Below are 57671 nucleotides of genomic sequence, written 5' to 3' on the forward strand. Positions count from 1 at the left end.
CAAAATACTGAATTTACGGTCACTTGCAAGTACCTTGTAGTGACCGAAAAGGCGCTTAATGGTTTGTGGGTAATCTAAATGCCGATTGCCAACAACGCGCAACTCCCCAGCATGTTTAAGAATGCGTTTACTGTCTTTGAACATCTGCAGGGCGATATGATCGGTAATGGTATTTTGTTGATGAAAGGGGGGGTTGCATAAAACGATATCAACTGTCGCCTCGTTTTCGCCAGATGATAGGTACTCTTCTAAACAGTTACTCACAATAAACTCACACTGACCGAGTTTGTCTGGCATGTTTTGTTCGATGTTCATTTTTGCAGAAGCAATGGCCATAAAAGACTCGTCTACAAAAATGACGTGAGCGTCCGGTGATTTATGCAATACATGCAGGCCCAATACCCCGTTACCGCAACCTAGATCGACGATGCGCTTGTGATTGGCATCCGGCAGATGGGCAAGTAATACCCGCGCACCTATATCTAACTGTTGGCGGGAGAAAACGTTCGCAAGGTTGCTAATAGTAAAGAGCGTGTTGTCGGTTTTCCATTTTGTGGGATAGGGGCTAACACTTTGTTTAACGCCGTCGTATTGGCAGAATATCAAGCGTGACTTTTTCTTAGCCAAAGATGTGGTGGTTACCCCAAGGTGCTTTTCAAACAATGCCAACGTTGACTTTTGAATAGCATTGGCTTTGCCTGCTGCGATGACGCGTGTTTCAGGGGTAACTGACGATTGTAAATCAATGAGTTGCTGTTCTAATAAAGCGAGGGTTTTAGGAACTTTTATTAAAACTAGATCAGCCTTTTTATTGACTTGATACATACTGTTCTGAGCATTAACACTGTCGATGGGAAGATGGTTGCGTTCAAGGTTTAAGGCCAGGGCCTTATGTGCGACAAAAGAATCGCTTATCCACAGGGGAGCGTTATTTGTTGCAAACCAAACGCCCAGTGCACCGAAATCATCATTGTATATTTGGATATTGAGCCCATTAAGATCCGTGATATTCTGCGCCACGTATTCCATCAAGTATTCATCAGCTGAATCCCATGCTTGCCAGCTGACATGTTGATTTTCAGCAGGATATCTCAATAATTCGTAGCTATGGTCTAAAAGCGTAAGTTCTGTTTTCATTTCATTCTTATATATCGAGGTTGGTTTGCAACAATCTAGTTTATTCCCGTCAGCTTCTTCTGATGAGGCTGAAATACTGCCTTTGCCAGACGGAGACTTTCGCTATTTTCAACATTTTTTGTCCAGTCAAGAATCGGATACTTATTACAAACGGCTTCTTGAGTCATTAGCTTGGCGACAAGATGATATCAAAATGTACGGTAAACAGGTTAAAATCCCGCGCTTGCAAGCATGGTATGGTGATGAGGACGCGCTTTATCAGTATTCAGGCCTTGATTTGCCGCCTATTCCTTGGACCGAAGAATTACATACCCTGAAAGTACGGTGTGAAAAAGCCAGTGAAAGTGTTTTTAACTCTGTATTGGCTAATTGTTATCGTGACGGTCAGGATAGTATGGCTTGGCATAGTGATGACGAACCTGAGTTAGGTAATCGACCGGTTATTGCTTCGTTGAGTTTGGGGCAGGTGCGAAATTTTGATTTGAAGCATCGAACGAGTGGGCAAAGACACAGGCTGCCTTTGGAGCACGGCAGTCTGTTCATTATGGCTGGCAATTCCCAAACACATTGGTTGCACAGTTTAGCTAAGACGACAAAGTCGCTGGCACCACGTATCAATCTAACATTTCGTTTGGTCACACCAAGTTTGCGTCGCTAACGAAATTCACTTACTCCTTCGGCAAGGCCGGACAAAGGGCAAAAAATGACAATACAACAATCAATCGAGCGCAAATTACAGGCCGGATTCACCCCAGTACATTTGGAGGTCGTTAACGAAAGCTTTATGCACAATGTACCTGAGGGTTCTGAAAGCCACTTCAAGGTCGTTATTGTCAGCGATGAATTTGGCGGCAAACGCTTGATTGGACGTCACCGTGCGGTAAATCAAGTTTTGGCCGATGAGCTAACTAATGATATTCATGCGTTAGCTATTCACACTTACACCCAAGAAGAGTGGAATACGTTACAGCAGCAATCGCCTGATTCACCAAATTGTCTTGGTGGTTCTAAATCATAAAGGCGCGAAATAATGGAAAAAATGACGGATTTTTAATGATCATGTATGGTTATGAAGCTATATCGCATTAAAACAATAATTTATGAGGTTCGTTATTATGCAGAAAGTCAATCCACTTAATTTAATCTTGGCTATTTTTATACCTCCTTTGGGGGCATTGCTCCAAGTAGGCTTGAGCGCACATTTTTTCTTGAATATTTTACTTACTCTTTTTGGTGTACTGCCTGGCGTGATCCACGCGGTATGGCTTGTTCTAAAAAATAAATAACCGCCCTTAATGTGTCGGTGTTCGATCTGCTCAGAGTTGTTTAATTATTCTGGGCATTTACAATGTACGCCGCTCTTTTTATAGGAAAAATGAATATGGTTATTAAGCCAAAGATCCGTGGCTTTATTTGTACAAATGCTCACCCTGAAGGTTGCGCAGCAAGTGTTGCTCAACAAATCGAATATGTCTCCTCTCAGGGGGATCTCGGAAGCGGACCTAAAAATGTATTAGTAATTGGTTCTTCAACCGGTTATGGGTTGGCCTCGCGCATTGTGTCCGCTTTTGGTTACGGCGCGAACACTTTGGGTGTCTGTTTTGAAAAGGCGCCGAGTGAGCGTAAAACGGCTACGGCAGGTTGGTATAACACCGCTGCTTTTCATAAAGAAGCGAAAGCGAAGGGTCTGTTTGCCCAGACCATAAACGGCGATGCATTTTCTAAAGAGATAAAATCCCAAGCAATCGAGACCATCAAGCGTGAGATGGGTCAGGTTGATTTAGTGATATACAGTTTAGCATCTCCACGTCGCACAGATCCCGAAACGGGAGAAGTATATAAGTCTACCTTGAAACCTGTGGGGCAAGCTTATACCACTAAAACCTATGATACGGATAAAGACCGAATCCATGATATTTCTCTTGAGCCTGCCAATGAAGATGAAATTGCTCAAACAATTAAAGTCATGGGCGGCGAGGATTGGGAGCTATGGTTAGAAGCCTTAGCAGAAGCAGACTTGCTTGCCGATGGCTGTAAAACCACAGCTTATACTTATATTGGCAAAGAGCTAACGTGGCCGATTTACGGGCAAGCGACCATTGGCAAAGCGAAAGAAGATTTGGATCGCGCAGCGGCAGCCATCGTTAGCAAAAATCAAGAAAAGCACGTTGAAGCCTATGTATCTTCATTGAAAGCACTTGTTACTCAAGCAAGTTCGGCTATTCCTGTTATGCCACTGTATATCTCACTTATTTATAAGGTGATGAAGGAAGAGGGCACTCACGAAGGGTGTATTGAACAAATCAAAGGTTTGTTTACTGAGCGTTTGTTTGCACAATCTCCCGCGTTAGACGAGCAAGGCCGTTTGCGCATGGATGGCAAAGAAACAAATGAGGCTACGCAGGCTAAGATCAAAGCATTGTGGGACCAAGTTACGCAAGAAAACTTCCATGAGCTAAGTGATTACGCCGGTTATCATCATGAGTTCTTAAAGCTTTTCGGTTTTGATGTCGAAGGTGTCGATTACGAAAAAGAACAAAATACGTTAGCCGATTGGGAATAATCGTCTACTATTTGGTATAAAAAACCGCCTCAATAAGGCGGTTTTTTTATGCCTTTGAAGTAGATGCAAATAAGAGTTATTCGCATGCCCTGCAATGCTGAATGTAAACAACTTGTTGCAATATGGCTCTCTGCGGATAAGAAGCGGATAATGACGATAAAATACACTAAAAAAATTGTGCTTAAGCACATTTGGCATGGCAGAACCGGTAGGGATAATGTTAAAATTCCGGAGTTAGATTAAGTGGGAAATTCATATCCACAGAATCTCTGCAAAAGAGTGCAAGAAAACACAGCGCTTAATTAAACTAATAAACATGACTTCGTCAGTTAGTTAATTAAGCGATTACATTTACAAAATAACATCAAAAATACTCATCACGAATAGGTTTTTTGTCAACAAGTTGCTTACTTGGGTGGCATGTAGCTGAAAGGCTAACCGTGATGTGTATTGACTTTAGAGTAGTGCTATTGCGTATGATTAAAATCAAGAAAGGGTTAGATCTTCCGATTACGGGAGCGCCAGAACAAAAGATTCATGACGGTCCAGCGATTACTAAGGTTGCTGTGCTAGGTGAAGAGTACATTGGTATGCGTCCAACCATGCATGTTCAGGTTGGCGATAAAGTGCAGAAAGGCCAGATGCTTTTCGAAGACAAAAAGAATCCAGGTGTGAAGTTCACAGCACCTGCTTCTGGTAGTGTCATCGAAGTTAACCGTGGCGCAAAACGTGTTTTGCAGTCAGTGGTTATTCAAGTTGAAGGTGATGACGCAGTAGAATTCGACAAATATGCCGAATCTGAGCTGTCATCTATAGCGGCCGACAAAGTGCAACACAATCTAGTGGAATCTGGATTATGGACTGCACTGCGTACGCGTCCTTATAGCAAAACCCCTGCCCTTGACAGCAAACCTCACTCCATATTCGTTAGCGCGATGGATACTAATCCATTAGCTGGCGATCCTGCAGTTATTATTGCCCCGCGTAGTGCAGATTTTATCAATGGTTTACGTGTTATCTCGCGTTTGACTGAAGGTAAGGTGTTTGTGAGTAAAGCGCCCGGTGCTGATATTCCAGTAGGGGACGTAAAAGTTGACGTGAACGAATTTGCCGGACCACACCCTGCGGGTTTAGTGGGCACGCATATTCATCACCTAGATACTGTTGGTGCTGCCAAGAAAGTTTGGCATATCAACTACCAAGATGTGATTGCGGTTGGTGCGTTATTTACAACAGGCAAGTTGAATAACGAGCGTGTTATTGCCCTAGGCGGCCCCGCTGCTAAGAACCCGCGTTTAATTAAAACCGTGTTAGGTGCAAGTGTCAGTGAGTTGACCTCTGGTGAAACCACTGAAGGTGAAGTTCGCACAATTTCAGGGTCGGTTTTACAAGGTAATAACGCCCATGGCGTTCATGGTTATGTGGGTCGTTACCATGTTCAGCTTTCACTTCTTAGTGAAGGCCGCGAAAAAGAATTCCTAGGTTGGATTAAGCCAGGTGCCAATCAGCACTCTGTGACCCGTGCATACCTTGCACATTTTAGCCCTAAGAAATTATTCAATATGACAACCACCACTAATGGTTCAGACCGCTCTATGGTACCAATTGGTAACTATGAGCGTGTTATGCCGTTAGATATTTTACCAACATTATTGTTGCGTGATTTGATTTCTGGTGACACTGATAGTGCTCAAACATTAGGTTGTTTAGAGTTAGACGAAGAAGATTTAGCGCTTTGTACCTATGTTTGCCCTGGTAAATATAATTACGGGCCGATCTTGCGCGATAGTCTAGACAAGATTGAGAAAGAGGGTTAACTCATGGGTTTAAAAGCATATTTAGAGAAAATTGAACCTAACTTTGAAGCAGGTGGTAAATACGAAAAATGGTACGCGCTTTACGAAGCCGCAGCGACCATTTTTTACACTCCTGGTAAAGTTAACAAAGCCGGTACGCACGTACGTGACAGTATCGACTTAAAACGTATTATGATCTTGGTCTGGGCTGCAACATTCCCAGCAATGTTTTACGGTATGTATAACATAGGTCAGCAGGCGCATAGCGTTATTCTTAATGCCGGCGCTTCAATGCCTGATATGTGGCAAGCGGCGTTATTTACGGCATTAGGCGGTCAAATTGGCCTTGAGTCTACCGGTGGATTAGCCATGTTCCTTTACGGTGCATGCTTCTTCTTACCTATCTACGCAGTGACCTTTATTGTGGGTGGCTTCTGGGAAGTACTGTTTGCCTCTGTGCGTAAGCATGAAGTTAACGAAGGCTTCTTTGTTACCTCAGTACTTTTCGCATTAACTTTGCCAGCGACTATCCCTTTATGGCAGGTGGCGCTGGGTATTACCTTTGGTGTGGTGATTGCGAAAGAAGTCTTTGGCGGCACAGGTCGTAACTTCTTAAACCCTGCGCTTTCTGGTCGTGCGTTCCTATATTTTGCTTATCCGGCACAAATTTCAGGCGATGCAATTTGGACGGCTGCTGATGGTTTCTCAGGGGCGACTTGGTTAAGCCAAGCGGCTGCAGGCAACGTTACCGATTGGTCTTTAAATGCTGATTGGTGGGATGCCTTCTTCGGAAATATCCAAGGTTCTGTAGGTGAAGTATCGTCTCTAGCTATCTTGCTGGGTGGATTGTTCATTATTTATATGCGTATTGCTTCATGGCGTATCGTGTTAGGTGTGCTACTAGGCGGGGCGGTATTCAGTACTTTGCTTAACGTTATTGGCAGTGACACAAATGCTATGTTTGCTATGCCTTGGTACTGGCACGTAGTCACCGGTGGGTTCGCCTTTGGTATGTTCTTTATGGCGACCGATCCTGTTTCTGCATCATTCACAAATAGCGCTAAATGGGCTTACGGTTTCTTAATCGGTTTAATGTGTGTATTGATTCGTGTGCTTAACCCTGCTTTCCCTGAAGGTATGATGTTGGCAATCTTGTTTGCGAATTTATGGGCTCCACTATTCGATTATTTCGTCGCTCAAAGCAATATTAAACGGAGGATGGCACGTGTCGGCTAAAAAAGAAACTTTAGGCAAAACGGTCGGCGTTGTTATCGCCGTATGTTTAGTTTGCTCGGTTATTGTATCTACGGCGGCGGTTAGCCTTCGTTCACAGCAAGAAGCAAACGCTAAGCTAGATAAGCAAACGAATATCTTAGAATCTGCTGGCTTACTTGAAGCAGGGCAGAGTAAAGAGCAAATCGCAGCAACCTATGCAGATCGCGTACAAGAAAAATTCGTTGATTTAGAGACGGGTGAGTACGTTGAGAAAGACGCTGATTACGATATGTATAAAGCAGCGCGTAACCCAGATGAGAGTATCAAGCCTGTACCTGATACCGCTGGGATTTTACGCCGCCCTAACGTAGCGAGTGTGTATTTAATTTCTAATCCTGACGGTGAAGTGACACGTATTGTGTTGCCTATCAACGGCAGTGGTTTATGGAACTTAATGTATGCCATGTTGGCTGTTGACTCTGACGGTAATACCGTTCGTGAACTAGTTTATTATGATCAAAAGGAAACTCCTGGTCTTGGCGGTGAAGTTCAGAACCCTGAATGGAAAGCGAAGTGGGATGGTAAGAAATTGTATAAAAATGGCGAAGTGGCTATTGATGTGACTAAGGGAGCAAATGCAAATGACCCTTATGAAGTTGATGCTTTGTCAGGTGCGACGCTAACCAGTAATGGCGTACAAAATACACTTGATTATTGGCTGGGTGAGAATGGCTTCGGTCCTTACCTTAAAAACCAACCATGGAAATCGTGAGAGACTAGACAATGGCTGATACTAAAGAAATGAAAAAGGTATTGTTTGGGCCGATCCTAGACAATAACCCAATAGCACTGCAAATACTGGGCGTATGTTCTGCATTAGCGGTAACCACTAAGTTAGAAACGGCATTAGTAATGTCACTTGCCCTTACTGCGGTAACGGCATTCTCTAACTTGTTTATCTCTATGATTCGTTCGCAGATACCTTCATCAGTGCGTATTATCGTACAGATGACAATTATTGCCTCTTTGGTAATCGTAGTAGATCAAATCCTGAAAGCTTATTCTTACGAGATATCGAAACAGCTATCGGTATTCGTTGGTTTGATTATCACCAACTGTATCGTAATGGGGCGCGCAGAAGCGTTTGCTATGAAAAGTCCACCATTTATCAGTTTCCTTGACGGGATTGGTAATGGCTTAGGCTACTCGTTTGTATTGATTGTAATCGGTACTATTAAAGAGTTGTTCGGTTTCGGTACTATTCTTGGTTTCGAAATTTTGCCACTCATTCAAAATGGCGGTTGGTATCAAGGTAATGGTTTATTGATTTTACCTTTCAGCTCGTTCTTCTTAATCGGTGGTTTAATTTGGTTCATCAGAACTATTAAGCCTGAACAAGTAGAGCCTAAGGAGTAATTTCGTGGAACAATATCTTAGTTTATTTATCCGTTCTATCTTCCTAGAAAACATGGCGTTGTTCTATTTCTTGGGTATGTGTACTTTCTTGGCAGTATCAAAGAAAGTAAAAACGGCGATGGGTCTGGGCGTTGCGGTTATCGTAGTATTGACGATTTCTGTACCTGTTAACCAACTTGTGTATGCCAATATCCTTGCGCCTGGCGCACTAGGTTGGGCTGGCTTTCCTGACACCGATTTGAGTTTCTTAAGCTTTCTGACTTTTATCGGTGTCATTGCTGCTTTGGTTCAAATTCTTGAAATGACGTTAGATAAGTTTTTCCCTGCGCTATACAACGCGTTAGGTATTTTCTTACCTTTGATCACTGTTAACTGTGCCATTTTTGGTGGCGTAGCATTCGCTGTCCAGCGTGATTACACCTTCACCGAAAGTATCTTCTACGGTGCTGGTAGTGGTGCTGGTTGGGCATTAGCGATTACGTTACTTGCAGCAGTGCGTGAGAAACTTAAGTATGCAGATATGCCAGAAGGCGTTCGTGGTTTAGGTTCCGTATTTATGATTGCAGGATTAATGGCATTGGGCTTCCAGTCATTTTCTGGCGTATCAATTTAATCGAAACCGAATAGGAGTATTTAGATGTTAGACATTTATCTTGGCGTAGGAATGTTTATTGCCATCGTTCTAGCTTTGGTTTTGATCATTATGTTTGCCAAATCCAAGTTAGTGCCAGAAGGCGAAGTGACCATTTCTATCAATGGTGATCCAGACAAAGCAATCACTGCTCAACCTGGTGACAAGTTATTAGGTGCCTTAGCAAACTCAGGCATATTCGTATCGTCAGCTTGTGGTGGCGGTGGTTCTTGTGGTCAATGTCGAGTAGATATTAAAGCAGGCGGTGGTGAAATTTTACCGACTGAGCTTGACCACATTAGCAAGCGTGAAGCGAAAGAAGGCTGCCGTTTATCGTGCCAGGTTTCTATTAAGCAAGACATGGACATCGAGCTACCAGAAGAGATTTTTGGTATCAAGAAGTGGGATTGTGAAGTTATCTCTAACGATAACAAAGCGACCTTCATTAAAGAGCTTAAACTTAAAATCCCTAATGGTGAAAGTGTGCCTTTCCGTGCCGGTGGTTATATTCAAATTGAAGCTCCACCTCACCATGTTAAATACAAAGACTTCGATGTACCTGAAGAGTATCGTGGTGACTGGGAGCGTTTTGGCTTTTTTGATATTGAATCAAAAGTGGATGACGAAACGATTCGTGCATATTCAATGGCTAACTACCCAGAAGAAGAAGGCATTATCATGTTGAACGTGCGTGTGGCTTCACCACCGCCAAACAACTTGTCTTTACCTGCAGGTAAAATGTCATCTTATATCTGGAGCTTGAAAGAAGGCGACAAAGCCACTATTTCTGGCCCATTTGGTGAGTTCTTCGCTAAGAAGACCGACGCTGAGATGGTATTTATCGGTGGTGGTGCTGGAATGGCGCCAATGCGTTCGCATATCTTTGACCAACTTCGTCGTCTTAAAACAGATCGTAAAATTTCGTTCTGGTATGGCGCGCGTTCATTACGCGAAATGTTCTATGTAGAAGATTTCGATATGTTGCAAGAGGAAAACGACAACTTTAAGTGGCATGTTGCTTTGTCTGATCCACAACCAGAAGATAACTGGGAAGGTATGACAGGCTTTATCCACCAAGTATTGTTGGAAAACTATCTTAAAGATCACCCAGCTCCAGAAGACTGTGAGTTTTATATGTGTGGTCCTCCTATGATGAACGCAGCTGTTATCAGTATGCTGAAAGACTTAGGTGTTGAAGATGAAAACATCATGCTTGATGACTTCGGTGGTTAATTAGCTATCACTTGATAGTGAATTAAACCGAGTTAACAACACATGTAAATAAGGGACTTCGGTCCCTTTTTTTATTTAGGTGAAAAATGAAAATGGGTGATAGCGGTAAGACTAAGTTCTTTGGCTTTATCTTATGGATATGGCTACTAAGCGGTTGTAGTCAAGCGCCAATAGAGACACATTTAGCGGGTCATACCATGGGCACGACTTACAATGTGAAGTTTGTGAATAGAAACGACTTAAATGAACAAAAGTTACATGACGACATCGATGCTGTATTGGTGAAAGTAAATGAATTGATGTCGACTTACGACCCCAATTCAGAATTATCACGATTCAATCAGTGGAAGAGTGAAGCACCCTTTGAGTTATCTTCAGAAACATTGAAGGTGATGCAGGAAGCGAAGCGCTTGGGTGAATTAAGTCATGGTGTACTTGATGTAACCGTAGGGCCGTTGGTTAACCTTTGGGGCTTTGGCCCTGACGCGAAACCTGAGAAACGCCCCAGCGAACAAACCGTGGCAGAAATCAAAGCTCGTACCGGTTTAGATAAATTGACTTTACTTGATAACGGGGCCCAAAAATCTGAAATTGATTTGTATGTAGACCTGTCTACTATTGCTAAGGGCTATGGTGTCGACGTAGTAGCTGAGTTGTTGGATAAAAAGGGCCTGCATGATTACTTGGTAGAGATTGGTGGCGAAATGCGTGTCTCGGGGCGCAAAGCAAGCGGGACAGAATGGCGTATAGCTGTTGAAAAACCTGTTACGGTTGAGCGCGCGGTGCAAGAAATAATTTCGATAGGTACAAACGCCATTGCAACCTCAGGAGATTATCGTAACTACTTTGAAGAAGATGGTGTGCGATATTCCCACTTAATAGACCCACGTACAGGCGCACCTATCACGCACAATCTGGTCGCTGTGACTGTGGTGCATCCGTCGTCAATGACGGCAGACGGGCTAGCGACAGCGCTCATCGTGATGGGCAAAGAAGAAGCCCTTAACGTGGCGTTACAGAATGATTTAGCGGTATTAATGATCACACGAGAAAACGGCGAGTTTAAAGAGTATACTACGCCAAAATTTGAACCCTTCATTAATCGCCAATAGTTATAATCGAAAATGACCAATTCGGAGTGATATTTTGAGTACTTTTATCTTAGCATTCGTATTTTTTCTCATCGTAGCAGTAGCTATGTCTCTCGGCTACTTAGTGCAGCGCAAAGCGATAGCAGGTAGTTGCGGCGGTTTAGGCGCCTTGGGTATTGATAAAGCCTGTGATTGCCCAGAGCCATGTGATCGCAAAAAAGCCCGCTTAGAGCGAGAAGAAGCGCGTCAAGCCAAGCTGAATGAGTGGAAGCAAAACCAAATTCTTTAAGCTGTGTTGCTAGAAAATAACCGCCAGAGAGATTTACATTGACTCTGGCGCATAATCGCGCAAAATAACTGTTTTTAAATACAGTTGTTTGTCAGATGCGTAAGATCATACACATCGATATGGACTGCTACTATGCCGCAGTCGAAATGCGCGATAACCCCCAATATCGCGATATTCCTCTTGCGATTGGGGGGAGCGCTGACCGCCGTGGCGTTATCTCAACCTGTAACTATGTGGCGCGCAAGTATGGCGTTCGATCCGCGATGGCCACGGCCTATGCGCGTAGGCTCTGTCCTGACCTTGTTCTCGTTCCCGGCCGCATGGCTCTTTATAGTGATATATCTCAGCAAATCCGTAAAATTTTTTTACGCTACACGGATAAAATCGAACCATTATCCCTAGATGAAGCATATCTGGATGTAACAGACAGTGAGCTTTTTTCGGGCAGTGCCACCTTAATTGCACAGGATATCCGCCGAGCGATTTTCGAAGAAACCGAACTGACCGCCTCTGCTGGTGTTGCACCCTGTAAGTTTGTGGCTAAAATTGCCAGCGACGAAAATAAGCCCAATGGGATCTGTGTTATCACACCTGATACTCAAGATGCTTTTGTGAAAACATTGGCGCTGGGGAAAATCCCAGGTGTCGGCAAAGTCACCTTACAGAAACTCAATAATATGGGGCTCTTTACCTGCCAAGACGTGCGAGATTATCCTCTCGATGCATTCGTGAAAGCGTTTGGAAAATTTGGTCCTGTCATTTGGGATCGTAGTCATGGCATTGACGAGCGCGAATTGAGTGTTAGTCGCAAACGCAAGTCTGTTGGTGTAGAGCGCACTCTCGCCCAAGATATCACCACTGATGAAGAGTGTTTGGCTATGCTGGAAAGTTTGTACCCTAAACTGCTGAGTCGTTTGGAGGCCGCAAGTCCTAAGCTGGCAATACAAAGTCAGGGCGTAAAACTAAAATTCAATGATTTTCAGCAGACGACCGTGGAGCATCGCCACCAAGTGCTCGATAAAGCCTATTTCAAAACACTGCTAATTGAAGCATTAGAACGGCGTGGTAACAGGGGAATTCGCTTAGTGGGGTTATCCGTTGGCTTACCTGAAAGTGCTGAAGTTCTGCAAATGGTGTTTAACTTTGAGCATGAGCAAAACCTTTAATGCTCCTCCATCTTTCATTTTTCCGATTCCCTATTTTTCACTAGTAACAGCTTTTGTATCTTGTTACACCTTGCCACAGGCAACTGTATACTGGGTGAATAAAACATAAATTTAGGGAGCAGTATGAGCATTGCAGTAGGTAAATATCGTCACTATAAAGGTAACGATTATGAAGTCATTGGGGTCGCTAAGCATTCGGAAAACGAATCAGAATTAGTGGTTTATCGGCCTATGTATGGTGAGCGCGGCCTTTGGGTCCGCCCTTTGTCCATGTTTAAAGAAACGGTCGAAGTGAATGGTCAAACTGTACCACGATTTAGACTTATAGAAAGTGAATCATAACGAGTACCGATTTAGGTGAATGTAAATTAGCCTGTCTTCGTTCTTGTATGAACAACGAATAAAAATGGGAAACAAGATGTTTAAATCAAAAGTGAATGCACTACGTTATGCAATGGCAACATTATCAATATTTGGTGCCACGACATTGAGCGCTGCTGATGATAGGTTCGCTGACGTACAAATTAGCACCCAAGCGGTGAATGGCTCAACATATATGCTCACTGGCGCAGGTGGTAATATTGGTGTTTCGGCTGGGGATGACGGTATTTTAATTATTGACGATCAGTTCGCTCCCTTGGCTGACAAAATCGCCCTCGCGATTGGCGATATTGCCAAGCAGCCAATGAAGTACGTGATCAATACCCATTATCATGGTGATCACACAGGTTCCAACGCCTATTTTAAAGAAGTACAGGGAAGCACCATTTTTGCTCATGATAATGTGCGTAAACGCTTAGCCGCCGAAGACGGTCATAAACATGCGGCCTTGCCTGTTGTGACCTATGAGAAAGGTCTGACGTTTCATTTCAATGGCGATACTATCAAGGTGGTACATCTGCCAGCAGGCCACACTGATAGCGATAGTGTTGTATGGTTTGAGCAGGCGAACGTATTGCACGCGGGAGATTTATTCTTTCAAGGGCGTTTCCCCTACATCGACTTGGCCGGTGGCGGCACTGTTGATGGATACATTAGAAACGTTTCCACCGTGATTGGCATGATAAACAACGACACTAGGGTAATGCCTGGTCACGGCGAATTAGCCGATAAGAAAGCTTACCAAGCGTCACTTGAGATGATGCAGCAAACGGCTAACTATGTTTCGGACAGAAAAGCCAAAGGTGCTAGCCTAGATTCGATTATCGAAGAAGGTCTTGATGAGAAATGGCAAGATTGGGCATGGAACTTCATCACTGAAGAAAAGTGGATCACCACACTCTATAACGGCCAATAGTCCCTACTGATGCGCCTCCAGCGGTGCAAGCGCTGGAGGTATGTCCTTTTATCCTACAAGCAGTGCCAACCGCTATGCTAAAAGCACGACACGAGCTTAGTCATTCAGGGCGCTATCATAACGTTTTACACCACCAACCCAGGTTTCGAGTACCTTGGTTTTCCAAATATCCTGTGGGTTGATGGTGAATATATCCTGGTCGATCAAGATAAAGTCAGCCCACTTCCCGGATGACAAGGTACCTATGCTATTTTCTTGATGAGCTGCATAGGCTCCGCTGTAAGTGAATCCTTTAAAGGCCTGCTCGACTGTCACTGCCTCCTCTTTGATCCAACCGCCCTCAGGTTGGTTGTTTCTATTCTGTCTTGTTACCGCAGCGTGTAAGCCGAAAAAAGGATTGGCTAATTCAACAGGAAAGTCAGAGCCAAAAGGGATAATAGATCCCTGTTCTTCGAAAGTTTGCCAAGCATAAGCGCCTTTTAAACGCGCTTCACCAATCCGGTCTTTGGCCATGTTCATATCACTTGTGGCATGCGTAGGCTGCATTGATGGAATTATTTCAAGGGTTTTGAATCTTGGTATGTCTGTCACATCGATAACTTGTGCATGCTCCACGCGATTACGCAAGTGCTGCCCATTGATGCGTGAAAAAGTCTCTTCAAATTGATCCAGCGCTAGCCTATTGCCACGGTCGCCTATTTCATGGATATTAAGCTGAAAGCCATTGCCCATGATTAAATCAAATAATGGTTTGAGCTGCTTTTCGGGGGTGAGTAGCAGCCCAATGTTTTCATGGTCATCTGAATACGCGGAAAGCATAGCGGCACCTCGGCTACCAAGCGCACCATCACCGTATACTTTAACGCTGCTGATCGACAAGTAATCGTATTGGTCGTGAATTGGACCTGCGTTCAGCATGTCGGCAAGCTTAGGATCTGTTGCTGCAATCATAGCGTATATGCGCATGCTCAGTTCGAGTTGCTGACTGCGCTTAATGTAATATTGGTAGGTAGCGTAATCAATACCGGCATCGTGAGCGCTGGTGATCCCTAGTGAGAGCAAATGAGCTGCGGCAGCGTCAAGTTTGCGCTGCAAGTCTTGTTCGGTATCTTGAGGGATTTTTTCCACTAGCATGTTCATGGCGTTATCAATTAGTACACCTGTGGGCACACCATTTTTATCCCTGACAATTTGGCCGCCTGGCGGGTCTAGCGAATCTTTGGTGACTCCCGCTATTTTCAATGCTTTACTATTCGCCCAGCCAGCGTGACCATCTACTCGGCTTATCCAAACGGGTCGGTCTTGAATATATTCGTCAAGCATCTCAGAGGTTGGAAAAGCGTTATCGGCCCAAAGTACTTGATTCCAGCCGCCACCCAATATCCATGTTAAATCAGGGTTTTTCTGAGCGTAATCTCGTACTTTCTGCGCGGAAGCTTTTGCACTAGGAATATCTCTGACATCAACTGCGAGTAGAGTTTCCCCCAAACCCAGTATGTGCCCATGGGCATCGATAAGGCCGGGTAGTAATATTCGATTTTTTCCATCAATCACATCGGCATCAGGGTAAGTATCTTTTAAGCTAGAGCCGCCACCAATAGCTAACACTTTGCCGCCATCGAAAACCATATCAGTAAACGTCACCATCTCCTCTTTATCGCTAAGGGTGTAACCTTGCACATTGGTGATGTGAGTGGGGGCGGCTAATGTGGCTGTACTTAACAAATAACTTAACAATATCAAAACTGAATGTTTCACTGTGATGTCCTTCTCGCAAAGTTGATGCGTCTATAACCCAAGAGCAAACGTTGGCCTAAATTGAGCAACTATGCAAATTATTAAGAGCTCTATAAAAAGCAATAAATGAGTGGCATACAGATACAAAAAAGCCCCACTGGTTTTCACAAGTAGGGCCTTTAATTTAACGGTAATTAATGATTACTTCTTAGCGTTACGCTCTTTAGCTTCAGCAATTACTTTTTCCGCTACGTTATTAGGACAAGGTGAGTAGTGTGAGAACTCCATTGAGAACTGACCACGACCTGAAGTCATTGTACGTAGTGAACCGATATAACCAAACATTTCTGAAAGAGGGATATCAGCTTTAACACGAACACCAGTAACGCCTGCTTCTTGATCTTTGATCATGCCGCGACGACGGTTCAAGTCACCAATAACATCACCAACATGATCGTCTGGCGTGAACACGTCAACTTTCATGATTGGTTCAATCAACTGAGGACCAGCTTTAGGGATTGATTGACGGAACGCACCTTTAGCAGCGATTTCAAATGCAACCGCTGATGAATCCACTGCGTGGAATCCACCGTCGAACAATTCAACCTCAACGTCTAGTACTGGGAAACCAGCTAGAACACCTGTACCCATCATGCTATTGAAACCTTTTTCGATAGCTGGGAAGAATTCTTTAGGAACGTTACCACCCACAACCACTGACGTGAAAGTGAAACCTGAGTTAGGCTCACCTGGTTTGATACGGTAATCGATTTTACCGAATTGACCAGAACCACCAGATTGTTTCTTATGGGTATAAGTATCTTCAACTTCTTGGGTAATCGTTTCGCGATACGCAACTTGAGGCTCGCCAACAACCAAGTCAACACCGTAAGTACGCTTAAGAATGTCTACCTTTATGTCCAAGTGAAGCTCACCCATACCAGATAGGATTGTTTCACCAGAATCTTGGTCAGTCTCTACACGGAAAGTAGGATCTTCTGCAACCATCTTACCGATAGCGATACCCATTTTCTCAGTTGAGCCTTTATCTTTAGGTGTAACAGAGATAGAGATTACTGGCTCAGGGAATACCATCGCTTCTAGAATGATTGGATCTTTTGGATCACACAAAGTGTGGCCAGTTTGCACGTTAGTTTTCATACCAACGATCGCGATGATGTCACCAGCTTGCGCAGAGGTAAGCTCGTTACGGTCATCTGCTTGCATTTCACACATACGGCCAACACGCTCAGTTTTACCTGTAGCAGCGTTAAGTATGGTGTCGCCTTTTTTAAGCGTACCAGAGTAGATACGTACGAAAGTAAGTGAACCAAAACGGTCATCTGTAATTTTGAACGCTAACGCTTTAAACGTTTCATCTGGAGAAACGATTGCGTATTTACCATTCGGCTCACCTTCTTCGTCTGTAAGAGGTTGAGGGTCAACTTCTGTAGGACTAGGTAGGTAATCAACAACAGCATCAAGAATGTTTTGAACGCCTTTGTTTTTGAATGCAGAACCACAGTAAGTCGGGAAGAAGTCCATAGTACGCGTACCTTTACGGATACAACGTTTGATGTCGTCTATAGAAGGCTCTTCGCCGTCCATGTAAGCCATCATCAGGTCATCGTCTTGCTCAACGGCAGTTTCGATCAACATTTCACGGTATTCTTCTACTTTATCAACCATGTCCGCAGGAACATCTGTGATTTCGTAGTTTTCAGGAAGGCCAGTGTCATCCCAAATGAATGCTTTACGAGTAAGTAGATCAACTACACCAACGAAATCATCTTCGATACCGATAGGCAGAACCATGACAAGTGGATTAGCACCAAGTACTCTTTTGGTTTGTTCAACGACGCGGTAAAAATCAGCACCCATACGGTCCAATTTATTTACGAAGATAATACGTGCAACTTCTGAGTCATTCGCATAACGCCAGTTAGTTTCTGATTGAGGTTCTACCCCACCAGAACCACAGAATACACCGATACCGCCGTCAAGTACTTTAAGTGAACGGTAAACTTCAACAGTGAAGTCAACGTGTCCAGGAGTATCGATAACGTTGAAACGGTGGTCTTTCCAAAAACAACTAACCGCAGCTGATTGGATAGTAATACCGCGCTCAGCTTCTTGTTCCATGAAGTCAGTGGTAGATTCACCATCATGTACTTCACCGGTTTTGTGTATTTGACCGGTAAGCTTCAAAATTCGTTCTGTTGTGGTAGTTTTACCCGCATCAACGTGGGCGAAAATACCGATGTTTCTGTAACGTGCTAAATCTTTCATTTCTTCAACTTCAGTCTGAGTAAAAATTGCGCGGGATTATACAAGATATTTCCGCAGGATGCCGATTTTCTTTTTAGAAAAATCTAAATATTCACTTTTTTACGGAATTTGGGCGACCGTTTAAAAGAATGCGCGGATTTTACATGGTTTAAGACAGCGAATAAAGTGGTGTTTTGTTTATTTATTAGGCAGGTGAATTGGTTGCGTTAGGTCATTTTAATATTCTAGTGAATACAAGAAATCAGCAAATTTTTTGGAGGAAGAGAATAACAATTAACCGTTAGACATGGGCATTACACGATTTCGCCCTAAGTTCTTTGCTTCGTAAAGCTGTTTATCAGCAGCCTCAATAAGCGCCAAAGGGTTCATACCGGCCTTCATTTCAGCAATACCAAAAGAAGCACTTATCCCTCCGAGTACTTCGGATGTGCGTTTATCTCTAACACCAATTTTTTCAATAGATCTGCGCATAGTTTCGGCGATTTGTCTGGCAACACTGAGTTTACTATTGGGAACAATAATGGCGAACTCCTCACCACCAAAGCGAAATGCTTGCGCCCCTTCTCTACATGCAGCCTGCAGCTTTTTAGCGCTGGCTTTTAAGACCAAGTCGCCCATAACATGCCCGTGGGTGTCATTGATCTTTTTAAAATGATCTAAGTCAGCCAATATTAGGCACATGTTTGGTCGCATGGCGTATGCTGCTAACTCTGCGTCGAAGTATCTGCGATTGCACAGGCCAGTCAGTGCGTCATATAACGCTGCTTGTTGGCTTTGTTCGAGTTGATTTCTTAGTCGCGTAATTTCTCTTTCTGCATCATTAAGTGCGGTGCTAAAGGACAAAGTACTACCACGAATCTGTTTGGTTTGACTGACCAAGGTCCGGACTAAGTCCATGACCTCTTCCATACTCAACCCTTCTCGCTCCACTTTCGCTAAGTCGTCCATGCAGGTATCCATGGTACTTTTAAAGTTACGCGTTTCACTGCGGGTATCTTGCACCGATTGAGACAGCTCAATCACCATGCTTTCGAGAGAATGACGAAGCTCCCACACATCTACATCTTGTTCATCTGCTACATGTTTGCGGTACAAGTCTCTGGTCTTTGAATCTGATATGGGTAAATTGCGCTGCAAAGCATGATCTAGGGTTTCATTGAGGGATTCAGATTCATTACTTGCATAGGTGTACCAAAGGGCATAGTTGAGTGGCACGGCAGGAATTTTGTGCTTAAGCATTAAAGGGATAGTATTTTTAAGATGTTTAAATGAATTCTCTAAATCGTGATTTTTCACACACGTCGCTCGTAAATCGATTATTTTTCAAGCTTACCAGACTGTTGAGTTACGTCCAGAAAATGTCTTCGTGGCATGTCGTCGCTCTCAAATAAGAAAAGACGATGGCTTAACGGCTAAGCCATCGTTCTATTTATATTGGACTTAGGCTAATTAATGTACCCAGTGGTGCTTCTCCGATTTTTGTTGAATGCTCTGCTGCGTTGCCTCAGGCATAAAGAGTTTATTGTTATTTTCAAAAAAGAAAGCGGGGCGCTTGGTTTTGCTGCCCAGTTCGTTCATGGTCGCTGCATCATATATACGGCCGTTGATTACGGTATAACTTACATATTCGCTGCGACGAATATCTGTCAATACGTCGCCGTCGATAATCATCATATCCGCCAACTTTCCTGCTTCAATACTTCCTAGTTGCTTGCCCATGCCTAGGTGCGTGGCGCCATCAATGGTGCCTCCTCGCAGTGCTTCCCATGGTGTGAAACCACCCTGGGTCATCAGCCAAAGTTCCCAGTGCGCAGCTAAGCCTTCACGTTGCCCGTGAGCACCGATATGTACGCTTACGCCTTTATCACGTAATGTTTTAGCATATTGGGCAACATACACATGATTATATTGGTTATCTGGCGCGGTAGGGCGACGAATAGCACGCCCGTCTAATAAAAAGCTTGGGGTGTAGCGCAGAAGTCTTTCGTTTTTCCATACCTCAGTGCGGTCATACCAATACTCTTCACCCATTAGACCGCCATAAGAAACCACAAATGTTGGTGTGTAACCAAACTCAGTTTCTGCCCAAAGCGTTGTTAAGTCTTCATAACCTTTAGCGATCGGCAGCGAATGCTCGAGCCCTGTATGTCCATCTACTAACATAGAAATATTCTGCTGGTATTTACCGCCACCTTCTGGCACCACCATCAGGTTTAGTTCCCGGGCTGCGGCCAATATTTGTTGGCGCTGGTCACGCCGAGGTTGGTTATAACTTTTAACTGAAATTGCTCCGGCATCCTTAAGGCGACGCAAGTGAGTCAGTGCATCCTCATAGCTATTAATAATCGCCTTATAGCCTAGGGCTTCCGCACCATAAATAATGGTACCGGTAGAGTAGGTGCGAGGAGCAACGCGCTTGCCAGCTTTTTGCAATTCGCTGGCAGCAAAAATTTCCGAGGTGTCATTTGATGGGTCATGGATAGTCGTCACACCAAAAGCCAGGGCTGAGTACATATTCCAGTTTTGCTCTGGAATAATCTCGTTACTACCTTGTGATCCATGAGCATGAGCGTCAATCAAGCCTGGTAAAATTGTTTTGCCTGTGGCGTCAATTTCAAGAGCATTGCTGGGAATAGTAATGTCTGCACGTTTGCCTACTTCAACAATCTTATTGTCCTTGATAACAACCACACCATCTTCAATGATTTCTTGTTGGTTATTGGCGTCACGCATAGTGACAACTGTGCCGCCCACAAGTGCTTTATAACCTGAAGGCTTATCGGTTTTCTGCTCAAATGAGAGTGATATTCCTTCAGTTACAGGTTCAGGTAAATCTTCGGTTGCACCGGGTACGAAAGCAAATGCCTCTTTTAACTCGCGCTCATAGTAAGTCGCCGCGTGATACCAACTAACCGCTTGGCTGTCACTGCGCCAGGTTAGATATTCCCCTGCGCGATCCGAGAGCTGCTTAATTGGAATGGTGGTACTTTTGGGGCCAATATTTTGTTTTTGGCCTATCTCGGTGAAAGGTGCAACGTACGCTTTATATTGGTATACGAAAGCAATCCATTTTTTATCTGGGGATAAGCGATATTCAGCGATTTTGTCACCTCCGTATAGGTGTTCACGTTTATCTTCACCATTGAGGTCGACACTGACTAACTGTTGTTCAGGATAATCACTGCCAGACACAGACTCGGTAAAATACACCCGGCTGTTGTCACCAGCAAAATGTGGCGCGCTGCCGCTTTTAGCGACACGCGTGTGTTTTTCACCCTTTACCGTGGCGGTATAGATACCAGGTTCCACAGAGTATTCTGGAGCCAATAAATAGCCGCCAGTTTTCTTATTATAAGTGATAAGTTTGTCGTCGGTAGAGAAGCTTGGCTCGATGTAATGTCCAGGCTCTGTGGTGATTACTTTTTCTGAACGACCGGAGGCGGATACAGTGCGCACACTGCCTAAGTCTTTATCGTTCCATGTGGTGAAAACAATCTTTTTACCATCGTGAGAGAAACGAGGGTAGTATTCGTCATGATCGTTCTGCCGAGTAAGGCGTTTCACTTTACCGCTTTTAATATCTTTAATATAAAGCTTACCAAGCGCCTGAAAAACAATGTTTTTCCCATTAGGGGATTTCTGCGCCCAGCGAGCCATTTTTATCGCAAACTTTTCGGGGGCTACATCAACGTCAAAACGCACTGCATCTGCATATTTTACGGTTGCTTGTACTGATACAGGAATGTCTTTAATCGTCTGTGTTTTCACATCAAGTGAGTGGAATTTACCGCCGGTCCAAAACACGATACTTTTTGAATTGGGCATCCAATCAAAGTAAGGAAAATACCCCTCTGAACCGAACCCTTCTTGCATGTCACGCTCAAGTTTTAAGTAGAGAAGGGATTCAACACCTGTGGCGATATCCTTAATGAACAGTCCGGTTTTCTCCTTTACTCTGCGTATGAAGGCAATCTGTTTACCGTCTGGAGAGGGGGTAGGCACAACAGCTCCCCCTGTACCGCTGATGTACCGTTCTTCTTCGCCCGTGTTCATATCGTAACGAGTGATGGCAAAGATAGATTTTAGCGGGTCGCGGTTGTAATCAAAGGTGCTGCCGGGTGATACATCTTGAGTGTAATAAAGATATTTCCCATCAGGGGAGAAAGCCGGGTCTGCTATGTTTTTTTGATCTGGGTTGCCATGCACTCGTTTCTTGAGCGCCATGCCTTCACCGCCAGAGTGGTGATATAGCCAAATTTCACCTGCCGGAATACTGCGGCTAGACATTATCCCTTTATTCGCCACTATATATTGGCCGTCAGGGCTCCATTTGGGAGAATGAATTAAGTTATTCTTCTCCTTGGTTACTTGCACTAAATTGCTGCCGTCACTGTTCATCACCCAAACGTTCGACATGCCACCGCGGTCAGATATAAACGCTATTTTTTTGCCATCAGGGCTGAATGTGGGTTGGATATTCCACGCAAAATCTTGCGTTAATGAGGTTGCCTCACCGCCAGCGATAGGGCTGATGTATAGATCGCCCAGCATATCAAAAACGAACTTCTCGCCATTTGGCGACACATCGAGACTAGACCAAGTCGTTTCATCAGTATTAATGGTGACTTCGTTTAAGTTAAAGGGGGGATTCAATACGTCCCATTCTGCTTCGTTGCTACTTTCTTCTGCGTGTGCTTTTTGTTCAGTTTCTTCAAGCTCGACGCGACTGAATGCGTCAGCGCTTAAGCTTAACATCGTGCTAAATAGAGCGACGTTGATTAGGTTCTTATACATGTGTGATTCCCTGAGAGCTTAATTGTTATAAAAAGTCGACTATTAGAAAGCGCAAAATATACAAAACATCAGTACGGAAGACTATTTTCCTCAGTACTTTTAGTTTGGCTAAAATAGCTAAATTGTGAACTTTAGTTCACAGGTGATAAATCTTTTATACACCAGCGAGCATTTGAATTTGTGCAATATCAGTATCCCCTTTTAGTACTTTTAAAATGCCATCTTGAATCAAGGTGCGCATACCATCTTCCATGGCCTGCGCTTTAAGTTGACTAACAGGTGCTTCCTTATATACCAGTGAGCGCAGCGCGGGTGTCATGCTGAGCAATTCATGTACGCCGGTTCTACCTTTATAGCCTGTGTTACCACATCTATCACAGCCTTTAGGTTTATGCAGCATTAAGGTCGGCTGAAGGCTAAGCTCGGATAAGTAGCCCGCACCGTACTGGCGCGTAATAAACTCCACATCAGTGTCCGATGCTGGGGTCGATTCTTTGCAATTTTTGCATAAGGTACGCACTAAGCGCTGGGCTAAAATACCGATGCAGGCATCAGAAAAGTTAACGGGGTCGATACCCAAATCTAAAAGGCGGGTAATGGTTTCTGGGGCTGAATTGGTGTGCAAGGTAGAGAACACTAAATGCCCAGTAAGTGAGGCTTCGACGCCGGCATGGGCGGTCTCTTTGTCACGCATTTCGCCAATTAATATGATGTCTGGATCTGCCCGCAAAAAGGCGCGTAGGGCGCTGGCAAAGGTAAAGCCGATGCGAGGACTTACTTGGACTTGCTGCAAACCTGCTTGCGTGATTTCAACAGGGTCTTCTGCTGTCCATATTTTTTTATCAGGGGTATTAATGTGGCCTAGCACGGCATGTAGAGTGGTGGTTTTACCTGAGCCGGTTGGGCCAACGACCAGCAAAATGCCATGGGGCTTTTCAATCATGCGTAATATGCTTTGATTGTTGGCTGGTGATAGATTCATTTTCTCCATAGGCAGTGCGCCGCCGGTAGCAAGGATACGCATAACAACGCCTTCCCCGGCCACAGTGGGGATGGTGGCGACACGCACTTCGATAATTTGCCCTGACAATTTAAAGGCTAGTTTGCCATCTTGAGGTAGGCGCTTCTCAGCGATGTTCAAATTAGACATGATTTTAATGCGGGCAATTACAGCATTGTGATGTGAAGCAGGCACTTGGGTGATATCGCGGCAAACACCATCAATGCGCATTCGAACTCTGGTTGGCGCATTTTTCTCTGCATCTATATGAATATCAGATGCATCGAGTCGCTTGGCATCATGCAAAATACGGCTGACCAGACGCACTACAGCAGGTGCGTCGTCAGACATATCATCAGCTTGCTCATCGGCTTCTTGGCCGCTGGTCTCTATTTCATCTAGGATCTCATCCATGGCGCCAGGACCAGCGCCACCACCGCTTGCTTCACCTAAGTATTGTAAAACGGTGTTAGGCAGTGCGACTGAGATACCATAGCTATCAATGCCTAGCGCGCTTTCAATTTCCATTAGTAAATTGGCATTACTAGGCTGCGCCATTAGCACAGTAGGTTTTTCAGAGGCATCGGTGATCACAGCAACAAAGTTACGTTTTAAATAAGACAAATTTAACTTACTGTCGCTTTGATATAGATGGAATCGGTCAGGTTTATAGCCGATGTAAGGGACTTGATAGTGCACTGATAACGCGATACCCATCTCATCTTCTGGTATGCGCTTTTCTGTCATCAGCCGCTGAACGAGTTGGGCGTGCTCGGGATTTGCCTCAACGTACTTCGCCAATGTCGCTTCATCTATTACGTTTCTATGGACCAGATAATCGAACGGTTGGCTAGTTCCGCCAAGCTCATAGCGAAACTTATTGCCTAAAGCCTGTGCGACTTTATCGGCTAATGCTAAGTCGGCCGATTGAAAGACACCATCGTTTCTATTGATTATTTGCATGATGCCCATCAACACACCAGCGTTTAGAATAGGTATGCAAATAAGGTTTTGTGTTTTGAAGGTAGAGCTTTTATCGAACTTGTCAGCGAATTTAAGCCGTGGGTGTATCGCAGATAGCTCTTCACTACTATAGGGGTCATTAACAATGAGTGGCTTTTGACTTAATGCTACATAACCGGCAATAGACTGCGGGCTAATAGGCACTTTAATTTCTTGTATCTCATCGCCTGTTTTAAAGCGGGCAACAAGATCTTGATGCTGCATTCTGCGCTGAAAGATACTCATGCGTTGAACATTGAAAAGTGATAACAATAATGGCTCTAATTTGTCATAAGCACTGATTAAAGAAGGGGCATTAGCTAATAGTTGCTTAAGTTCTTGTAAAGCCGTTTGATGTTCCATAGAAGCCTGCGTCAAATTTGTTTTTTATTTATACTTATCGTCACACTATAGCCGAGTGAATAATGGGATAACACTTGTTTTACATTCACGGGATAAAGTTGAACATGGTAGGTAATTAAAAGTAATCGGTAGTTAATCTCTATTATTTTACAATTGGTTGTTGCAAAAATAAGCGATACAGGTATACTTCGCGCCCACTTGTCCAGAAGGGCAATGGTTTTGACTTAGGCCTCGGCTGAACGTCATTAAATACAGGACCCTAATTTTGGGTTAGCAGTTTTTCATTCATCCCCCTACCTAAAGTAAAAAGGTAGTCGAGGATGGTTTTTTTTGTTCTTTCGATTGGAGCTTAATCGATGCCAAATCAAAGAATTCGTATTCGTTTGAAAGCGTTTGATCACAAGTTGATCGATCAGTCTACGGCTGAAATCGTTGAAACTGCGAAGCGTACCGGTGCTCAGGTTAGTGGACCTATTCCTCTACCTACCCGTAAAGAGCGTTATACAATACTTACTTCACCTCACGTAAACAAAGATGCGCGTGATCAGTATGAAATTCGTACACATAAGCGTTTGGTGGATATCATCGAGCCTACTGATAAAACAGTAGATGCCTTGATGAGATTGGACTTGGCTGCCGGTGTTGATGTTCAAATCAGCCTGGGCTAACAAGAGAGGGTTTTAACAATGGCGATTGGTCTTATCGGTCGTAAAGTTGGTATGACACGCATCTTCACTGAAGACGGCGTATCAATACCAGTGACTGTTATAGAAGCCACCCCGAACCGTGTTACTCAGTTACGTACTGACGAAACCGACGGGTATACAGCGCTTCAAGTAACCGCTGGCGACAAAAAAGCGAACCGCGTAAATAAAGCAGCAGCAGGTCATTTTGCTAAAGCTGGCGTGGAAGCTGGTCGTGGCTTATGGGAATTCCGTTTAGACGGCAACGAAGGCGAAGGCATAGAAGTTGGCAGTGAAATCACTGTTGAAATTTTTGCTGACACCAAAATGGTTGACGTTGCAGGAACTTCTAAAGGTAAAGGTTTCCAAGGTGCTATTAAGCGCTGGAACTTTAGCCACCAACGTAATTCACATGGTAACTCATTGTCTCACCGTGCTCCTGGTTCAATTGGCCAAAACCAATCACCAGGTAAAGTCTTCAAAGGCAAAAAAATGGCCGGTCAGATGGGAAATAAACGTGTGACAGTTCAGTCTTTGGATGTAGTACGTGTTGACGCAGAGAACAACCTTCTTCTAGTAAGAGGCAATGTTCCTGGAGCGCCAGGTGGCGACGTCATCATCAAAGCTGCAGTTAAAGCGTAACGTCTGGGGAGTTAAGTGATGGAATTAGTATTGAAAGATGCGCAAAGCGCTCTTGAAGTATCCGAAGCAACCTTTGGACGTGAATTTAACGAAGCACTAGTACATCAAGTAGTAGTTGCATTCGGTGCAGGTGCCCGTCAGGGTTCTAAAGCACAAAAAACACGCTCTGAAGTTCGTGGTGGTGGTGCCAAACCTTGGCGTCAAAAAGGAACAGGTCGTGCCCGTGCTGGTACTATCCGTAGTCCTATCTGGCGTTCTGGTGGTGTAACATTCGCTGCTAAGCCACAGGATCACAGCCAAAAGGTTAACAAGAAGATGTACCGTGGTGCGATTCAAAGCATCCTATCTGAATTGGTACGTCAAGAACGTTTAATCGTGGTTGAAAAGTTTTCAGTTGAAGCGCCTAAAACTAAGGAATTACTTTCTAAGTTAAATGGCCTTGAGCTAAGTGATGTACTAATCGTAACGTCTGAAGTTGATGAGAACTTGTTCTTAGCAGCTCGCAACTTATACAAAGTTGACGTACGTGATGTACAAGGCATTGACCCAGTCAGCCTGATCGCATTCGAAAAAGTGTTGATAACTGCTGATGCAGTGAAAGCATTAGAGGAGGCGTTAGCATGATTAACGAAGAACGTCTTTTAAAAGTGGTTTTAGCACCACATGTTTCTGAAAAAGCAACGCTTGCAGCTGAAGTTAACAACACTGTTGTTTTCAAAGTGCTTAAAGATGCGAACAAAGAAGAAATCAAAGCGGCAGTTGAAAAATTGTTCGAAGTTGAAGTTAATTCTGTTCGTACTGTTAACGTAAAGGGTAAAACCAAGCGTCACGGTGCATCTTTCGGCAAGCGTAAAGACTGGAAAAAAGCTTACGTTGTGCTTAAAGAAGGTCAAGACATCGACTTTGCTGGCAGCGAAGGCTAAGAAGGGGACTAGACATGCCATTATTGAAAGCTAAGCCGACTTCTGCTGGTCGTCGTCACGTAGTTCAGGTTGTTAACCCTGATCTACACAAAGGCGCTCCTTACGCTCCTTTGCTTGAAAAGAACAGCAAATCTGGTGGCCGTAATAATAACGGACGTATCACAGTACGTCACGTTGGTGGTGGCCACAAGCAACACTATCGTGTTATAGATTTCAAACGCAACAAAGACGGCATTCCAGCTAAAATTGAGCGTTTAGAATATGATCCTAACCGTTCTGCAAACATCTGTTTGGTGTTGTACGCAGACGGCGAACGTCGCTATATTTTGGCTCCTAAGGGCGCTAAAGCGGGTGATCAGATTCAATCTGGTTCAGACGCTGCGATCAAAGCTGGTAACTCTTTACCAATGCGTAACATCCCAGTAGGTACTACGGTACACGCTATTGAGATGAAGCCTGGTAAAGGTGCACAAATTGCTCGTTCTGCTGGTCAGTACGCTCAAATCCTAGCGCGTGCCGAGGGTTATGTAACTCTTCGTCTACGTTCTGGTGAAGTTCGTCGAGTATTAGCAGACTGCCGTGCCACTATTGGCGAAATCGGTAATGCAGAACACATGCTACGTTCACTTGGTAAAGCCGGTGCGAACAGATGGCGCGGTATCCGCCCAACAGTTCGTGGTGTTGCCATGAACCCAGTAGATCACCCACACGGTGGTGGTGAAGGACGCACATCAGGCGGCCGTCACCCAGTATCACCTTGGGGTGTTCCAACTAAGGGTAAGAAAACCCGTAGTAACAAGCGTACCGATAAACTTATCGTACGTCGTCGTAATAAGTAACAGCGAGGATTCACCATGCCACGTTCTCTCAAGAAGGGTCCATTTATAGACCTACACTTGCTGAAGAAGGTTGAGGCTGCAGTGGAAAAGAACGACAAGAAACCAATCAAAACTTGGTCTCGTCGTTCTATGATCATCCCAGATATGATTGGGTTGACCATTGCGGTCCATAACGGTCGCCAGCACGTTCCAGTTTTCGTCAGTGACGAAATGGTCGGCCATAAGTTGGGCGAATTTGCACCAACGCGTACTTACCGCGGCCATGTCGCGGATAAGAAAGCTAAGAGATAGGGGATAAAATATGGAAGCATTAGCTACACATCGCCATGCCCGTACCTCGGCTCAAAAGGCACGCTTGGTTGCAGATCAAATTCGCGGTTTACATGTTGAAAAGGCACTTGAACTTTTGGCTTATAGCCCTAAGAAAAGTGCCGATCTAATCAAAAAAGTATTAGAGTCAGCAATTGCGAACGCTGAACATAACGAAGGCGCAGACATCGATGAATTGACTGTCTCAAAAGTTTTCGTTGATGAAGGCCCAACTATGAAGCGTATCAAGCCAAGAGCCAAAGGCCGTGCTGATCGTATATTTAAGCGTAGCAGTCACATCACTGTTGTTGTGGCTGATAACTAGGAGAAGATAATGGGACAGAAGGTACATCCTACAGGCATACGCCTGGGTATCAGCAAACCATGGACATCTACCTGGTACGCTAATACTGCAGATTATGCAGATAACTTGTTTAATGATCATCAGGTACGTCAGTATCTGACAAAGGCACTTAAAACTGCTTCTCTTTCTAAGATCGTTATTGAGCGTCCAGCGAAAAGCATCCGAGTGACTATTCACACTGCTCGTCCTGGCGTTGTAATCGGTAAGAAAGGTGAAGACGTTGAGAAGCTACGTAAGCATGTATCTAAGTTGGCCGGCGTGCCTGCTCAGATTAACATCGCTGAAGTACGCAAGCCTGAATTAGACGGTCAACTGGTTGCTGACAGCATTGCTAGTCAGTTAGAGCGTCGTGTAATGTTCCGTCGTGCTATGAAGCGCGCAGTACAGAACGCGATGAGAATTGGTGCCAAAGGTATTAAAGTTCAAGTAAGTGGCCGTTTAGGCGGTGCTGAGATTGCGCGTGCCGAGTGGTATCGTGAAGGTCGTGTTCCATTACACACTTTCCGTGCTGACATCGACTATGCAACATCAGAAGCTAACACGACTTACGGTATCATTGGCGTGAAGGTCTGGATCTTCAAAGGTGAAGTATTGGGCGGCTTGCCTCTTACGCAAGAGCAACCAGCTCAGCCTAAGAAGAAAGGCCGTTCACCTAAGCGTGAGGGCTAATTATGTTACAACCTAAACGTATGAAGTTCCGTAAAATGCACAAAGGTCGTAACCGTGGCTATGCCGCTGGTGACAGTGTGAGTTTTGGAACGTTCGGACTAAAATCCGTTGGCCGTGGTCGTATGACTGCTCGCCAAATCGAAGCAGCTCGTCGTGCTATGACACGTGCCGTTAAGCGTCAAGGTAAAATTTGGATTCGAGTTTTCCCTGACAAGCCAATTACTGAGAAGCCTCTTGAAGTGCGTCAAGGTAAAGGTAAAGGTAACGTTGAATACTGGGTTTGCCAAATTCAACCAGGTCGTGTTCTATATGAAATGGAAGGTGTTCCAGAATCAGTAGCTCGCGAAGCGTTTGAATTGGCCGCGTCAAAACTGCCGTTTAAAACCACCTTTGTAACTCGGACGGTGATGTAATGAAAGCCACAGAACTGAAAGATAAAAGCGTAGAAGAATTGAACACTGAGCTATTAAACTTGCTTCGTGAACAATTCAACCTACGTATGCAAGCGAGTACTGGCCAGCTTGAAAAAACTGACCAAATTCGTAAAGTACGTCGCAGTATTGCGCGTGTTAAAACCATTCTGACTCAAAAGGCTGCTGCATAATGACTGAACAATCAAGTCGTACAGTACAAGGTCGTGTGGTCAGCAACAAAATGGATAAAACCATTACTGTTGCGGTAGAGCGTAAAGTGAAACACCCTATTTATGGTAAGTTCATTAAGCGTACTACTAAGCTACACGCTCATGACGAGACTAACCAATGCAACACAGGCGACGTAGTAACAGTACGTGAATGTCGTCCTATGTCTAAGTCCAAAAACTGGATGTTGGTAGATATCGTTACTAAAGCTTAATAAGTTTTAGATACAATTTAAAAGGCGCGCCTCGTAAGAGTCGCGCCTTTTTTGTTTACATTAATTACTTTTGCGCAAGCTTGCCGTTATTGGTCCACAGTGTGCTAATGAGTTGGTTCGCTGATAACCTGATTGATGGCATTTTCAAGTATGATGGCATCGAGAATGCTAGCAGAGGTTTGAATGCTCGGACCTTGACTCACAGAACGTTGGGCGACGGGTATCTTCGCTTTGGCTTGTACTGGGCACTCGCCGCTTTGTAAGTGATTCACCGCTGCGTTGAGCATGCCTTCTTCAGTAGTGCCTAATGCGTGACTAAAGTCATCTTCCACTAAGCAGCCTTGCACGTCAGCTTCAAATATGGGGTTAGGGGTAGGAATAAACCCGTTTGAATATTCGCCAAAGCCTTTCTGATTACTGCCTTGAAACTGTATTGTGAAGTAGGTGGTTCCACAGTTATCTGTAGGATAAAAGCCGTAAGGTTTGCCGCATGTTGTATCGCCAATTATCACCACCTCAACATCGATGCCCCTTAAACCATTTATAACCGCTTCGCTTGCTGAACAGGTTGCACCACTGGTAAGTATATATAACGTATTTAAGCCCAAGCTGGGTAAGGCATTTGACGTAAACACATTCCGTTCATAATCTATTTCGCGGTTATAAAAGGGGGTTGGCTGAAGTCGCCTGCCTGTGACTGGATCAAAAGTAGGATGCTTATCATTGAACTTGAGTTCATCAAACGTGAGGCCATCTGTTTGCTGTTGTCCTGTGACCATAAATGCCAATTGTGAGGCCATAGACAGCAAGCCACCCCCGTTATAGCGCATGTCTAGTATTAGGGCCTGCACATTGTTTTGGCTAAATAGATTAAAAGCGGATATTAACGGGCCCTGTGCGCTCTGAATATGGCTGTCAAACTGCACGTAACCCACAGAGCCTATCTCTGTTGATAACACTGCCGGATTTCGAACAGGTGAAAGTTCAACATTACTTGGTGTTAATGAGTAGGTGCGCTGTTCTCCACTTTTCTTTTGCAAGGTAAACTGAAACACTTGCCCTGTGCTAGAAGGAAAAAGCGCTTCGTTGATTGCATCAACGTCATCATGATTCTCAGTGTTGATAAAATCGATAGTGTCTATTGTAATCAACTCATCACCCCGTTCAATCCCCGCGTTTTCTGCAGGAGAGCCTGGTTGTATGTAGCGCACAATAATGCGTCTTGGGGCGCTCGCCTGAACAAACTCCCAACTGATGCCGTAACCAAAGGACAGGCCTCGTTGAGTGCGGGATAAATACTCATCTGTACTTTGAGAAAAGTGGAAGTTGTCTTTAAATGTTCCTGAGTCAGTCCGAAAATCTGTTTTCAGTTGCTCAAAGTATTTTGAAGTCGAGAAATCAGCCGGATTATTGTCGTCGACTTCGTCATACCAAAGGTAAGTGTTATTGGTCCAAGAGCGAAGCCAAAGCTTTTCATCAAGGGCATCACCCGCCGCATCGATAAAAGCTTCCCCTGTGATGCTGCTCACTCCGCTTCTAGGGATGGCGCAGCTATCTTTAAAGAGAGACTCGTCTTCGTATACGCCCAATGTCCAGCGAGCTTCAGGGGAAGGCACAGTAGGGGTTGAAGAGCTTGAGCTTGCACCTCCACTTCCCCCACCGCAAGACGTTAAGAATAAACTTGCATTTATTAATATAAGTTGGCTTAGCAATTTTAAATTCACAAAAAACTCACTTTGTATAAATCTAATGTTATTACGCGACAAATTGTTTGTGGAGGCAAATTTATTCATCCATCTTGATTTCATTGTGTTGACCCTAGCGTTAGATTAACGTGCGATTTTACGCAACAGATTAAATCAAAAAAGATTATTTCAAATGTTCTTGCACTTTTGTCGAATAACCTAAAGTCCAATGTTTAAAATGCTCGTTGCAGACTAAAATTTCGCCACTTAACACGCTACTACTATGACTTACCATCTATCATCGCAGTAATTTCGACTGAGCGTTTCAATATGCCTTGGAGGCACAAAAGTATGACTACCAATCGCTCTTCACATTATCCAGCGAGCTATGCACGAGGCGCCGCAATATCCAGTACGGCATACTTGTCACTCGGTGCGTTACTTGCTGTGTTTGTTTTTCTTACTTTAGACAGAGTCATTCAAGCGCAAGCAAAGATCACCCACGAAGTAAATATTAGCGGGCAACAACGCATGCTGCTTCAACGAGCGAGTTTATTCGCTTCAGCTTACCTATACAGTGAAGATATTGCAGCCAAACAAACCAGTTTGCAGGCCTTAGGAGAAATGCAGGTCAACCATCAGCATCTAACAGAGCCTCATTTCAGCGCATTAGAAAAAGGTCAAGAATCCCCTTTATCTGCTGAGCTACAAGCGCTTTATTTCACTGCTGAAAATAATGTTACTGAACAATTAAATACATTTGGTGATCAACTCTACTTCGCTTTGAACCTCGAGAAAATCCAGAATGGGGCGAAGTTAGATGCCAAGGCCTTGATGGAGATGGCCTACACACCATTATTACAGAAACTGGAGGATGTCACGCGGCAATATGAGATCCAAGATAACCAGCGAATTGAAGTCTTGAGATCGGTTCAGCGAGTAGTGTTTTGGATGACGATCGTTATCTTACTTTTTGGTTTATGCCTAATGATGTTCAATTTTAACAAGCACGCACACATCGAGCTGACCGCAAAATCATTAGGGGGTGTTTTTGGACAAGAAATCCCAGTGTTTAATCAGAATGCGCTAGAGTTATCGGCACGTAAGCTTATCGCCACAGCGCGTCGCCACAACGAGTCTATGAGTGTTCTAGCGTTCGATATTGATCGCTTCCCGCAAATACTCATTAATTACGGTCGAGACACCGCGGATGAAGTATTGAGCCAAGTTGCAAAATCAATCTTAACTGTTTGTCGCGATTCTGACTATCTTGGCCAGATAAAAGATGAGAAGTTTGTCTTGTTGTTACCAAAAACGTCAGGCAAACAAGCCATGTTTTTAGCGAATAAAATTCGTTCGCACTTTGAGCAGTTAAAGAGCAATGCGCATATAAGCGACGTTATTCCATCGGTGAGCATTGGTATTAGCGAACTTGACGTTGACGATAGCGTCTTGCAGCCGATTATCACTCGGGCATTTCACGCTTTAACCCTTCATTCTAGTCAAAAGCGCGGACGAGTCTGCTTGGGCTGATTGAGTACTGTGATTAATCCCATCTAGTTTCTTCGTGACGCTTTCCTCTAAGGCACTGCTACAATCCTTAACAGTAATCTACTGAAACTATTTAAACGTAGACTTGATAATTAAAGCAATGGAGATAAGCGTATGTCAGATAAACCAAGATTAACCACCAGTGCTGGTGCACCAGTTCCCTCAAATAGCACTTCAAGATCTGCAGGCGAGCGTGGGCCGCTGCTACTCACTGATTATCAATTGATCGAAAAACTAGCTCATCAGAACCGCGAACGTATCCCTGAACGCGCAGTTCACGCCAAAGGCTGGGGCTTAAAAGGCAAATTTACCGTCACCCATGATATTAGCCAATATTCTTGCGCGAAACTATTTTCCAGCGTCGGCAAGACCACAGAAGTGCTAAGTCGTTGGTCTACAGTGGCAGGAGAGTCCGGTGCTGCAGATACAGAACGCGATGTGCGTGGCTTTAGTCTCAAGTTTTATACCGAAGAAGGCAACTGGGATATGGTGGGAAACAATACCCCTGTGTTCTTTATACGAGATGGTTTCAAGTTTCCTGATTTCATTCGCACGCAAAAACGTCATCCCAAGACAAATTTACGCTCACCTGAAGCCATGTTCGATTTTTGGGCAGCTCAGCCAGAATGTGTACACCAAGTGACTATTCTTATGTCAGATCGCGGGATCCCAGTCAACCCGATGCACATGAACGGTTATGGTAGCCACACTTTTAGCATGTGGAATAAAGACGGTGAACGTCATTGGGTTAAGTTTCACTTTAAAACGCAGCAAGGCCATAAGCATTACACCAATGCTGAAGCTGAAGCGTTAACGGGCAAAACCCGAGAGGCTTATCAAGAAGACTTGTATAACGCGATAGAGGAAGGAAATTTCCCGAAATGGACCATGTACATTCAGGTTATGCCCGAGTTAGAGGCAGAGAATCAACCATTCAATCCTTTTGATATCACCAAAATTTGGCCTCACGCTGACTTTCCGCTCATTGAAGTGGGTGAGCTGGAAATGAATGAAAACCCTGAGAACTATTTTCAGATGGTTGAAAATGCGGCTTACAGTCCATCAAATGTAGTACCAGGAATTGGTTACAGCCCAGACAAGATGCTACAAGCGCGCGTTTTCTCATACGCAGATGCTCATCGTTATCGCTTAGGTACGCACTATGAAGCGCTACCCGCCAATGCAGCTAAGGCATCTAACGTACAGCATTATCATAAAGACGGTTCGATGCGTTTCTTCACCAATGATTTTGGTAACCCTGACGCTTACTATGAGCCAAATCAACATAATGGGCCGGTCGCAGATGCTAGCGTTGAAGAGCCGCCGTTGCGTATTGACGGAGACGCCGCTCGTTACGAGCAACAAGAGAGTGATGCTGATTATGTTCAGCCTAGGGCTTTGTATGAAATGTTTGATGATGAGCAAAAGCAGCGCTTATACGACAACTACGCGGCAGCGATGGGGCCTTGCTCCACCTCGGTGAAAGAGCGTTGGTATGCAGTGTTAGAAAAAGTGCATCCAGAATATGCAAAAGGTGTGCGTCTAGCGAATGAAAATCTAGACAGTGACACGAATGCAGTGCCGGTTACCGATGATACACCTGTTAGATAATGTAAGTTGTTATTTTCTCAAAGGCCGCATTTTAGCGGCCTTTTTGGTTTTTATACCTCGGTTTCGATGCGTTGCAGTTTATAGGGTGATGTGGCTATATGACTTGCCAGCAATGATACTAAGCAATAACCGACAAAATAGAAAAAGCCATCACCCGCGGCAGATAGGGTTTGGGTACTGATATCAATACCTATGGTGAAGCCAAATAAATTGAGAGTTTCTTGAGACAAGGTATCTGCATGATTGGTAGATAAAATAGCTAAAAAGACCGCAACCACGAACACGTCAGCCATTGACCACTTACCGATAGTCGCCACAAATTGCGCTACTTGGCGAGCCAGATTCTGGTTACGAATAAAATACACGAAGCTCATCAAAGTGGTTTTTAGAATTGGAATGCACACTGAAAATAAAAAAATCAGAGCGGCAACTAAGAAACGCTCACTGTCCCAAAGTTCATGCACCATGCTGAGGATAGATAATTCTTTGTCGATAAGGTTGGATGTCATGCCTGCAGTATTTAACAGTGCAGTCATCTCCATACTTAATGCGAACATGGGTAAAGTAATACCAGGAATAAAAAGTGCGATAGCTATGATGTTTAGGGCGAATGATAGGTGCTTTTTCAAAAAATCGTCTCGTATGTAGCGCTATTCTTCGAAACGATAAACGACTTTTAACGAATCATCCACCTCTGATTCTAGAACATAACCAATCGCTTTGTCTGAGCGGCGAAGCTCATCAAGCATTTGATCATTTGAAGGATAATTACTCGGTGGACTTGCGCGGCCTGAAAACAGAAGGCGAGCCCAATAAGCATTGATCTTCTCTTCACTTTTATTGACTAATAATTGATAAAACTGCTGCTTCTCATTGCTTCCAGTGGTGCGATCCAACGGCTTTGCTACTACACCGTTTGGGAAGGTGTTATATCGCCCCATGTAGATATCAATGACCTGCGTTTTACTTAACGAATCAACCGTATTACCTTTCCCGACTACAACCACTAAGGCGAGGCTTGAGTGAGAAACGAAAATCAGTGCGACAATACTGAAAAAGCGAGTGATGAGAGCACGCATGCTAAAATACCCAATTCAGGTTAAAGCTTGTCACTGTGACTGTTTCGCGTGCGTTAGGCTCGTTGTAAACGCGCCAAAGAGCATGACCATTTTCAGAGATAGCACTGTAATCCAACTGAAATTTAGCAACTAGGGAAGGGGAAAGCATCCATTTTGCCCCAAAACTCAAAGTGTGCTGTTTGATAACGTTTTGTTCAAGAGCATCTCTGATCAAGGGGCTAAATGATTGAATGGCTGCTACAACCGCCACGGGGGCACCTGCAGAGATCTCACCAACACTATCACTTAAGTTATTTTTTGTAGGCTTTACCGCTGACAATGTAGCAAAATATGTCAGGTCTTCGAGTTGATACCCAACACTGATATATCCTGAAACCGTGTCCCGTTCTAGATCCCATTCAGAATTGATGAATCCAACTTCAGACTGAATAAGCCACAAATCATTGTCATATTGGTAACCTAAACCATAAAATTGTTGTTTTTTACCCACAAAGTCAAAGCGGTCACGCAGCTCAAGGCCCCCAGGCCAAATACTAGGGGGGAAAAGTGCAATCGCATCATCAATACTCTTGAGGCTTGCGCTAAAATCGCTAATTTTAGTATCAAGAAAAGAAGCGCGAAGTTGCCAATTATCTTGCTGATAAGAAATGGATGTGCTCAACACGTCAGTAAAATCGATATCGTATGCTCGTCCTGTAGTAGCAATACGTGCATCAGACTCACCAAACCCTGCTTTAAGCTGTAAAAAGCCGTGTCCAACGGAGTGCTTATACATGATGTCAGCACCTTCAAACTGAGATACGGATGTTACCTTGCTATAGAACTCAGCGGGTGGGCGGGCCCAAAGGTAGGCATAACCTACTGATCTGTATTCAGACAGAAAGTAGATGTCGGTGTTCATTCGACCAGCGCGAATTTCCCAGCGACTGTCTAATGTATAACGTAAGAAGGCCACATCAATATAATTGAGTAGAGAAGAATCTTGTTTGTCTCTATAGACCGCTTGCACAACAGCATCCCACTGGGGCGCAAAGTGAATATTTGCTTGACCACCTATTAACGAGTCTGGTGCGAATGAAAAACCGCTACGCGCCGGCGTTTTAAGATTGGTGTGAAACCCTAAATCATCACTGTCATTATAAATAGCACCTAATGTAGCGAAGCCATTGAGTTTAATCATGTCAGTGTCAGCGAGTGCCACATCCATACTGACTATGCTTAGTAGTAAGTAGATAAATGCGCTTCGAGCTAATAAGATGCAGTTAGACATGATTAATAATTCTCTCTTAATTCAGGCTTGCCGTAGTGAGCTTAGTGCCAAAGGTTCGAATAACATGATTACACAATAGTCAGGCGAATCATCTAGTTAATTTGTCTGAAAGATAGCAAGATGGCTAGTCGATATGCCTAGATGCTGCACGTTAGACCATTAGTATAGCGGGCAATAACGTGTCATAGGTATTAAAAAGAATACTAAATAATGCGCATGAATACCCATCGCGGCTATTTGCGAGCTACAGTTAAAGCCTGAGTGTTTTTGATAGAGTTAGTCCATTGCGAATTATCATTTGTCTTCTTGCCATCGCTTATGCCTCACAGGGGGCTGCCACAGAATTGAATTGGCAGCAAACATTGCAATGGTTGAAACAAACGTTACCGCAAAGTGCAGAATTAGACTTCGATAAAAAAAGCATCAAATTCGATGGGTGCCATCAACGCGATTATCAACTCACATTTCACCAAGAATTTGGCGATGATATTTCTATTGATACTCAAATTGGATATGTGAAAGGTAAACTAAGTTGGGGCGCTCACAATCAAAAAACCACCACCCGTCAATGGGCCATTTTGCCACGTTATCGTTTGAATCATCGTGTGAGTTTAGGCTTAGGCTACATTCGCCAGATGGACACCAACCTTGAAACCTCTCAAGGTGCTGATATTCAACTTCCGGCAAGCAACCAATGGTTATTGAGCTCACGCTTTATGTTGGACTCTGAGAAACAGTACCTAGAAGTTGCTGTATCCCGAGCCCTTTGGCAAGCAAACGATGCTAGTCAGGCGTGGGCAGGTCAAGAACGAACAGACAAACAGATTAATTTGGTATATGTCGCGAACTTCTAACCTTTCTCTAGCTGACTCTAACCGAGACTATTAAGCAAATACCACGGTTTTCGAATGATGAATAATCACTCTGTCTTCTAAATGATAGCGAACGCCATTCGCTAACGCTGTTTTTTCACAATTTTTGCCTTTACGCACCATATCTTGTGCTGAATCACTATGACTAATACGCATCACTTCCTGCTCGATGATAGGGCCTTCGTCTAAGTCACTGGTTACATAATGACAGGTAGCACCAATAAGCTTTACACCTCTGTCATAGGCCTGTTGATAAGGTTTCGCACCGGCAAATGATGGTAAGAAACTGTGATGAATATTAATCGCTCGCCCAGCTAACTCTTTGCACAAGGTGTCAGGTAGAATTTGCATAAAGCGAGCAAGGACCGTCAAATCAATATCGTATTGTTTAATCAATTGACTGATTTGAGCGAATGCTGCCTCTTTACCAAGTGTTTTAAAATCTATCCAATGAAAGGGAATGCTATGCCAGTCAGCAAATTGTTTCATCTGCGGGTGGTTGGCAATAATGCAAGGGATTTCACAGTTAAGTTCTTTACTGTGCCAGCGGTGTAATAAATCCATCAAGCAGTGGGATTCATGACTGGCCAGTAGTGCCATTCTTGGTTTCTTACTCGAATCTACTAATTTCCAGTTCATCGAGTATTTTTCTGCTATTGGAGCGAAACCTAAGCGGATCTGTTCAATATCCATGGTTAATGAGTCAGTAGAAATCTCATGACGCATAAAAAAGCGCCCTGTTTGCAAATCAGTATGGTGGCTTGCTTCGACGATTGTCGCATTATGTTGGGCTAAAAATTGGCTCACGCTAGCTACAAGGCCAACCTGATCTGGGCAATCGATGACCAGTCTTAATGTTTGTTCCATGGGGAAATCATCACTTCAAAAATTTGCACCTGTTTTACCTTGCTAGCGGAACAAGGTAAATAGCGAATCGTTATGGATTAGCTCAAATTGTATTATTTTGTGCTCAAAAGGAGAATCGCGGTGAAAACGGCCAGCTTAGTACTGGTCGATACACGACCCCATGTGCACTTGAAGCCGATTCGTATAAGGTCAGTTCGGTTGCTTGAAATGCAAAATTGGGCTCTATTAACGCAGCCGGTGGATTTTCATTGCATTTTCTGGCCAGCGTTAAATGAGATATATAATCGCGCTTTTGCAGGGTAATGCCACACGCTGGCGACGCTTTTTGTAGTAATGCCACCAAATCGAGTTGTTCTTTTGAAACTTGGGTGTTTCCCAGCCACAACGCTTTGGGTTTCGACCAATAGCCAACATAATCCAAAGTGAGTGAAAAGCACCGGGTGTTTAAGTGCGTATCAATGTACTGACTGAGTGAGTCGAGTTGCGATTCGCTTACGTCACCCAGAAAGGCCAAGGTAATATGAAAATTACTGGCTTTGACTGGACTATAAAATCGCGGAAAAGCCTTATCACGCCAAGCTTCTATTGCTAACTTAGTGGTACCAGGCGGGGTAAGAGCGAAAAAGGCACGCATAGGATGCTCCTGAAAACTTCTGCAATGAAAACCACCAAAGGATACACTAAGCAAAGGCGCTAGTGCTCGGCCTATCCCGTTAATTTGCATGAGATACCGCTTTGTTTCCAGTAAACACCCAATTACCCGTCGAAGATATTCTGCCCGCACTGCACAATAGCCTGAGCAGCAAGGATGTCATACTGGTTGCACCGCCAGGGGCGGGCAAGTCAACCCGTGTGCCATTAGCTTTATTGCAGAGCAACATTTTTGCCACACGAAAAATCATCATGTTGCAACCAAGGCGTATTGCCGCACGAAATATAGCCCACTATCTAGCTAAGCAACTGGGGGAAGAAGTAGGACAAACAGTAGGATATCGTATACGCGGTGATAGCCGAGTTAGCAAAGCGACTCGTCTCGAGATTGTTACTGAGGGGATACTGACCCGCATGTTGCAAAATGACCCAGAATTATCGAGCGTGAGTTTGGTTATTTTCGACGAGTTTCATGAGCGTAGCATGCACGCTGACTTCTCATTGGCATTGTGCTTAGAAGTGAAAGACGCCTTACGCGACGACCTGCGCTTATTGGTGATGTCAGCCACCTTGGACGTTTTAAGCTTAGAAAAACTCTTGCCTAACGCTGATTCGATCGCCTGTGAGGGTAGAAGTTATCCCATTGAAATCTACTATCGGCCAGATGCCACTGCGGGTTTTATTGCAGATAAAACAGCACGTTTAACGTTATTCGCAGCCGCAAAGCATCAAGGAGACATATTGGTATTTTTACCCGGCCAAGGTGAAATTCGTCGTTGTGAAAAAATACTCGCTCAATCACTTTCCAAAGGCTGCCAAATACATTGTTTGTTCTCTCAACAAACCTTAGCGGCTCAAGAAGCGGCTTTGCTACCCGACCCCCAAGGGCGACGTAAAATCATACTCGCTACCAATATTGCTGAAACCAGCCTAACCATTGAAGGCGTGAGTGTAGTGGTTGACAGCGGTATGCAAAAAGGCGCGATTTACCAGTTAAGTAAAGGGCTTACTCAGTTGCGCAGTCAGATGATTTCAAAAGCATCAGCTACCCAGCGAGCGGGCCGTGCAGGGCGTTTAGGGCCGGGAGTGTGTTATAGGTTATGGAGCAAAGAGCAACACCAGCGCTTAGCTGAACACGGCCAAGCCGAGATCCTCACCACCGACTTATCTCCTTTCTTACTTGAAGCCTGCGTTTGGGGGGCGAAAATTTCTGATTTTGCGCTTATTGATATGCCAAGTGATGCACAAATTGCTCAAGCTCGCAGCGTGTTAATGGGTTTGCAAATCATTGATGCTAATTTTCAGGTTACCCCCCATGGCAAAGAGGTTCACACACTTGGCAGTCAAGCGCATATCGCGACTATGTTACTTAAGAGTAGGGAACTCAGTGCAGGGCATCGAAGTTTAGCTTGTGCTTTGGCGGCACTGTTAGAAGATAAGGATCCACTTGGGGCCCAAGCAGGGAGCCTTTGTTACGATCGGCTAACTCTATTACAGCAACAGAAAAGTCACCCTTTGTGGCGAGCTATTCGCCAGTGGCATAAAAAACTAGCATGTGATGTTACCCACTGGCCTTTAGAAGATTCAGGTGTGCTACTTGGTTTTGCGTTCCCACACTGGATTGGTAAAGCAAGTGATTCAGATCGCTACGGGCTTGTTAATGGGACGGGTGCTCAACTCAGTGAACATGACTCGCTAACGGGCCAGTCATGGTTAGCAATAGGGCAGATGATGCTCACCAATAATGCGCAAAGCAACGCTAAAATTATGCTTGCAGAGCCTCTTAGTCGACAGCAAATAGACAAGTATTTCAATCATCTTATCAATTCTGAAACACGCTGTGAGTGGGATAGCTCTCGCTCGGCCATCGTAACTCAATCCGTGCAGCGGTTAGGGCGAATTGTGCTTAAGAAAATGCCCAGCACTAAGCCAAGCGTTGAGCAAATAACGGCTCTGTGGCATAAGCAAATTAAAGAGCGGGGCGTGATGAGTCTGCCTTTTAACGACGCAGCCTTACAACTTATCTATCGTTTACGTATGGCTAAAGAGCACTTAACTGATGGGCAGTGGCCGGATGTTAGTGAGTCTGGGCTATTAATCAATCTTGCTCACTGGCTCATGCCATATTTGCATGACGTGATGAGTTGGCAACAATTGTCGAAATTAGACTTTTATTCGTTACTGTTAAATCAACTAGATTACGGCGCACAGCAAGCACTCAATCAGTTATTTCCCACTAAAATAGCCGTGCCAAGCACGAGTCGTATTAGTGTACATTATGATGATGTAGGTGGAGCGTCTCTATCTGTCAGAATGCAGGAAGTTTACGGTTTAGCTGACACCCCCAGTGTTGCTAGAGGTAAAGTAAAGGTACAAATGATTTTGCTCTCACCGGCGGGACGTCCGCTACAGCAGACCCAAGATTTAGCTGGCTTTTGGAAAGGCAGTTACAAAGAAGTACAAAAAGAAATGAAAGGTCGTTACCAAAAGCATTTTTGGCCCGATGATCCCGCAACAGCGCCCGCTACCACGAAAACAAACAAGCGACGATTGGCATCTGGGTAAGCAAAAAACGCTTGAAATAACACATCTAGTTTGTCCAAAGTGGTCAGCAAAGCGCCAAATCTGACCATTAAAAGGCTAATCGTCAGTTAAAATCACACCAATGTTTTTGCTGTGCTAAAAGACACTTCCCCTACCGTAAATTGCTATTAGTAACTGTTTTAATTGCTATTTATCTCCAAGTGGATTTCTCAATTCTAGGATACAACTGATGTTTTACATTTTCTTTCAAGAGCTTTTTGCTGGCATCAGAATACTTTCAAGATTGAAATCTTGTTTATATTGACGGGTTGTCCAGTAGCGTGTAGGGTGAAATCTGCTAATTAACACATGTAGATTCGAGGAAACTTATGCAGCTAGGACTCAGCAACAATAAAGCGATCGTTACCGGTGGAAGTCGCGGAATAGGGCATGCTATAACCAATACACTTATTCAAGAGGGAGTGTCTGTAGCGACTTGCGCTCGGGGTAAAAGTGCATTAGATGAAGCCTTGGCACAATGGCAAGAGCAAGGAGCGACGGTGACTGGTCAAAGCGTTGATGTTTCTGATCCTGACGCTTACAGGGCTTGGTTTGAGTCAGCTGTTGAGCAGTTAGGCGGCTTAGATGTATTTGTTTCTAACGTGACAAGTATGAATGAATACCAAGGAGAAGCACGATGGAAGCAGGCGTTTGAAGCTGATTTACTGCAACACGTTAGAGCCACCGAACTTGCACTACCACATTTGAAAAAAAGCACATCTGGCTCAATTGTGTACATAGCGTCAATTGCATCAATTATGAGTGCCAACATGCCTACTGAAACCGAGTATGGCGCGATGAAAGCTGCATTAATCTCTTATGCGAGTCAGCTTGCACATACATTGGGAAAAGATAATATTCGCGTAAATATTGTTTCGCCTGGGCCTATTTATCACCAAAACGGATTCTGGCAAGGTATAGAAAAACACAAGCCTGATTTATTTAAGCGTGCCCAAGCTGTCTCGGTATTTAACCGTTTAGGTACTTCACAAGAAGTCGCGAATGCAGCGGTTTTTCTTGCAAGTCCTGCGGCTTCAAATATTACCGGTGCTAATTTGCGTGTCGATGGTGGCGCGATAAAAAGTGTTAATTTCTAATAAGGAACGGGCTAAACGGAAACTTGCAGCATTAGAACGTACATTTTTTAGATTTAGGTCTTTGATGGGGCTTGCTTTTCGTCCTGTCATACATACTATTGACTGATTATTTTATAACAAGAACCTTGCAAGCCCTCGCCTATGTCAGAATTAAAGAAAACGCGTACGCGGCTTTCACCAGAAGTCCGAAAAAATCTGCTATTAGATCGCGCGGCCGAGTTAGTGGCGGCTGAAGGTGTTTCTGCTTTAAATATGGAACGTTTAGGCAAAGAAGCAGGGGTGAGTAAATCATTGGTTTATGCTTATTACCCGAGCATGAAGGATTTACTGCAAACGTTGTTGAAGCGAGAATATAAACGCTTACGTGTACTGCAAAATAGTGCAGCCCAAAGTGCTGAAACATTCGAACAGCTAGTTAGGCGTGTGACCACCACTTATTTAACCTACATGGAAGATCGTGGATTAATCCTAGAAAGACTTGCCGCTGAACCGAGCCTAGAAGATCACGGTGATCCGACCGAATATAGCCGAGAATCTGCCGTTCAATATCTCGCTGAAGTAGTAAGAGATAACTTTGGAATCGACCTGAGCGTGGCATTACCAGCGGTTGATATCTCCTTTGGAATGCCCGCAGCAGCTGGTCATTATTTGATTCGAAATAATGCTAATCGGCAAACCATAGAAGATATTACGGTGGCCATGATTATCGGCAGTGTTGAGGCGCTTAAGCAAAAATATGAAACCTCCCTCAAGCCTCTGGTGCGTAAATCACAACCATAATAGCGGTATTTGCCTTTGGTCTACCTGTATTTGAAGGAAGGATATGGCACAATGGGGCAAAGAAACCTCTCCTTCGACACAGTACTCAATAGATGCCAAAAAAGTCCCCCAAAAAACAGCCTTCATTACCTAGCAAGTTCAACCCAATAAGCTGGCTTATACGTAATTGGTGGCGCTTACTCATCATCTTGACTGCCGTTGTGGCTGCTTACGGTGTGTATTTAGACGCACAAATAGTGAAGCAATTTAGCGGTAATAAATGGCAAGTGCCTGCGCAAATTTTTGCGCGCCCAATGCACTTGGAACTCAAGCAAGAGATCACCACCCAAGAGATAGTTGAAGAATTAGAGCTGCTCGGTTATCGCAAAGTACGCCATGCCGACGAAACCGGCGAATATCAGTTAAAGGCCACTGGGGTACGTATTCAACGTCGAGCTTTTCATTTTCCTCACGGCAAAGAGTCTGAAGTCGCACTGGACATAACACTGACCAATGGCCGAATTGCAAGCTTACAAAATTTAGATAATAACCAAGCTTTGGAAGATGTTTATTTAGAACCTTGGCTTGTGACTCGCCTGATGAGTAGTGGGCGAGAAGATCGCATGTTGGTCAATTTAGACGGAGTGCCACCGTCGCTTATCAAAGCGTTGGTATTGGTTGAAGACAAAGACTTTTATAAACACTATGGTATTGCGCCGCTTTCTATATTGCGCGCGCTTATTGCCAATGTATCTGCGGGGCGCGCGGTTCAAGGTGGCAGTACTTTGACCCAGCAGTTGGTCAAAAACCTGTTTTTAACCAATGAAAAATCACTGGTACGCAAAGCTAAAGAAGCGTTGATGGCGTTGATTATCGACGCACGTTACAGCAAAGATGAAATTATCGAAGCGTATCTCAATGAAGTCTTTTTAGGGCAAAATGGCAATACCGGCGTGCATGGATTTGGTTTAGCCAGTTTGTTTTATTTCGACCGCCCAATTGCTGAATTAAACGTAGCGGAAATTGCTACCTTGGTTGGGATTATAAAAGGGCCGTCTTATTACAATCCTAGACGTCATCCTGAGCGAGTTATTGAGCGCAGAAATTTGGTACTGCGTATCTTGTTTGAAAACAACGAACTGCAAAGAAACGAATACGAGTACGCTATTAATCAGCCCCTTAATTTGGCATCCGGGGCAAGTTTAATCTCTGGAAAGCATCCCGCCTTTATGAGCATGGTACGTAGAGAATTAAAAACAGTTTTGTCAGACCCGAACATGCGAGAGTCTGGGCTAAAAGTCTTTACCACCTTAGACTCTGTGGCTCAGAGAAAAGCCGAACAAGCGCTAAAAGCGGGAGTGAAAGCCCAGCAAAAGCGTATGAAACTGACAGCTTTGCAAGCTGCAATGGTGGTGACCGATATTAAAAGCGGGGAAGTACGCTCAATTGTCGGTGACGTTAATCCGCAATTCCAAGGCTTTAACCGAGCACTTGACGCGAAAAGAGCTATCGGTTCACTGATAAAACCTGCCATCTACTTGACCGCATTAGAACGTGCAGCGCAATATAATTTGGCAACGCCTTTAAAAGACGAGCCCATAAGCTTAAAAAGTACCTATGGCAAAATGTGGGAGCCAAAAAACGCCGATAAAAAATTCCGCGGTCAAGTGAGTTTAGTCGAAGCGTTAACACAATCTTTAAATGTTCCAACGGTAAATTTAGGCATGGAAGTGGGGCTGGACGATATTGCCGCTACCGTAGAGCGTTTAGGCGTGAATGAGCCGATGGATATCTATCCAGCGATGACTTTAGGGGCGGTGAATTTGTCTCCTATTCAAGTCAATCAGATGTATCAAACCATTGCGAACAATGGGCGCTTCATCCCTCTACATGCAGTCACGGCCGTTTTATCTCCTAAGAACAAGCCATTATGGCGTTTTAGTGCGAGAGGGGAGCAGCGAGCAGACCATAAAGCGACCTATTTACTAAACTACGCCCTGCATAAAGTGACTCGTGAAGGGACGGCAAAACAGATAAAGCAAACCTTCGGCGATATCAACATGGCAGGTAAAACCGGCACCACTGATGATTATCGTGATAGTTGGTTCAGTGGATTTGATAATAATATTTTAGTAACCAGCTGGATGGGTAAAGATAATAACGAACCGATTAATTTGAGCGGTGCCAGCGGGGCTATGCAGTTGTTTATTGGTTATCAGAAGCTGCAGCAACCTAAGTCATTTGTCAGGCGCTATCCTAAAGGATTGGGTATCGCCCATTTTGAAGAGCAAAGTGGAGCGCTTAGCCGCCCAGGTTGCGCCAATACCATCAGTGTTCCGGCGATTTTGGATGCCCTGCCTCCTGTGCCAAAAACCTGTAACGGCGAAGTGCGCGGTCCACTCAAGAAATCACTATGGGAAAGGCTCTTTGGTAATTAAAAAGCCTACCTATCTTTTTTCTCTTTCATGGCAGGTAGATGGGCTGTTTTATTTAACCTGTCATGAATAAACGATTCAGCACCATTGGTGGTGGTACATTTAACGTTGCCACCCATCAACCCTGCCAGTACCGCTACGCCCTTGTTGGTGTAACTAGAGCAATCTGCCAATACTTCGTTTTCTTTTTCCAGCTTTTCATCTTCTGTTAACTGACTAAGTTCAGGCTTATCAAACAAGCTTGGCGATGTTTGCTCACGTCGATAACGCGCGGCTTCTTCGGCGGCTAAATCCGCGATAGATTGTTGGGTAGAGCTGTGCAATTGATCTTTGACCTTATCCGCTACGGTTTGCTCTTGCCCTTCAGCGAGTTCAGGTCTTGTGCTGCTCTGAGGAAGCGCCATGGGATCTTGCTGCATAAAATTGGCTTCATTCTTCGTTTCTGGCTGAACTACCTCTGGTGCCGGATCAGGCTCTGGATCTGACTCAGGAGCTATTTCAGTTAATGGTTTAGGCTCCGGCTTAGGTCGAGATTCAGGTTCTGGTGTTACAACCGCTGGTGGGGGGGGCTCTACCACTGCCGGCTCTTCAAGTTGAGCACTGTCTTTGGGCTCAGGAACGGTCTCTGGCTCTGGCGAAGGCTCTGGCACAGGTTTGTTTACTGGAGCAGGTTCAGGGGGCACGCTGATAGTGGGAAAGATCAATCGAGCAGTAATAGGCTTAATTTTAGGCGCACTGTCTTGTGATGTTTCGAAATTGGGGATTTCGTTTGGCGTGCGGGCAATGAGCACAAAAATAATAATGTGTAGCAGTAAAGACACTAAAATTATCCATAATGTTCCCATTTTCGCTTTTGGTCTTCGCGGTAGGCTCGGGCTGAAATCCGCTTTCATTGGGTAGTGGTCTGTTATAAGCACGTGATCATTAATGGATTAAAAACAGAGTAGAGTAACAGATAGCCTGTTAAGTTCAGCAGCTGCTATGTAAAGGTAGTGTAAAGATGGAAGGCGCAGTGTCGTTCGACCTAGCTTAATTCTACACGCCGTCATTTTCTCACGCGCGATATGTGCTTATACCCTCTTCAAATATCCCCTATTCAACCGCGATTATTCACTGAAACTTGATGATACAAAATTTAATACTCGCCTTATGCGCCAATTCGGTGCAATTGCCCAAAATTGAACCGATTTTGTGCGGCGCTTGTTCCTAAGTTAATACTTTTTTAACGTAACTTAATGATTTTATTAGTTTAAAATTTATGGCATGTCTCTTGTTCTATCTTCTGCAAACGTAGCGCAATTATCATAATAAATATCGGGAGCAGCAATATGAAACTAGTCACAGCGATCATCAAGCCATTCAAGCTAGATGATGTGCGCGAAGCCATTTCTGAAATAGGGATTGACGGGTTAACCGTTACCGAAGTTAAAGGTTTTGGGCGTCAAAAAGGTCACACTGAACTATATCGTGGTGCGGAGTATCAAGTGGATTTCTTGCCAAAAGTGAAGCTAGAGGTCGCGGTTCAAGACGACCAAGTGGAACGTTTGGTTGAGGCCATCGTAGGCGCCGCTAAAACAGGCAAGATCGGTGACGGCAAAGTCTTTGTTTATGACTTAGAGCACGCAGTTCGAATTCGTACGGGTGAGACCGACGGCGAAGCTATTTAGAGATACAGAGGATAATAATAATGGAACAAGCATTTCACCTTCAATACGCTATGGATACGTTTTATTTCCTAGTGTGTGGCGCACTCGTAATGTGGATGGCCGCTGGCTTCTCTATGTTGGAAGCAGGTCTAGTTCGCTCAAAGAACACTACCGAAATACTCACTAAAAACATCGCGCTTTTCGCGATTTCTTGTCTTATGTACTTAGTGTGCGGTTACGCCATTATGTACGGGGGCGACTACTTCTTAACAGGCATCGAAAGTGTTGATGTTACAGAAACACTAGGCGAATTTGCTGGTCGTGAAGATGGTTTTGAAGGTGGTTCGATTTACTCGGGCGCATCAGATTTCTTCTTCCAAGTTGTGTTCGTAGCAACTGCTATGTCAATTGTATCTGGCGCCGTAGCTGAGCGTATGAAACTTTGGGCTTTCCTTGCTTTCGCAGTAGTAATGACCGCATTCATCTATCCTATGGAAGGTGGCTGGACATGGGGTGGTAACTCTGTATTTGGTCTATATAGCCTAGGCGATGACTTTGGTTTCTCTGATTTCGCAGGTTCCGGTATCGTGCACATGGCTGGTGCAGCAGCAGCGCTTGCTGGTGTGTTGTTACTTGGTGCTCGTAAAGGCAAGTATACTGCTGATGGCAAAGTAAACGCTATCCCAGGCGCAAACCTACCTATGGCGACATTAGGCACGTTCATTTTGTGGATGGGTTGGTTCGGTTTCAACGGTGGTTCTGTATTAAAACTCGGCGACATTGCTAATGCTAACTCAGTGGCTATGGTGTTCTTGAACACAAATGCCGCAGCAGCAGGTGGCGCAGTAGCGGCCTTAGTATTGGCTAAAATCTTGTTTAAGAAAGCAGATTTAACCATGGTGCTTAATGGTGCATTGGCTGGCTTAGTCGCCATTACGGCTGAGCCTTCAACACCATCTGCATTGGGCGCAACTATCATTGGCGCTATCGGTGGTGTGATTGTAGTGTTCTCAATCATCAGCCTTGATAAGTTGAAAATTGATGATCCAGTAGGTGCTATCTCTGTACATGGTGTGGTAGGTTTCTTCGGCGTGATGGTGGTACCTGCAACGAATGATGGCGCGACCTATCTTGGTCAATTTGTTGGTGCTATGACTATCTTCGTATGGGTATTCTTCGCTAGCTTGATTGTTTGGGCAATACTCAAAGCCGTAATGGGTATCAGAGTATCTGAAGAGGAAGAGTTCGAAGGTGTTGATATTAGCGAATGTGGATTAGAAGCCTACCCAGATTTTACCAACGGCCGTTAATCAATACGTGAATAAGTAAAACACACAGAAGGTGGGTCAATAATAATAACAATACCCACCAACCTCTCTTCACTAGGGAGGGAATGTTCAGGAAGATAAAAGCCTCGCTCAGCGAGGCTTTTCTGTTTTAGCCACCGATTTAGCAACTAATGTCTAAAATCAGAGAATTATGCCTAAGGTGCAAAATCGCGTATATTAGCCGGTAGCGCTAAGCCCCGAGTAAGAGGGTATCAATATTCGTTGGGAATACCCCCTTAGATGAATACAGCGCCTGACTAAAACCACAACCACACTAAGACGTATATGCCACAACCACAAAAAGGGATTTGTGCTGAAGCAAGCTTGCATGCCCTATATTTACTGCTCAATGTGAACGATGATGATGATTCAGTCATGCGCATCAAGATCGCACAAATTGTCGACTTATTTGCCCATTATGATGAAGAGCATTATGAGGCAATGGTCACTGGTGTTGTTGCCATAGGCAGTAGCTATTGGCACGACGTTTATCCCGGATTAATTCCGGTAGAACTAGCGCCGTTTCCTGATATGCACTGCGATGACCGCAGTGCCCCCGTCGCCCCTTGTGATTTATTTATTCAAATTCGCGCTGACAGGGCGGATATTTGCCATGCCCTAGCCATGGAAATCATGCGTTTGCTTGGTAGCCATGTGGATTTAATTGAAGATATACGCGGATTCAGATATTTAGATGGTCGTGATTTAACCGGATTTATTTACGCTGACGACAACCCCAAGGGTATGCATAAGTTAGATATCGCTTTAGTGGGGGAGCTCGATCCAGACTTTGCTGGTGGCAGTTACATACACGTGCAAAGGTATCGTCACAATATTGCTAAGTGGGAGCAATTGTCTACCTATCATCAAGAATACATAATGGGCCGTAAAAAATCAGATAACAGCCCCCTAAGTGAAGCCTTTAAGTCACCTCGTAGTCATTCCGATTGTACTCAGATTACAGACAGTGAAAGCCGACCTATGCGTATTTTGCGCCAGAGCATGCCTTATGGAGATATGCATGTGCAGGGTTTGTTTTTTGTCAGTTGTGCTCGCAGTCCTAAGCCATTCGAGCATATGCTACGCAATATGATCATGAATGATGAAAACGGCGACTATGACCGCTTCTTGGATTATACCAGTGCTGAAACTGGCGCTGCGTTTTTTGCTCCATCGCTTACCTTTATTAAGCAGCGCGCAAATTAAGTAAACGGCGGTCAGTGAACCAATAAACCTGCGAGAATGTGGTCGAGAGGATGGCCTTAGCTTGTCACTATATCTTAACGTGGCCGCCATGGCTTTGTCATAAAACCCTTCTATTATCCTTTCGCCTTGTAGGCTAAATGTATGTGTTCCGTGGACTTTTAGGGCAACTTGATAGTTGCCCTTTTTTTACCTACTGCTTGATGCTTGCGATTTATTGGCAGAAAAACAACGGTTTATAACTGTACCGTGCCGTCCCAATTTTCTGCTAGTGGGCTAGCAGCCAGTTTTTGGCATTGCTGAATATGCAACCGGGGTAGGTAATCATCTGGTGCGAGCTTGGCAGCTTGTTCAAAGCAATTGATGGCTTGTGCCCAGTTTTGTTTGAATCGATACGTTAGGCCTTGCTTGATAAGCGCCACGTTACTTAATTTCAGCTGCTGAATTTCTATAGGTAAGTGAGCAATCACTTCGTGTATTTCAATGGCATTGCTTCGCCCTTTTACCTTAACCCAATCCAACAAGCGAGCGCTAAAACGCTCAGGTTGTGCGGCTTGTTGCAGTGCTTGCGCGCTCACTACGATATCGCAGTGATAAATGGGGGCTAACGCTTCAAGGCGATAGGCAATATTAACGCTATCGCCAATCACTGTGGTGTCCATGCGATCATCAGAGCCAACGGTGCCAAGTACTACAGGGCCAAAGTGAATGCCTATGCCGATTTCAATTGATGGGTAACCGCTGTTTTGTCTATGTTGATTATAAATGGTCAATGCTTGGCGCAAGTCGAGGGCAGCACACAGTGCATCTCTGGCTTTGTCTTCGTCGCAGCCATCTGGGTGATCAAATAATGCCATGATGGCATCGCCGATAAATTTGTCGATAAAGCCGCCATTGAGATGAATGGGGTCGTTCATACGTAAGAAATATGAGTTCAGAAAGCGCATCAGCTCTTGCGGACTCATATTTTCTGATAAGCCTGTGAAGCCACGAATGTCACAGAATAAAATCGCTACATCGTCTTCCACCGCGTGGCCTAATTCAAGCACGCTAGACCCATGTTTGGCAAAATGGTCAACAAATTGTTTTGGCACAAACTTTTGAAAGGTATGGCGCAGGCGCAATGCTTCATCAGCCCTTTGCTCGAAACGTTCGGTGGGTAATTCTTCAAAAGGCTTCTGATTAATCGCGCGAGGCTTTGGGGTAACATCAGACATTTTTTCATGGCTTAAGGTTTTAAGCTTTTTCAGTAAAAATGTGATGACAACTAAACAAACAATACAAAACGCCAGCAAAACAACGAGTAAGGGCTCAGAGATAAATTCCAACATAAAACTTACAGTGCTTCGCTAGCGATTGATTAGGTACAGCTACATTAACCGAACTTTTTCGCTACGTCAGCCAGAACCTTCTCAGCAATTTGTAGTGTTTGCTGAATAATTTCAGGACTATGCTGAGCGGATACAAAGCCTGCTTCGTATGATGCAGGAGCCAGATATACGCCGTTTTCTAACATGCCATGGTAGAAATGATTAAACTGCTCAGTATTGCAGTTAATCGCTTGTTGGTAATTCGTGACGCGCTCTACATCAGTGAAAAACAAACCAAACATGCTGCCTGCATAGTTAACACTCATGGGGATACCCAGTCCATTAGCGATAGCTTTTATGCCCTCGGCCAAGGTTTTAGTCGCGTCACTTAGCTCGTCATAAAGGCCCGGGCGTTTAACTTGATTCAGAGCCGCTAAACCTGCTGCCATCGCTACTGGGTTGCCAGATAGCGTACCCGCTTGATACACAGGGCCTGAAGGCGCTATATGCTGCATGATGTCCCGTTTACCACCGAAAGCGCCTACCGGCATGCCGCCACCAATCACTTTACCGAGACACGTTAAATCCGGCACGATATTGTATTTGGCTTGTGCGCCGCCTAACGCGACGCGAAATCCGGTCATGACTTCGTCAAAAATCAGCACTGCGCCATATTTATCACACACATCACGTAGCCCTTGAAGGAAGCCGTTCACTGGAGGGATACAATTCATGTTGCCTGCAACAGGTTCAACAATGATACAGGCAATGTCGTCAGGGTATTGCTCAAATGCTTGAACTACCGAGTCGATATTATTGTATTCCATTGTCAGAGTGTGTTTGGCAAAATCAGCTGGAATACCAGGTGAGCTAGGCACACCAAAGGTCAACGCGCCTGAGCCCGCTTTTACCAACAGGGCGTCGGCGTGACCGTGATAACAACCCTCGAATTTCAGGATTTTGTCACGCTTGGTATACCCTCTAGCTAGGCGAATAGCACTCATAGTCGCTTCGGTACCTGAATTGACCATGCGTAGCATTTCCATTGAGGGCACCAATTCACTGACTAAATCAGCAATAGTAACCTCTGCCTCCGTTGGCGCACCAAAACTTAAGCCATTTTGCGCCGCATCAATCACTGCTTGGCGAATAATGGGGTTGTTGTGGCCTAGTACCATTGGCCCCCACGACTGCACATAATCAATGTATTGTTTGCCGTCGGCATCGTATAAATAAGGGCCATCTGCTTTTTCGATGAAAGGGGGAGTGCCACCAACAGCTTTAAATGCACGCACGGGAGAGTTTACGCCACCAGGAATGTGCTTCTGAGCGCGGGCGAATAGTTGTTCTGATTTTTGCATATTATTAATCTTCTCTTATTACTCTGTGAAATGGCTAAGTGGATAAATAGGGCGCTAGTGGCCGCTGTACCAGTGCACTTCTTTGTCGAATTTGTTGACGATATTTTCAACGCCTAAAGTCAAGGCAAACAGCGCCATTCTAACCAGTACGCCATTGTCGGTTTGGCGAAATATGGCCAGATTAGGATTCATATTTAAATCATTGTCCAACTCATTTGCTTCTGTGCGCGAATCTCGCGGTAACGGATGCATAATCACGGTTTTAGATTGAAAATGCTTAGTGTAAATCTGCTGATTCAAGCGGAATTTGCCACGATATAGATTTGCCTCTTCTTGTGAGCCAAAACGTTCCTCTTGTACTCGAGTTTGATAACAGATATCCGCATCAAAGTTACCTTCAAGGGTTTCACTAATAGTGTACCTGTGGCCTGCATTTTCAATAGCACTTAAAATCGCATCCGGCATCGCTAGCTCTTTGGGTGAAATAAGCGTAAAACGAATATTTTTAAACAGACAAAGTAGTTTACTTAACGAGTGTACGGTACGGCCATATTTCAGATCACCAATCATGGCGATATGCAGGCCGTCAATGTTGCCGCCATGGTATAGCAGTTCTTTTTGAATAGTATATAAATCAAGAAGGGCTTGCGTAGGGTGCTCGTTAGCGCCATCACCGCCATTTATCACTGGCACACGGCTACCTTGGGCAAATTCAGCGACTGAGCCTGAATCAGGGTGACGCATAGTGATGATATCGGAGTAGCCACTAAGTACACGGGCTGTATCGTACAAAGACTCCCCTTTGGCTAATGCGGAATTACTCATACCGGTGGTTTCACGTACCTCACCACCGAGTAAGTTAAAAGCAGTACCGAAGCTGACTCTAGTCCGTGTGCTAGGCTCGAAAAATAAGTTTCCGAGGATCGCGCCATCAAGTACCGTGGTCCGTTTTTGACGTTTTGCATAGGGCGCCATCTGATTAGCGACATCGAATACGCGTTCTATCGATTCACGGTCGAACTGATTAACGGAAAGAATATGACTACCTTCGAATTTCATTTGCCCTGCGCCTGTGTTGAGGAAACCGCGGGGATTTTATCAAACTTATGATGAATAGGGCGAAATCTATTGTAATGAATCGTCAATTTGTCATTAAGCCGTGATAAATTAATTTTTAATCGCCAAAAATATCAACGAGCTTTCAAGGATGACTATGAATACACATGCTAGCGAGCCAAAACGTATCATTATATTTGGTAATTCTGGGTCAGGGAAATCTACTTTGGCAAAGCACTTAGCCAGTACATTGAACATCGCGCACTTGGATTTAGATACGCTCGCTTGGCTACCTACAGAAGTACCAGAGCGGGCACCTATTGCTGACTCTATGCAGAGTATTAACGCATTTATTCGTACCCAAAAAAACTGGGTGATCGAAGGTTGTTACAGCGATCTACTCGCCGAGCTTACTGGCCATGCAAGTGAGCTAATCTTTATGGATTTACCAATAGCAGCTTGCGTTGAAAACGCCCGAAACAGACCGTGGGAGCCACATAAATATCCATCTAAAGAAGCGCAAGATGCAAATTTGCCGATGTTAATCGACTGGATAACTGATTACACCGCCCGCAGCGATACGTTTTCATTCGCCGCGCACAACGCTCTGTTTGGCACTTACCAAGGGAATAAAAAACGAATTGTCGAAAATAGCACGGAATTCCAATAGTAGGCATACTACACATGTGTTTTAACGTATGTATTCACTCATGTATCATGCATGTTTAATGAGTTGTTCCTGTAATACGCGTGCCAAGTATTCGCCCCACAATTGATAGGCAAGGGCACCAGGATGAAAGCCATCATCAGCGATAAAGCGCCGATCAGTGGGGAAGGGGGCACTGACAAAATGACACTGGGGATTGGTTTGGCAGAATTGTTCAGCAAGATCATTTAAGTGCTTGGCTCTAACGCCCAACCACCAGCGCAAGGGCTGGGGTAAAGCTGGGAATAAATGCATCGGTGGCAGGCTTGAAAAAAGTACTCGCTTTGCGCCGAATTTGTCCTGTAACGCTTGGGAGATGAAAGCAAGATTGCTTGACCATTTACGAGACGATGTGAGGCCAGTTACGTCGTTCACGCCAATAGATATGACGACCGTTTCAAACGCTTGGGTGGATTCAACGTGTTGGATTTTTTCCAGTAACTCTGCGGAAGTATCACCCGTTTTCGCCATGAGTTTCCAAGCAACTTGGTAATGTGGCCCAAGAGTATTTAACATACTACCCACCAATGCGTATCGCTGTAATTCAACTCCCACTCCAGCGGCGGCTGAGTCCCCGATGATCAACAGCGACAACGGGGTGCCACTGCCGTATGTGCCTTCTCGGCGTCCTGCCGGCTCGGGTAATTTAGGCGTTACTCGTCTAACGTATTTGCCCTGTATGATAAACAACAAAGCGAGAAAAACAGAAGCAAGGTGATAGAGCATAGCACGTCCATGTTAGGTCAATAGGCGGTCGACATCCTATAAAGCAACGCTATCAGGAGCAAGCATTACAACGGTATTTAAAGGTAGTCAATTAGTCGCATAAGACAATGGTGACAAGTGTTTAATCAGCATGGTTAAGCGACTAGATTGGTCATAAAAATTAGCCACGCTTAAGGAATTTAGCCAGTTATGAGCTGTTACAAACTGGCTACACTCATTTTATACCAATTCCATTAAACAATTGCCCTCTCAGAATTCATCCAGCGGGTTTTGAACAAGGCGTCGGTGTACAGAAATGGTTGTTCCCTTTCAAATACCGAGAACGCAGTATAAAACCCGCTGGGGTATTCCCTCCGGACGAATTTTAAAGGGGCTTTCTCTGCGTTGCTCGAACTTGAAAGAGAACCACTATTACTTCATTCAAGCGCCTTGATTAAGTCCCTTTAAATTTTCGCTGAGTGGCTAATTATTTAATGGAGTTGGTATTACCAGAGCATCACGCCACCCTCGCCCGATGCGCCTGCGCTGTACAACCGTAAGCGTAAGTAGTAGCGCCGGCCGTTAATTAATCTCTGGGATATTTTCGAGTTATAGTTTGTACCACTATCGTCATCCCCTGCTAAGTATATAGGCTCTGCATCATCATCTTCGAACAGCACAATTACTGTATCCATTGTGCCGAAGGTTTGTATGTTATAGGTGCGACTGATATTTGGCTCTATCGTAAAGTCCAACTGCTGACCGGGAGTAATGTCTAGCTTGTGGGATAGAAAGGGCACTAATTCAGGCCATTGAGCAGCAATATTATCCGGGTAAAATTTAAGCGCCTCTTGTATGTCCATTTCTGACAACCCAGGAGAGGGGATAAGGGGCTGCTGTTGATACTCCGCAGGGGAAAGGATCAAGCCGGCATCAAACTGATAATGCATGATGGAATCTCGATCCCAAGGGGATCCAGTAGCATCTTGTGGCGACAATTTACGGATAATATTGTGGTAGGTAGTCGCATCATCCCAGTAATTCGGTGAGCCCGCAAAGTTGGCATAAACGGCGTCTTCATCCCAAACAATACCTGCTTTGTGGTTTTGATGTTCGTGGGGGAAACCCATGGCATGACCAATTTCATGTAGCGCTGTGTCGCGGCCGTAAGGGGTTGTTAGGTCCCAGCCGAAATTCATGGTCTGATCTTCATGATTTGGCACCAGATCAATACAGTCTCTGCCCACATATGACCATGAGCTGCCAGGGGCGAACCCAATTCTAAATTCTGCTTGGGCAGCGTCGCCAACCTCAATAAAATCTAAGCCTATGCCTAGGTTCTTCCATTCATCAAACGCATCTCTGACAGCTTGTAGTTGGTTGGTTTGTCCCGTTAATTGGGGTTGATCCTGCATAAAGTAGTAGTGCAACACGGTGTGGTTTACCCATTTCTTCTCGATATAGCGCACTAAAGATTCGCGATTTCTATCAATATTTGGGTCGAGTTTACGGGGTTCTACCAAGGGTAAGTTGCAGATACTGGGGGCACTATGCTCACATGTTTTCATGTTCAAATCCTTCTGGAAGAGAAAC

The 57671-nt window shown here is 44.5% G+C and carries 55 protein-coding genes (1 of these 55 only partly in view); 37 read left to right on the forward strand and 18 right to left on the reverse strand.

The genetic code is table 11. From position 1 onward, the window contains the following. A protein-coding gene (locus GMES_RS10460) for a methyltransferase (protein WP_006992645.1) crosses the window boundary here: on the reverse strand, positions 1 to 1137 show its 5' portion. Its footprint begins 18 nt before the window's first position; the window shows 1137 of its 1155 coding nt (coding positions 1-1137); it begins with the start codon at positions 1135 to 1137; its stop codon lies off the left edge, out of view. Positions 1138 to 1162: 25 nt separating this feature from the next. Here GMES_RS10460 and GMES_RS10465 point away from each other — a divergent pair, with 25 nt between their 5' ends. The 15 genes from GMES_RS10465 to GMES_RS10535 all read left to right on the forward strand — a co-directional run bounded on the left by GMES_RS10465 (position 1163) and on the right by GMES_RS10535 (position 13834). Then, positions 1163 to 1795, forward strand: coding sequence for an alpha-ketoglutarate-dependent dioxygenase AlkB family protein (locus tag GMES_RS10465; RefSeq protein WP_006992646.1), 633 nt, complete (start codon positions 1163 to 1165; stop codon positions 1793 to 1795). 45 nt (positions 1796 to 1840) lie between these two features. Next, on the forward strand, positions 1841 to 2155 hold the full coding sequence (gene bolA, locus GMES_RS10470) for a transcriptional regulator BolA (RefSeq protein WP_006992647.1): 315 nt from the start codon (positions 1841 to 1843) through the stop codon (positions 2153 to 2155). A 97-nt stretch (positions 2156 to 2252) separates the two neighbouring features. Continuing rightward, entirely contained in the window at positions 2253 to 2423 is a 171-nt protein-coding gene (locus GMES_RS22245; RefSeq protein ID WP_006992648.1) for a YqaE/Pmp3 family membrane protein, read from the forward strand. Between the two features lie 95 nt (positions 2424 to 2518). Beyond that, entirely contained in the window at positions 2519 to 3700 is a 1182-nt protein-coding gene (gene fabV / locus GMES_RS10480) for an enoyl-ACP reductase FabV (RefSeq protein ID WP_006992649.1), read from the forward strand. A 476-nt stretch (positions 3701 to 4176) separates the two neighbouring features. After that, the gene (locus GMES_RS10485) at positions 4177 to 5517 is read left to right on the forward strand and encodes a Na(+)-translocating NADH-quinone reductase subunit A (RefSeq protein ID WP_039987254.1); all 1341 of its coding nucleotides are present in this window, start codon (positions 4177 to 4179) and stop codon (positions 5515 to 5517) included. A gap of 3 nt (positions 5518 to 5520) precedes the next feature. Continuing rightward, entirely contained in the window at positions 5521 to 6732 is a 1212-nt protein-coding gene (locus tag GMES_RS10490; protein WP_006992651.1) for an NADH:ubiquinone reductase (Na(+)-transporting) subunit B, read from the forward strand. Beyond that, a complete protein-coding gene (locus tag GMES_RS10495; protein ID WP_006992652.1) occupies positions 6722 to 7483 on the forward strand; it encodes a Na(+)-translocating NADH-quinone reductase subunit C in 762 nt (253 codons plus the stop codon). Before GMES_RS10490 ends, GMES_RS10495 begins: the two co-directional genes overlap by 11 nt. 11 nt (positions 7484 to 7494) lie before the next feature. Next, positions 7495 to 8127, forward strand: coding sequence for an NADH:ubiquinone reductase (Na(+)-transporting) subunit D (locus GMES_RS10500; protein WP_006992653.1), 633 nt, complete (start codon positions 7495 to 7497; stop codon positions 8125 to 8127). Positions 8128 to 8131: 4 nt separating this feature from the next. Next, entirely contained in the window at positions 8132 to 8740 is a 609-nt protein-coding gene (gene nqrE / locus GMES_RS10505) for an NADH:ubiquinone reductase (Na(+)-transporting) subunit E (RefSeq protein ID WP_006992654.1), read from the forward strand. A 24-nt stretch (positions 8741 to 8764) separates the two neighbouring features. After that, complete coding sequence (gene nqrF, locus GMES_RS10510; RefSeq protein WP_006992655.1) at positions 8765 to 9991, forward strand: NADH:ubiquinone reductase (Na(+)-transporting) subunit F; 1227 nt, start codon at positions 8765 to 8767, stop codon at positions 9989 to 9991. An 86-nt stretch (positions 9992 to 10077) separates the two neighbouring features. Next, a complete protein-coding gene (locus GMES_RS10515; RefSeq protein ID WP_006992656.1) occupies positions 10078 to 11103 on the forward strand; it encodes an FAD:protein FMN transferase in 1026 nt (341 codons plus the stop codon). 34 nt (positions 11104 to 11137) lie between these two features. Beyond that, entirely contained in the window at positions 11138 to 11371 is a 234-nt protein-coding gene (gene nqrM, locus GMES_RS10520) for a (Na+)-NQR maturation NqrM (protein ID WP_033186607.1), read from the forward strand. 95 nt (positions 11372 to 11466) lie between these two features. Next, the gene (gene dinB / locus GMES_RS10525; RefSeq protein ID WP_083879601.1) at positions 11467 to 12537 is read left to right on the forward strand and encodes a DNA polymerase IV; all 1071 of its coding nucleotides are present in this window, start codon (positions 11467 to 11469) and stop codon (positions 12535 to 12537) included. Positions 12538 to 12660: 123 nt separating this feature from the next. Continuing rightward, entirely contained in the window at positions 12661 to 12879 is a 219-nt protein-coding gene (locus GMES_RS10530; RefSeq protein WP_006992659.1) for a DUF1653 domain-containing protein, read from the forward strand. 76 nt (positions 12880 to 12955) lie between these two features. Continuing rightward, complete coding sequence (locus tag GMES_RS10535; RefSeq protein WP_006992660.1) at positions 12956 to 13834, forward strand: MBL fold metallo-hydrolase; 879 nt, start codon at positions 12956 to 12958, stop codon at positions 13832 to 13834. A 96-nt stretch (positions 13835 to 13930) separates the two neighbouring features. Here GMES_RS10535 and GMES_RS10540 read toward each other — a convergent pair whose 3' ends face one another. The 5 genes from GMES_RS10540 to GMES_RS10560 all read right to left on the reverse strand — a co-directional run bounded on the left by GMES_RS10540 (position 13931) and on the right by GMES_RS10560 (position 25019). After that, on the reverse strand, positions 13931 to 15592 hold the full coding sequence (locus GMES_RS10540) for an amidohydrolase (RefSeq protein WP_006992661.1): 1662 nt from the start codon (positions 15590 to 15592) through the stop codon (positions 13931 to 13933). A 180-nt stretch (positions 15593 to 15772) separates the two neighbouring features. Next, complete coding sequence (gene fusA, locus GMES_RS10545; RefSeq protein ID WP_006992663.1) at positions 15773 to 17860, reverse strand: elongation factor G; 2088 nt, start codon at positions 17858 to 17860, stop codon at positions 15773 to 15775. A 273-nt stretch (positions 17861 to 18133) separates the two neighbouring features. Beyond that, positions 18134 to 19156, reverse strand: coding sequence for a GGDEF domain-containing protein (locus GMES_RS10550; protein ID WP_006992664.1), 1023 nt, complete (start codon positions 19154 to 19156; stop codon positions 18134 to 18136). 153 nt (positions 19157 to 19309) lie between these two features. Continuing rightward, a complete protein-coding gene (locus GMES_RS10555) occupies positions 19310 to 22654 on the reverse strand; it encodes an amidohydrolase family protein (protein ID WP_006992665.1) in 3345 nt (1114 codons plus the stop codon). A 154-nt stretch (positions 22655 to 22808) separates the two neighbouring features. Next, positions 22809 to 25019 carry a GspE/PulE family protein gene (locus tag GMES_RS10560; RefSeq protein ID WP_006992666.1) on the reverse strand — a complete coding sequence of 737 codons (2211 nt, stop codon included), beginning with the start codon at positions 25017 to 25019 and terminating at the stop codon, positions 22809 to 22811. A gap of 356 nt (positions 25020 to 25375) precedes the next feature. On the opposite strand from GMES_RS10560, the gene rpsJ reads away from it, so the two are divergent. From rpsJ to rpsQ, 11 genes are read left to right on the forward strand one after another with little or no spacing between them, the layout of a single operon-like run. Next, on the forward strand, positions 25376 to 25687 hold the full coding sequence (rpsJ, locus tag GMES_RS10565) for a 30S ribosomal protein S10 (RefSeq protein ID WP_006992667.1): 312 nt from the start codon (positions 25376 to 25378) through the stop codon (positions 25685 to 25687). A gap of 18 nt (positions 25688 to 25705) precedes the next feature. Then, the gene (rplC, locus tag GMES_RS10570; RefSeq protein ID WP_006992668.1) at positions 25706 to 26344 is read left to right on the forward strand and encodes a 50S ribosomal protein L3; all 639 of its coding nucleotides are present in this window, start codon (positions 25706 to 25708) and stop codon (positions 26342 to 26344) included. Between the two features lie 18 nt (positions 26345 to 26362). Next, the gene (rplD, locus tag GMES_RS10575; RefSeq protein ID WP_006992669.1) at positions 26363 to 26968 is read left to right on the forward strand and encodes a 50S ribosomal protein L4; all 606 of its coding nucleotides are present in this window, start codon (positions 26363 to 26365) and stop codon (positions 26966 to 26968) included. Continuing rightward, positions 26965 to 27267, forward strand: a complete 303-nt coding sequence (rplW, locus tag GMES_RS10580) for a 50S ribosomal protein L23 (RefSeq protein ID WP_006992670.1) — start codon at positions 26965 to 26967, stop codon at positions 27265 to 27267. The genes rplD and rplW overlap by 4 nt, the downstream gene beginning before the upstream one ends. A gap of 14 nt (positions 27268 to 27281) precedes the next feature. Next, positions 27282 to 28106 (forward strand): 50S ribosomal protein L2, encoded by an 825-nt coding sequence (rplB, locus tag GMES_RS10585; protein ID WP_006992671.1) that lies wholly within the window; start codon positions 27282 to 27284, stop codon positions 28104 to 28106. Positions 28107 to 28121: 15 nt separating this feature from the next. Further along, positions 28122 to 28397, forward strand: a complete 276-nt coding sequence (gene rpsS, locus GMES_RS10590) for a 30S ribosomal protein S19 (RefSeq protein WP_011573392.1) — start codon at positions 28122 to 28124, stop codon at positions 28395 to 28397. Positions 28398 to 28407: 10 nt separating this feature from the next. Further along, complete coding sequence (gene rplV, locus GMES_RS10595; protein WP_006992673.1) at positions 28408 to 28740, forward strand: 50S ribosomal protein L22; 333 nt, start codon at positions 28408 to 28410, stop codon at positions 28738 to 28740. Positions 28741 to 28749: 9 nt separating this feature from the next. After that, positions 28750 to 29448: a 30S ribosomal protein S3 gene (gene rpsC / locus GMES_RS10600; RefSeq protein ID WP_006992674.1), complete on the forward strand. Its 699-nt coding sequence runs from the start codon at positions 28750 to 28752 to the stop codon at positions 29446 to 29448. 2 nt (positions 29449 to 29450) lie between these two features. Next, positions 29451 to 29861, forward strand: coding sequence for a 50S ribosomal protein L16 (gene rplP, locus GMES_RS10605; protein ID WP_006992675.1), 411 nt, complete (start codon positions 29451 to 29453; stop codon positions 29859 to 29861). Continuing rightward, entirely contained in the window at positions 29861 to 30052 is a 192-nt protein-coding gene (gene rpmC, locus GMES_RS10610; RefSeq protein WP_006992676.1) for a 50S ribosomal protein L29, read from the forward strand. The genes rplP and rpmC overlap by 1 nt, the downstream gene beginning before the upstream one ends. After that, the gene (gene rpsQ, locus GMES_RS10615) at positions 30052 to 30303 is read left to right on the forward strand and encodes a 30S ribosomal protein S17 (RefSeq protein ID WP_006992677.1); all 252 of its coding nucleotides are present in this window, start codon (positions 30052 to 30054) and stop codon (positions 30301 to 30303) included. Before rpmC ends, rpsQ begins: the two co-directional genes overlap by 1 nt. 104 nt (positions 30304 to 30407) lie before the next feature. Here the strand turns inward: rpsQ and GMES_RS10620 are convergent, their stop codons facing one another. Then, positions 30408 to 32096, reverse strand: a complete 1689-nt coding sequence (locus GMES_RS10620) for a S41 family peptidase (RefSeq protein ID WP_006992678.1) — start codon at positions 32094 to 32096, stop codon at positions 30408 to 30410. 243 nt (positions 32097 to 32339) lie between these two features. On the opposite strand from GMES_RS10620, the gene GMES_RS10625 reads away from it, so the two are divergent. Together GMES_RS10625 and GMES_RS10630 are read left to right on the forward strand one after the other, a co-directional pair. Next, a complete protein-coding gene (locus GMES_RS10625; protein WP_006992679.1) occupies positions 32340 to 33521 on the forward strand; it encodes a GGDEF domain-containing protein in 1182 nt (393 codons plus the stop codon). Between the two features lie 132 nt (positions 33522 to 33653). Continuing rightward, positions 33654 to 35150, forward strand: a complete 1497-nt coding sequence (locus GMES_RS10630; protein WP_006992680.1) for a catalase — start codon at positions 33654 to 33656, stop codon at positions 35148 to 35150. Between the two features lie 50 nt (positions 35151 to 35200). Here the strand turns inward: GMES_RS10630 and GMES_RS10635 are convergent, their stop codons facing one another. Genes GMES_RS10635 through GMES_RS10645 form a run of 3 tightly spaced genes read right to left on the reverse strand, consistent with a single transcriptional unit; the run spans position 35201 to position 37499 of the window. Beyond that, on the reverse strand, positions 35201 to 35779 hold the full coding sequence (locus tag GMES_RS10635) for a paraquat-inducible protein A (RefSeq protein ID WP_006992681.1): 579 nt from the start codon (positions 35777 to 35779) through the stop codon (positions 35201 to 35203). Positions 35780 to 35800: 21 nt separating this feature from the next. Next, positions 35801 to 36229 carry a type 2 periplasmic-binding domain-containing protein gene (locus tag GMES_RS10640; RefSeq protein ID WP_006992682.1) on the reverse strand — a complete coding sequence of 143 codons (429 nt, stop codon included), beginning with the start codon at positions 36227 to 36229 and terminating at the stop codon, positions 35801 to 35803. 1 nt (position 36230) lies between these two features. Beyond that, on the reverse strand, positions 36231 to 37499 hold the full coding sequence (locus tag GMES_RS10645; RefSeq protein WP_052013408.1) for a porin: 1269 nt from the start codon (positions 37497 to 37499) through the stop codon (positions 36231 to 36233). Between the two features lie 284 nt (positions 37500 to 37783). Here GMES_RS10645 and GMES_RS10650 point away from each other — a divergent pair, with 284 nt between their 5' ends. Next, positions 37784 to 38353 (forward strand): hypothetical protein, encoded by a 570-nt coding sequence (locus GMES_RS10650; protein WP_006992684.1) that lies wholly within the window; start codon positions 37784 to 37786, stop codon positions 38351 to 38353. A 30-nt stretch (positions 38354 to 38383) separates the two neighbouring features. On the opposite strand, the gene purU is transcribed toward GMES_RS10650, so the two are convergent. Further along, positions 38384 to 39238 (reverse strand): formyltetrahydrofolate deformylase, encoded by an 855-nt coding sequence (gene purU, locus GMES_RS10655; RefSeq protein WP_006992685.1) that lies wholly within the window; start codon positions 39236 to 39238, stop codon positions 38384 to 38386. A 103-nt stretch (positions 39239 to 39341) separates the two neighbouring features. After that, the gene (gene thpR / locus GMES_RS10660) at positions 39342 to 39872 is read right to left on the reverse strand and encodes an RNA 2',3'-cyclic phosphodiesterase (RefSeq protein WP_033186597.1); all 531 of its coding nucleotides are present in this window, start codon (positions 39870 to 39872) and stop codon (positions 39342 to 39344) included. A 101-nt stretch (positions 39873 to 39973) separates the two neighbouring features. On the opposite strand from thpR, the gene hrpB reads away from it, so the two are divergent. The 4 genes from hrpB to mrcB all read left to right on the forward strand — a co-directional run bounded on the left by hrpB (position 39974) and on the right by mrcB (position 46766). Continuing rightward, a complete protein-coding gene (hrpB, locus tag GMES_RS10665) occupies positions 39974 to 42454 on the forward strand; it encodes an ATP-dependent helicase HrpB (RefSeq protein ID WP_006992687.1) in 2481 nt (826 codons plus the stop codon). Positions 42455 to 42801: 347 nt separating this feature from the next. Continuing rightward, the gene (locus GMES_RS10670; protein WP_006992688.1) at positions 42802 to 43569 is read left to right on the forward strand and encodes an SDR family NAD(P)-dependent oxidoreductase; all 768 of its coding nucleotides are present in this window, start codon (positions 42802 to 42804) and stop codon (positions 43567 to 43569) included. A 141-nt stretch (positions 43570 to 43710) separates the two neighbouring features. Then, a complete protein-coding gene (locus tag GMES_RS10675) occupies positions 43711 to 44349 on the forward strand; it encodes a TetR/AcrR family transcriptional regulator (RefSeq protein ID WP_006992689.1) in 639 nt (212 codons plus the stop codon). 92 nt (positions 44350 to 44441) lie between these two features. Further along, positions 44442 to 46766, forward strand: a complete 2325-nt coding sequence (gene mrcB, locus GMES_RS10680) for a penicillin-binding protein 1B (RefSeq protein ID WP_006992690.1) — start codon at positions 44442 to 44444, stop codon at positions 46764 to 46766. Positions 46767 to 46771: 5 nt separating this feature from the next. Here mrcB and GMES_RS10685 read toward each other — a convergent pair whose 3' ends face one another. After that, positions 46772 to 47656 (reverse strand): hypothetical protein, encoded by an 885-nt coding sequence (locus GMES_RS10685; protein ID WP_006992691.1) that lies wholly within the window; start codon positions 47654 to 47656, stop codon positions 46772 to 46774. A gap of 435 nt (positions 47657 to 48091) precedes the next feature. Here GMES_RS10685 and glnK point away from each other — a divergent pair, with 435 nt between their 5' ends. The 3 genes from glnK (at position 48092) to GMES_RS10700 (ending at position 50943) form a co-directional block, all read left to right on the forward strand. Beyond that, on the forward strand, positions 48092 to 48430 hold the full coding sequence (glnK, locus tag GMES_RS10690) for a P-II family nitrogen regulator (RefSeq protein ID WP_006992692.1): 339 nt from the start codon (positions 48092 to 48094) through the stop codon (positions 48428 to 48430). Between the two features lie 20 nt (positions 48431 to 48450). Continuing rightward, a complete protein-coding gene (locus GMES_RS10695; protein WP_006992693.1) occupies positions 48451 to 49719 on the forward strand; it encodes an ammonium transporter AmtB in 1269 nt (422 codons plus the stop codon). A 303-nt stretch (positions 49720 to 50022) separates the two neighbouring features. Next, positions 50023 to 50943, forward strand: coding sequence for a Dyp-type peroxidase (locus tag GMES_RS10700; RefSeq protein ID WP_006992695.1), 921 nt, complete (start codon positions 50023 to 50025; stop codon positions 50941 to 50943). 233 nt (positions 50944 to 51176) lie between these two features. Here the strand turns inward: GMES_RS10700 and GMES_RS10705 are convergent, their stop codons facing one another. Genes GMES_RS10705 through GMES_RS10715 form a run of 3 tightly spaced genes read right to left on the reverse strand, consistent with a single transcriptional unit; the run spans position 51177 to position 54670 of the window. Beyond that, positions 51177 to 52271, reverse strand: a complete 1095-nt coding sequence (locus GMES_RS10705; protein ID WP_006992696.1) for an adenylate/guanylate cyclase domain-containing protein — start codon at positions 52269 to 52271, stop codon at positions 51177 to 51179. Between the two features lie 44 nt (positions 52272 to 52315). Beyond that, the gene (hemL, locus tag GMES_RS10710) at positions 52316 to 53611 is read right to left on the reverse strand and encodes a glutamate-1-semialdehyde 2,1-aminomutase (protein WP_006992697.1); all 1296 of its coding nucleotides are present in this window, start codon (positions 53609 to 53611) and stop codon (positions 52316 to 52318) included. A 54-nt stretch (positions 53612 to 53665) separates the two neighbouring features. Beyond that, positions 53666 to 54670, reverse strand: coding sequence for an aspartate carbamoyltransferase (locus tag GMES_RS10715; RefSeq protein WP_006992698.1), 1005 nt, complete (start codon positions 54668 to 54670; stop codon positions 53666 to 53668). 154 nt (positions 54671 to 54824) lie between these two features. On the opposite strand from GMES_RS10715, the gene GMES_RS10720 reads away from it, so the two are divergent. Beyond that, entirely contained in the window at positions 54825 to 55337 is a 513-nt protein-coding gene (locus GMES_RS10720) for an AAA family ATPase (protein WP_006992699.1), read from the forward strand. Positions 55338 to 55382: 45 nt separating this feature from the next. Here GMES_RS10720 and GMES_RS10725 read toward each other — a convergent pair whose 3' ends face one another. Together GMES_RS10725 and GMES_RS10730 are read right to left on the reverse strand one after the other, a co-directional pair. After that, on the reverse strand, positions 55383 to 56099 hold the full coding sequence (locus GMES_RS10725; protein ID WP_006992700.1) for an SGNH/GDSL hydrolase family protein: 717 nt from the start codon (positions 56097 to 56099) through the stop codon (positions 55383 to 55385). Between the two features lie 485 nt (positions 56100 to 56584). Further along, complete coding sequence (locus tag GMES_RS10730; protein ID WP_006992701.1) at positions 56585 to 57646, reverse strand: M12 family metallopeptidase; 1062 nt, start codon at positions 57644 to 57646, stop codon at positions 56585 to 56587. Between the last annotated feature and the right edge of the window lie 25 nt (positions 57647 to 57671).

Origin of the sequence: Paraglaciecola mesophila KMM 241 (genome assembly GCF_000315015.1) — a bacterium.
GTDB lineage: Bacteria > Pseudomonadota > Gammaproteobacteria > Enterobacterales > Alteromonadaceae > Paraglaciecola > Paraglaciecola mesophila.

What these genes read in the sequence shown, in the direction of transcription:
- bolA (WP_006992647.1), top strand. Translation starts at nt 1,841, where the DNA reads ATGACAATACAACAATCAATCGAGCGCAAATTACAGGCCGGATTCACC.
- GMES_RS22245 (WP_006992648.1), top strand. Translation starts at nt 2,253, where the DNA reads ATGCAGAAAGTCAATCCACTTAATTTAATCTTGGCTATTTTTATACCT.
- fabV (WP_006992649.1), top strand. Translation starts at nt 2,519, where the DNA reads ATGGTTATTAAGCCAAAGATCCGTGGCTTTATTTGTACAAATGCTCAC.
- GMES_RS10485 (WP_039987254.1), top strand. Translation starts at nt 4,177, where the DNA reads ATGATTAAAATCAAGAAAGGGTTAGATCTTCCGATTACGGGAGCGCCA.
- GMES_RS10490 (WP_006992651.1), top strand. Translation starts at nt 5,521, where the DNA reads ATGGGTTTAAAAGCATATTTAGAGAAAATTGAACCTAACTTTGAAGCA.
- GMES_RS10500 (WP_006992653.1), top strand. Translation starts at nt 7,495, where the DNA reads ATGGCTGATACTAAAGAAATGAAAAAGGTATTGTTTGGGCCGATCCTA.
- nqrF (WP_006992655.1), top strand. Translation starts at nt 8,765, where the DNA reads ATGTTAGACATTTATCTTGGCGTAGGAATGTTTATTGCCATCGTTCTA.
- GMES_RS10515 (WP_006992656.1), top strand. Translation starts at nt 10,078, where the DNA reads ATGAAAATGGGTGATAGCGGTAAGACTAAGTTCTTTGGCTTTATCTTA.
- dinB (WP_083879601.1), top strand. Translation starts at nt 11,467, where the DNA reads ATGCGTAAGATCATACACATCGATATGGACTGCTACTATGCCGCAGTC.
- GMES_RS10530 (WP_006992659.1), top strand. Translation starts at nt 12,661, where the DNA reads ATGAGCATTGCAGTAGGTAAATATCGTCACTATAAAGGTAACGATTAT.
- GMES_RS10535 (WP_006992660.1), top strand. Translation starts at nt 12,956, where the DNA reads ATGTTTAAATCAAAAGTGAATGCACTACGTTATGCAATGGCAACATTA.
- fusA (WP_006992663.1), bottom strand. Translation starts at nt 17,860, where the DNA reads ATGAAAGATTTAGCACGTTACAGAAACATCGGTATTTTCGCCCACGTT.
- GMES_RS10555 (WP_006992665.1), bottom strand. Translation starts at nt 22,654, where the DNA reads ATGTATAAGAACCTAATCAACGTCGCTCTATTTAGCACGATGTTAAGC.
- GMES_RS10560 (WP_006992666.1), bottom strand. Translation starts at nt 25,019, where the DNA reads ATGGAACATCAAACGGCTTTACAAGAACTTAAGCAACTATTAGCTAAT.
- rpsJ (WP_006992667.1), top strand. Translation starts at nt 25,376, where the DNA reads ATGCCAAATCAAAGAATTCGTATTCGTTTGAAAGCGTTTGATCACAAG.
- rplC (WP_006992668.1), top strand. Translation starts at nt 25,706, where the DNA reads ATGGCGATTGGTCTTATCGGTCGTAAAGTTGGTATGACACGCATCTTC.
- rplD (WP_006992669.1), top strand. Translation starts at nt 26,363, where the DNA reads ATGGAATTAGTATTGAAAGATGCGCAAAGCGCTCTTGAAGTATCCGAA.
- rplW (WP_006992670.1), top strand. Translation starts at nt 26,965, where the DNA reads ATGATTAACGAAGAACGTCTTTTAAAAGTGGTTTTAGCACCACATGTT.
- rplB (WP_006992671.1), top strand. Translation starts at nt 27,282, where the DNA reads ATGCCATTATTGAAAGCTAAGCCGACTTCTGCTGGTCGTCGTCACGTA.
- rpsS (WP_011573392.1), top strand. Translation starts at nt 28,122, where the DNA reads ATGCCACGTTCTCTCAAGAAGGGTCCATTTATAGACCTACACTTGCTG.
- rplV (WP_006992673.1), top strand. Translation starts at nt 28,408, where the DNA reads ATGGAAGCATTAGCTACACATCGCCATGCCCGTACCTCGGCTCAAAAG.
- rpsC (WP_006992674.1), top strand. Translation starts at nt 28,750, where the DNA reads ATGGGACAGAAGGTACATCCTACAGGCATACGCCTGGGTATCAGCAAA.
- rplP (WP_006992675.1), top strand. Translation starts at nt 29,451, where the DNA reads ATGTTACAACCTAAACGTATGAAGTTCCGTAAAATGCACAAAGGTCGT.
- rpmC (WP_006992676.1), top strand. Translation starts at nt 29,861, where the DNA reads ATGAAAGCCACAGAACTGAAAGATAAAAGCGTAGAAGAATTGAACACT.
- rpsQ (WP_006992677.1), top strand. Translation starts at nt 30,052, where the DNA reads ATGACTGAACAATCAAGTCGTACAGTACAAGGTCGTGTGGTCAGCAAC.
- GMES_RS10620 (WP_006992678.1), bottom strand. Translation starts at nt 32,096, where the DNA reads ATGAATAAATTTGCCTCCACAAACAATTTGTCGCGTAATAACATTAGA.
- GMES_RS10625 (WP_006992679.1), top strand. Translation starts at nt 32,340, where the DNA reads ATGACTACCAATCGCTCTTCACATTATCCAGCGAGCTATGCACGAGGC.
- GMES_RS10630 (WP_006992680.1), top strand. Translation starts at nt 33,654, where the DNA reads ATGTCAGATAAACCAAGATTAACCACCAGTGCTGGTGCACCAGTTCCC.
- GMES_RS10640 (WP_006992682.1), bottom strand. Translation starts at nt 36,229, where the DNA reads ATGCGTGCTCTCATCACTCGCTTTTTCAGTATTGTCGCACTGATTTTC.
- GMES_RS10645 (WP_052013408.1), bottom strand. Translation starts at nt 37,499, where the DNA reads ATGTCTAACTGCATCTTATTAGCTCGAAGCGCATTTATCTACTTACTA.
- purU (WP_006992685.1), bottom strand. Translation starts at nt 39,238, where the DNA reads ATGGAACAAACATTAAGACTGGTCATCGATTGCCCAGATCAGGTTGGC.
- thpR (WP_033186597.1), bottom strand. Translation starts at nt 39,872, where the DNA reads ATGCGTGCCTTTTTCGCTCTTACCCCGCCTGGTACCACTAAGTTAGCA.
- GMES_RS10670 (WP_006992688.1), top strand. Translation starts at nt 42,802, where the DNA reads ATGCAGCTAGGACTCAGCAACAATAAAGCGATCGTTACCGGTGGAAGT.
- GMES_RS10675 (WP_006992689.1), top strand. Translation starts at nt 43,711, where the DNA reads ATGTCAGAATTAAAGAAAACGCGTACGCGGCTTTCACCAGAAGTCCGA.
- mrcB (WP_006992690.1), top strand. Translation starts at nt 44,442, where the DNA reads ATGCCAAAAAAGTCCCCCAAAAAACAGCCTTCATTACCTAGCAAGTTC.
- GMES_RS10685 (WP_006992691.1), bottom strand. Translation starts at nt 47,656, where the DNA reads ATGAAAGCGGATTTCAGCCCGAGCCTACCGCGAAGACCAAAAGCGAAA.
- glnK (WP_006992692.1), top strand. Translation starts at nt 48,092, where the DNA reads ATGAAACTAGTCACAGCGATCATCAAGCCATTCAAGCTAGATGATGTG.
- GMES_RS10695 (WP_006992693.1), top strand. Translation starts at nt 48,451, where the DNA reads ATGGAACAAGCATTTCACCTTCAATACGCTATGGATACGTTTTATTTC.
- GMES_RS10700 (WP_006992695.1), top strand. Translation starts at nt 50,023, where the DNA reads ATGCCACAACCACAAAAAGGGATTTGTGCTGAAGCAAGCTTGCATGCC.
- GMES_RS10705 (WP_006992696.1), bottom strand. Translation starts at nt 52,271, where the DNA reads ATGTTGGAATTTATCTCTGAGCCCTTACTCGTTGTTTTGCTGGCGTTT.
- hemL (WP_006992697.1), bottom strand. Translation starts at nt 53,611, where the DNA reads ATGCAAAAATCAGAACAACTATTCGCCCGCGCTCAGAAGCACATTCCT.
- GMES_RS10715 (WP_006992698.1), bottom strand. Translation starts at nt 54,670, where the DNA reads ATGAAATTCGAAGGTAGTCATATTCTTTCCGTTAATCAGTTCGACCGT.
- GMES_RS10720 (WP_006992699.1), top strand. Translation starts at nt 54,825, where the DNA reads ATGAATACACATGCTAGCGAGCCAAAACGTATCATTATATTTGGTAAT.
- GMES_RS10725 (WP_006992700.1), bottom strand. Translation starts at nt 56,099, where the DNA reads ATGCTCTATCACCTTGCTTCTGTTTTTCTCGCTTTGTTGTTTATCATA.
- GMES_RS10730 (WP_006992701.1), bottom strand. Translation starts at nt 57,646, where the DNA reads ATGAAAACATGTGAGCATAGTGCCCCCAGTATCTGCAACTTACCCTTG.